60 protein-coding genes and 1 tRNA gene (1 of these 61 running past the window's edge) are annotated in these 54,866 nt (G+C 70.3%); 24 read left to right on the top strand and 37 right to left on the bottom strand.

The window, feature by feature from the left end; all coding sequences use genetic code 11:
• The 6 genes from P3L51_RS01690 to P3L51_RS01665 all read right to left on the bottom strand — a co-directional run.
• Nucleotides 1-482, bottom strand: the 5' portion of a protein-coding gene (locus P3L51_RS01690; RefSeq protein WP_354603180.1) for an STM4011 family radical SAM protein. The gene continues 382 nt to the left of window position 1, outside the view; the window shows 482 of its 864 coding nt (coding positions 1-482); it begins with the start codon at nt 480-482; its stop codon lies beyond the left edge, outside the window.
• A 7-nt stretch (nt 483-489) separates the two neighbouring features.
• Nucleotides 490-1,860: an STM4012 family radical SAM protein gene (locus tag P3L51_RS01685; RefSeq protein ID WP_354603179.1), complete on the bottom strand. Its 1,371-nt coding sequence runs from the start codon at nt 1,858-1,860 to the stop codon at nt 490-492.
• Nucleotides 1,860-2,669, bottom strand: a complete 810-nt coding sequence (locus P3L51_RS01680) for an STM4013/SEN3800 family hydrolase (RefSeq protein WP_354603239.1) — start codon at nt 2,667-2,669, stop codon at nt 1,860-1,862. The genes P3L51_RS01685 and P3L51_RS01680 overlap by 1 nt, the downstream gene beginning before the upstream one ends.
• A gap of 100 nt (nt 2,670-2,769) precedes the next feature.
• Nucleotides 2,770-3,918: an STM4014 family protein gene (locus tag P3L51_RS01675; RefSeq protein ID WP_354603178.1), complete on the bottom strand. Its 1,149-nt coding sequence runs from the start codon at nt 3,916-3,918 to the stop codon at nt 2,770-2,772.
• Nucleotides 3,899-4,873 (bottom strand): STM4015 family protein, encoded by a 975-nt coding sequence (locus tag P3L51_RS01670; protein ID WP_354603177.1) that lies wholly within the window; start codon nt 4,871-4,873, stop codon nt 3,899-3,901. Before P3L51_RS01670 ends, P3L51_RS01675 begins: the two co-directional genes overlap by 20 nt.
• A complete protein-coding gene (locus P3L51_RS01665; protein WP_354603176.1) occupies nt 4,870-5,817 on the bottom strand; it encodes an STM4015 family protein in 948 nt (315 codons plus the stop codon). The genes P3L51_RS01670 and P3L51_RS01665 overlap by 4 nt, the downstream gene beginning before the upstream one ends.
• 170 nt (nt 5,818-5,987) lie before the next feature.
• Between P3L51_RS01665 and P3L51_RS01660 the strand changes: the two genes are divergently transcribed.
• Both P3L51_RS01660 and P3L51_RS01655 read left to right on the top strand, forming a co-directional pair.
• The gene (locus tag P3L51_RS01660) at nt 5,988-6,317 is read left to right on the top strand and encodes a DUF8820 family protein (RefSeq protein WP_354603175.1); all 330 of its coding nucleotides are present in this window, start codon (nt 5,988-5,990) and stop codon (nt 6,315-6,317) included.
• Between the two features lie 90 nt (nt 6,318-6,407).
• Nucleotides 6,408-7,409: a DUF6745 domain-containing protein gene (locus P3L51_RS01655; RefSeq protein WP_354603174.1), complete on the top strand. Its 1,002-nt coding sequence runs from the start codon at nt 6,408-6,410 to the stop codon at nt 7,407-7,409.
• Nucleotides 7,410-7,457: 48 nt separating this feature from the next.
• Here P3L51_RS01655 and P3L51_RS01650 read toward each other — a convergent pair whose 3' ends face one another.
• The 3 genes from P3L51_RS01650 to P3L51_RS01640 all read right to left on the bottom strand — a co-directional run bounded on the left by P3L51_RS01650 (nt 7,458) and on the right by P3L51_RS01640 (nt 10,402).
• A complete protein-coding gene (locus tag P3L51_RS01650; RefSeq protein WP_354603238.1) occupies nt 7,458-8,315 on the bottom strand; it encodes a carbohydrate kinase family protein in 858 nt (285 codons plus the stop codon).
• Between the two features lie 211 nt (nt 8,316-8,526).
• A complete protein-coding gene (locus tag P3L51_RS01645; protein WP_354603173.1) occupies nt 8,527-9,147 on the bottom strand; it encodes a TetR/AcrR family transcriptional regulator in 621 nt (206 codons plus the stop codon).
• A gap of 73 nt (nt 9,148-9,220) precedes the next feature.
• Nucleotides 9,221-10,402, bottom strand: coding sequence for a Glu/Leu/Phe/Val dehydrogenase dimerization domain-containing protein (locus P3L51_RS01640; protein ID WP_354603172.1), 1,182 nt, complete (start codon nt 10,400-10,402; stop codon nt 9,221-9,223).
• A 250-nt stretch (nt 10,403-10,652) separates the two neighbouring features.
• Between P3L51_RS01640 and P3L51_RS01635 the strand changes: the two genes are divergently transcribed.
• On the top strand, nt 10,653-11,975 hold the full coding sequence (locus P3L51_RS01635; protein WP_435594355.1) for an MBL fold metallo-hydrolase: 1,323 nt from the start codon (nt 10,653-10,655) through the stop codon (nt 11,973-11,975).
• A 69-nt stretch (nt 11,976-12,044) separates the two neighbouring features.
• Here the strand turns inward: P3L51_RS01635 and P3L51_RS01630 are convergent, their stop codons facing one another.
• Nucleotides 12,045-12,836 carry a DeoR/GlpR family DNA-binding transcription regulator gene (locus P3L51_RS01630; protein WP_354603170.1) on the bottom strand — a complete coding sequence of 264 codons (792 nt, stop codon included), beginning with the start codon at nt 12,834-12,836 and terminating at the stop codon, nt 12,045-12,047.
• 136 nt (nt 12,837-12,972) lie between these two features.
• On the opposite strand from P3L51_RS01630, the gene P3L51_RS01625 reads away from it, so the two are divergent.
• The 6 genes from P3L51_RS01625 (at nt 12,973) to P3L51_RS01600 (ending at nt 18,145) form a co-directional block, all read left to right on the top strand.
• The gene (locus tag P3L51_RS01625) at nt 12,973-13,863 is read left to right on the top strand and encodes an SIS domain-containing protein (RefSeq protein WP_354603169.1); all 891 of its coding nucleotides are present in this window, start codon (nt 12,973-12,975) and stop codon (nt 13,861-13,863) included.
• Between the two features lie 293 nt (nt 13,864-14,156).
• Nucleotides 14,157-16,151: a sensor histidine kinase gene (locus tag P3L51_RS01620; RefSeq protein ID WP_354603168.1), complete on the top strand. Its 1,995-nt coding sequence runs from the start codon at nt 14,157-14,159 to the stop codon at nt 16,149-16,151.
• Between the two features lie 12 nt (nt 16,152-16,163).
• Nucleotides 16,164-16,601, top strand: a complete 438-nt coding sequence (locus P3L51_RS01615; protein WP_354603167.1) for a roadblock/LC7 domain-containing protein — start codon at nt 16,164-16,166, stop codon at nt 16,599-16,601.
• A gap of 2 nt (nt 16,602-16,603) precedes the next feature.
• Entirely contained in the window at nt 16,604-16,975 is a 372-nt protein-coding gene (locus tag P3L51_RS01610) for a DUF742 domain-containing protein (RefSeq protein ID WP_354603166.1), read from the top strand.
• Nucleotides 16,953-17,621 (top strand): GTP-binding protein, encoded by a 669-nt coding sequence (locus P3L51_RS01605; RefSeq protein ID WP_354603165.1) that lies wholly within the window; start codon nt 16,953-16,955, stop codon nt 17,619-17,621. The genes P3L51_RS01610 and P3L51_RS01605 overlap by 23 nt, the downstream gene beginning before the upstream one ends.
• Nucleotides 17,618-18,145 (top strand): GAF domain-containing protein, encoded by a 528-nt coding sequence (locus P3L51_RS01600; RefSeq protein WP_354603164.1) that lies wholly within the window; start codon nt 17,618-17,620, stop codon nt 18,143-18,145. The genes P3L51_RS01605 and P3L51_RS01600 overlap by 4 nt, the downstream gene beginning before the upstream one ends.
• A gap of 13 nt (nt 18,146-18,158) precedes the next feature.
• Here P3L51_RS01600 and P3L51_RS01595 read toward each other — a convergent pair whose 3' ends face one another.
• The 3 genes from P3L51_RS01595 to P3L51_RS01585 all read right to left on the bottom strand — a co-directional run bounded on the left by P3L51_RS01595 (nt 18,159) and on the right by P3L51_RS01585 (nt 20,642).
• Nucleotides 18,159-18,308, bottom strand: coding sequence for a hypothetical protein (locus P3L51_RS01595; RefSeq protein ID WP_354603163.1), 150 nt, complete (start codon nt 18,306-18,308; stop codon nt 18,159-18,161).
• Between the two features lie 121 nt (nt 18,309-18,429).
• A complete protein-coding gene (locus tag P3L51_RS01590) occupies nt 18,430-19,569 on the bottom strand; it encodes a mandelate racemase/muconate lactonizing enzyme family protein (protein WP_354603162.1) in 1,140 nt (379 codons plus the stop codon).
• 17 nt (nt 19,570-19,586) lie between these two features.
• Nucleotides 19,587-20,642 carry a LacI family DNA-binding transcriptional regulator gene (locus tag P3L51_RS01585; protein ID WP_354603237.1) on the bottom strand — a complete coding sequence of 352 codons (1,056 nt, stop codon included), beginning with the start codon at nt 20,640-20,642 and terminating at the stop codon, nt 19,587-19,589.
• A gap of 260 nt (nt 20,643-20,902) precedes the next feature.
• Between P3L51_RS01585 and P3L51_RS01580 the strand changes: the two genes are divergently transcribed.
• From P3L51_RS01580 to P3L51_RS01565, 4 genes are all read left to right on the top strand, one after another.
• Nucleotides 20,903-21,751 carry an ABC transporter permease gene (locus P3L51_RS01580; protein ID WP_354603236.1) on the top strand — a complete coding sequence of 283 codons (849 nt, stop codon included), beginning with the start codon at nt 20,903-20,905 and terminating at the stop codon, nt 21,749-21,751.
• Nucleotides 21,752-21,817: 66 nt separating this feature from the next.
• Complete coding sequence (locus tag P3L51_RS01575) at nt 21,818-22,834, top strand: ABC transporter substrate-binding protein (RefSeq protein WP_354603161.1); 1,017 nt, start codon at nt 21,818-21,820, stop codon at nt 22,832-22,834.
• Nucleotides 22,831-23,712 carry an ABC transporter ATP-binding protein gene (locus P3L51_RS01570; RefSeq protein ID WP_435594354.1) on the top strand — a complete coding sequence of 294 codons (882 nt, stop codon included), beginning with the start codon at nt 22,831-22,833 and terminating at the stop codon, nt 23,710-23,712. Before P3L51_RS01575 ends, P3L51_RS01570 begins: the two co-directional genes overlap by 4 nt.
• A gap of 127 nt (nt 23,713-23,839) precedes the next feature.
• On the top strand, nt 23,840-24,373 hold the full coding sequence (locus tag P3L51_RS01565) for a GNAT family N-acetyltransferase (RefSeq protein ID WP_354603159.1): 534 nt from the start codon (nt 23,840-23,842) through the stop codon (nt 24,371-24,373).
• A 78-nt stretch (nt 24,374-24,451) separates the two neighbouring features.
• Here P3L51_RS01565 and P3L51_RS01560 read toward each other — a convergent pair whose 3' ends face one another.
• From P3L51_RS01560 to P3L51_RS01545, 4 genes are all read right to left on the bottom strand, one after another.
• On the bottom strand, nt 24,452-25,333 hold the full coding sequence (locus P3L51_RS01560) for a sugar phosphate isomerase/epimerase family protein (RefSeq protein ID WP_435594353.1): 882 nt from the start codon (nt 25,331-25,333) through the stop codon (nt 24,452-24,454).
• A 64-nt stretch (nt 25,334-25,397) separates the two neighbouring features.
• The gene (locus tag P3L51_RS01555) at nt 25,398-28,898 is read right to left on the bottom strand and encodes a ThuA domain-containing protein (RefSeq protein ID WP_435594352.1); all 3,501 of its coding nucleotides are present in this window, start codon (nt 28,896-28,898) and stop codon (nt 25,398-25,400) included.
• A 356-nt stretch (nt 28,899-29,254) separates the two neighbouring features.
• On the bottom strand, nt 29,255-30,160 hold the full coding sequence (locus P3L51_RS01550) for a transketolase family protein (RefSeq protein WP_354603158.1): 906 nt from the start codon (nt 30,158-30,160) through the stop codon (nt 29,255-29,257).
• Between the two features lie 84 nt (nt 30,161-30,244).
• On the bottom strand, nt 30,245-30,970 hold the full coding sequence (locus tag P3L51_RS01545; RefSeq protein ID WP_354603157.1) for a thiamine pyrophosphate-binding protein: 726 nt from the start codon (nt 30,968-30,970) through the stop codon (nt 30,245-30,247).
• Between the two features lie 148 nt (nt 30,971-31,118).
• Between P3L51_RS01545 and P3L51_RS01540 the strand changes: the two genes are divergently transcribed.
• Nucleotides 31,119-31,192 (top strand) — tRNA-Pro (locus tag P3L51_RS01540).
• A gap of 101 nt (nt 31,193-31,293) precedes the next feature.
• Here P3L51_RS01540 and P3L51_RS01535 read toward each other — a convergent pair.
• The gene (locus tag P3L51_RS01535) at nt 31,294-31,557 is read right to left on the bottom strand and encodes a hypothetical protein (protein ID WP_354603156.1); all 264 of its coding nucleotides are present in this window, start codon (nt 31,555-31,557) and stop codon (nt 31,294-31,296) included.
• Between the two features lie 427 nt (nt 31,558-31,984).
• On the opposite strand from P3L51_RS01535, the gene P3L51_RS01530 reads away from it, so the two are divergent.
• Complete coding sequence (locus tag P3L51_RS01530) at nt 31,985-33,385, top strand: glycoside hydrolase family 76 protein (protein ID WP_354603233.1); 1,401 nt, start codon at nt 31,985-31,987, stop codon at nt 33,383-33,385.
• A gap of 115 nt (nt 33,386-33,500) precedes the next feature.
• Here the strand turns inward: P3L51_RS01530 and P3L51_RS01525 are convergent, their stop codons facing one another.
• On the bottom strand, nt 33,501-34,037 hold the full coding sequence (locus tag P3L51_RS01525; protein WP_354603155.1) for a hypothetical protein: 537 nt from the start codon (nt 34,035-34,037) through the stop codon (nt 33,501-33,503).
• Between the two features lie 123 nt (nt 34,038-34,160).
• Between P3L51_RS01525 and P3L51_RS01520 the strand changes: the two genes are divergently transcribed.
• Nucleotides 34,161-34,478 carry a DUF6193 family natural product biosynthesis protein gene (locus P3L51_RS01520; protein ID WP_354603154.1) on the top strand — a complete coding sequence of 106 codons (318 nt, stop codon included), beginning with the start codon at nt 34,161-34,163 and terminating at the stop codon, nt 34,476-34,478.
• A gap of 171 nt (nt 34,479-34,649) precedes the next feature.
• Here the strand turns inward: P3L51_RS01520 and P3L51_RS01515 are convergent, their stop codons facing one another.
• The 4 genes from P3L51_RS01515 to P3L51_RS01500 form a co-directional block, all read right to left on the bottom strand.
• Nucleotides 34,650-36,593 carry an ATP-binding cassette domain-containing protein gene (locus P3L51_RS01515; RefSeq protein WP_354603153.1) on the bottom strand — a complete coding sequence of 648 codons (1,944 nt, stop codon included), beginning with the start codon at nt 36,591-36,593 and terminating at the stop codon, nt 34,650-34,652.
• 259 nt (nt 36,594-36,852) lie between these two features.
• The gene (locus tag P3L51_RS01510) at nt 36,853-37,044 is read right to left on the bottom strand and encodes a hypothetical protein (protein WP_354603152.1); all 192 of its coding nucleotides are present in this window, start codon (nt 37,042-37,044) and stop codon (nt 36,853-36,855) included.
• Between the two features lie 193 nt (nt 37,045-37,237).
• Entirely contained in the window at nt 37,238-37,678 is a 441-nt protein-coding gene (locus tag P3L51_RS01505; RefSeq protein WP_354603151.1) for a hypothetical protein, read from the bottom strand.
• 738 nt (nt 37,679-38,416) lie between these two features.
• Nucleotides 38,417-39,082 carry a TetR/AcrR family transcriptional regulator gene (locus P3L51_RS01500; protein ID WP_354603150.1) on the bottom strand — a complete coding sequence of 222 codons (666 nt, stop codon included), beginning with the start codon at nt 39,080-39,082 and terminating at the stop codon, nt 38,417-38,419.
• Nucleotides 39,083-39,192: 110 nt separating this feature from the next.
• Here P3L51_RS01500 and P3L51_RS01495 point away from each other — a divergent pair, with 110 nt between their 5' ends.
• Nucleotides 39,193-40,137: an SDR family NAD(P)-dependent oxidoreductase gene (locus P3L51_RS01495; protein ID WP_354603149.1), complete on the top strand. Its 945-nt coding sequence runs from the start codon at nt 39,193-39,195 to the stop codon at nt 40,135-40,137.
• 144 nt (nt 40,138-40,281) lie between these two features.
• Here the strand turns inward: P3L51_RS01495 and P3L51_RS01490 are convergent, their stop codons facing one another.
• From P3L51_RS01490 to P3L51_RS01480, 3 genes are all read right to left on the bottom strand, one after another.
• Entirely contained in the window at nt 40,282-40,539 is a 258-nt protein-coding gene (locus tag P3L51_RS01490) for a hypothetical protein (RefSeq protein ID WP_354603148.1), read from the bottom strand.
• A gap of 80 nt (nt 40,540-40,619) precedes the next feature.
• Nucleotides 40,620-41,621, bottom strand: a complete 1,002-nt coding sequence (locus P3L51_RS01485; RefSeq protein WP_354603147.1) for an aldo/keto reductase — start codon at nt 41,619-41,621, stop codon at nt 40,620-40,622.
• Nucleotides 41,622-41,934: 313 nt separating this feature from the next.
• Nucleotides 41,935-42,507, bottom strand: a complete 573-nt coding sequence (locus P3L51_RS01480) for a TetR/AcrR family transcriptional regulator (protein ID WP_354603146.1) — start codon at nt 42,505-42,507, stop codon at nt 41,935-41,937.
• Nucleotides 42,508-42,609: 102 nt separating this feature from the next.
• Between P3L51_RS01480 and P3L51_RS01475 the strand changes: the two genes are divergently transcribed.
• Both P3L51_RS01475 and P3L51_RS01470 read left to right on the top strand, forming a co-directional pair.
• Entirely contained in the window at nt 42,610-43,518 is a 909-nt protein-coding gene (locus P3L51_RS01475) for an alpha/beta hydrolase family protein (protein ID WP_354603145.1), read from the top strand.
• A gap of 100 nt (nt 43,519-43,618) precedes the next feature.
• Nucleotides 43,619-44,221 (top strand): hypothetical protein, encoded by a 603-nt coding sequence (locus P3L51_RS01470; RefSeq protein WP_354603144.1) that lies wholly within the window; start codon nt 43,619-43,621, stop codon nt 44,219-44,221.
• A 254-nt stretch (nt 44,222-44,475) separates the two neighbouring features.
• Here the strand turns inward: P3L51_RS01470 and P3L51_RS01465 are convergent, their stop codons facing one another.
• The 9 genes from P3L51_RS01465 to P3L51_RS01425 form a co-directional block, all read right to left on the bottom strand.
• On the bottom strand, nt 44,476-44,844 hold the full coding sequence (locus tag P3L51_RS01465) for a low affinity iron permease family protein (protein ID WP_354603143.1): 369 nt from the start codon (nt 44,842-44,844) through the stop codon (nt 44,476-44,478).
• A 116-nt stretch (nt 44,845-44,960) separates the two neighbouring features.
• The gene (locus P3L51_RS01460; RefSeq protein ID WP_354603142.1) at nt 44,961-45,245 is read right to left on the bottom strand and encodes a gas vesicle protein K; all 285 of its coding nucleotides are present in this window, start codon (nt 45,243-45,245) and stop codon (nt 44,961-44,963) included.
• Entirely contained in the window at nt 45,242-45,472 is a 231-nt protein-coding gene (locus tag P3L51_RS01455; RefSeq protein ID WP_354603141.1) for a gas vesicle protein, read from the bottom strand. The genes P3L51_RS01460 and P3L51_RS01455 overlap by 4 nt, the downstream gene beginning before the upstream one ends.
• Nucleotides 45,456-46,373, bottom strand: coding sequence for a GvpL/GvpF family gas vesicle protein (locus tag P3L51_RS01450; RefSeq protein WP_354603140.1), 918 nt, complete (start codon nt 46,371-46,373; stop codon nt 45,456-45,458). The genes P3L51_RS01455 and P3L51_RS01450 overlap by 17 nt, the downstream gene beginning before the upstream one ends.
• Nucleotides 46,370-46,741, bottom strand: a complete 372-nt coding sequence (locus P3L51_RS01445; RefSeq protein WP_354603139.1) for a gas vesicle protein — start codon at nt 46,739-46,741, stop codon at nt 46,370-46,372. The genes P3L51_RS01450 and P3L51_RS01445 overlap by 4 nt, the downstream gene beginning before the upstream one ends.
• Nucleotides 46,738-46,989, bottom strand: a complete 252-nt coding sequence (locus P3L51_RS01440) for a gas vesicle protein GvpG (protein WP_354603138.1) — start codon at nt 46,987-46,989, stop codon at nt 46,738-46,740. Before P3L51_RS01440 ends, P3L51_RS01445 begins: the two co-directional genes overlap by 4 nt.
• A 1-nt stretch (nt 46,990) precedes the next feature.
• Nucleotides 46,991-47,731 carry a GvpL/GvpF family gas vesicle protein gene (locus tag P3L51_RS01435; RefSeq protein WP_354603137.1) on the bottom strand — a complete coding sequence of 247 codons (741 nt, stop codon included), beginning with the start codon at nt 47,729-47,731 and terminating at the stop codon, nt 46,991-46,993.
• A gap of 3 nt (nt 47,732-47,734) precedes the next feature.
• Nucleotides 47,735-48,190, bottom strand: a complete 456-nt coding sequence (gene gvpJ / locus P3L51_RS01430; protein WP_354603136.1) for a gas vesicle protein GvpJ — start codon at nt 48,188-48,190, stop codon at nt 47,735-47,737.
• Nucleotides 48,191-48,230: 40 nt separating this feature from the next.
• Nucleotides 48,231-48,554, bottom strand: a complete 324-nt coding sequence (locus tag P3L51_RS01425; RefSeq protein WP_354603135.1) for a gas vesicle protein GvpO — start codon at nt 48,552-48,554, stop codon at nt 48,231-48,233.
• Nucleotides 48,555-48,753: 199 nt separating this feature from the next.
• Here P3L51_RS01425 and P3L51_RS01420 point away from each other — a divergent pair, with 199 nt between their 5' ends.
• The 5 genes from P3L51_RS01420 (at nt 48,754) to P3L51_RS01400 (ending at nt 52,612) form a co-directional block, all read left to right on the top strand.
• A complete protein-coding gene (locus P3L51_RS01420) occupies nt 48,754-49,212 on the top strand; it encodes an Asp23/Gls24 family envelope stress response protein (RefSeq protein ID WP_354603134.1) in 459 nt (152 codons plus the stop codon).
• Nucleotides 49,213-49,273: 61 nt separating this feature from the next.
• Nucleotides 49,274-49,891 (top strand): hypothetical protein, encoded by a 618-nt coding sequence (locus tag P3L51_RS01415; RefSeq protein ID WP_354603133.1) that lies wholly within the window; start codon nt 49,274-49,276, stop codon nt 49,889-49,891.
• A 5-nt stretch (nt 49,892-49,896) separates the two neighbouring features.
• Nucleotides 49,897-50,832, top strand: coding sequence for an SRPBCC family protein (locus P3L51_RS01410; RefSeq protein WP_354603132.1), 936 nt, complete (start codon nt 49,897-49,899; stop codon nt 50,830-50,832).
• A 288-nt stretch (nt 50,833-51,120) separates the two neighbouring features.
• Nucleotides 51,121-51,456 (top strand): CU044_2847 family protein, encoded by a 336-nt coding sequence (locus P3L51_RS01405; RefSeq protein WP_354603131.1) that lies wholly within the window; start codon nt 51,121-51,123, stop codon nt 51,454-51,456.
• A complete protein-coding gene (locus P3L51_RS01400; RefSeq protein ID WP_354603130.1) occupies nt 51,440-52,612 on the top strand; it encodes a trypsin-like peptidase domain-containing protein in 1,173 nt (390 codons plus the stop codon). Before P3L51_RS01405 ends, P3L51_RS01400 begins: the two co-directional genes overlap by 17 nt.
• Before the next feature lie 85 nt (nt 52,613-52,697).
• Here the strand turns inward: P3L51_RS01400 and P3L51_RS01395 are convergent, their stop codons facing one another.
• Both P3L51_RS01395 and P3L51_RS01390 read right to left on the bottom strand, forming a co-directional pair.
• Nucleotides 52,698-53,180, bottom strand: a complete 483-nt coding sequence (locus P3L51_RS01395) for a hypothetical protein (RefSeq protein WP_354603129.1) — start codon at nt 53,178-53,180, stop codon at nt 52,698-52,700.
• 117 nt (nt 53,181-53,297) lie between these two features.
• A partial coding sequence (locus P3L51_RS01390; RefSeq protein ID WP_354603128.1) for a carboxylesterase/lipase family protein occupies nt 53,298-54,866 on the bottom strand: 1,569 nt, incomplete at its 5' end.

The raw sequence follows: 54,866 nt of genomic DNA, 5'->3' as shown, positions 1-54,866 counted from the left end.
TCCGGGAGATCGGCGCGCAGGCGGCGGGCCTGGTCGAGGTGGTCGGGGAGGCCGACGATGCCGACGCTGAAGCGGATGCCCGCGGCGCCCAGCTCCCGGCACTTGGTCAGGAAGCGGTCGTAGGGCGTCTGGCCGGGGTGGTACGTGCACCACAGGGCCAGCTTCGCCGGGTCGGCGGCCTTCAGCCGGTCCGTGCGGCAGCTGAGATTCGTCTGGATGGCGACCCGCGCGACATGGGGAAGATGGGAGAGGTCGGTGAGCGCCCGCACGTACCAGGAGCGGGTGAGGCCTTCGCCCCACGGGGTGAAGAGGACCGACAGCCGGTCGTCCGTCCGCTCGGCGGCCCACTCCGTGAAGCGCGTCAGCGCGGCCCGGTCCGCGCGCAACTGGTCCCCGCTGTCACGGCGCTTGGCGAACGGGCAGTAAGGACAGTCGTAGTCGCAGGAGGCGAGCGGGCCACGGTAGAGGATCGTCAGGTCCACGTCTGCCTCACTTCGGTTCGTAACCGGCCATCGCGGCCCGGACGGCGGGGGAGAACAGGGCCGGGCCCAGCGCGTCCGAGTGGGCGAGACCTTCCGGCGAGAGGCGCAGCAGGCCGGGCCCGGCGCCCGTGTCGAGCCAGCCGAGGTCGGCGAAGCGGTCCAGCTCGGTGGGGAAGTCGTCGGCGGGGTGGCTGCCGAACCGTAGCCGGTAGTCGTCCACCGCCATGCCCTCGGCCTGGAGCAGTGACTGGAGGAGGTGGCGGCGGCGCGCCTCGTCCGTGTCGACGGCGCGGCCCACCTCCGCGCGGGAGAAGTCCTCGGTGGTCGTGTAGTCGTCGATGATGTTCCGGATCTCGCGCATTCCGACCGCGTAGTCGAAGGAGTAGTGCAGGTCCGAGGTGTAGGAGCGGGCGCCGCAGCCGAGGCCGATCATCCCGTCGGTCTGGCACGCGTGGTCGACAGCCCGGTCGTCCGCCCCTTCGCGCGCGGCGCCGGGGAGGCGGAACATGCGCATCGACACCTGCTCGTAGCCCTCCGCGAGGAGATGGTCCCTGCCCCGCCGGTAGAGATCGAGCCGCTGGGCGTCCCACGCGGCCTCACTGGGGTGCGCGCGCCGCCCGAGCGGGGTCAGCGGCCGGGCGTACAGCGGGTAGAGATACAGCTCCTCGGGCCGCCAGGCGAGCGCCGCGTCGAGCGAGAGCCGCCAGGACCGCGCGGTCTGGCCGTCGATGCCGTAGATGAGGTCGATGTTGAGGACCGGGATCCGCGCGTCCCGGATCCGGCCGAGGGCGGCCTCGACGTCGGAGCGGCGCTGCGGGCGCACCGCCGCCTTCGCCTCCTCCTCGACGAAGCTCTGCACGCCGATGCTCAGCCGGGTGGCCCCGCGGTCGGCCAGCACCGACAGCCGGTCGGCCGTGGCGGTCGACGGCGACGTCTCCACGGAGAGCGGAACGGCCCGCAGATCGGCGCCCATCCGCTTCTCGGCGATGTCGCACAGCCGCTCCAGCTCACCGGCGGTCAGGAAGGTGGGCGTGCCGCCGCCGAAGGCCGCGGCCGCGAAGCGCACCCCGTCGCCGTGGATCGCGTCGCCATGGATCGCGTCGGCCACGGCGGTCGCCTGCCGGTCCAGCGCGTCCAGATAACGCGTCGTCAGTTCGTCCGGCGCGCCGATCCGCGTGAAGAGGTTGCAGAAGCCGCAGCGGACCTCGCAGAACGGTATGTGCAGATAGAGCGAGAGCGCGTCCTTGCGTTCACCGGCCCACAGATCACCCAGGGCCGGACGGTCGGCCAGCGGGCGGTACGCGGTCTTGTGCGGATAGGCGTAGACGTAACTCTCGTACGGGCGCGGGGCGGTGGTCATGGCGGTCGTATCGGTCATCAGGGTGCCCCTGGGTCCAGGAAGAAATGGGCGTACGGCACGGTCCAGACGGACTCGTGGCCGAGACGGTGGCCCGTCCAGCCGTCGTCCCCGTAGGCCGTGCCGTGGTCGGAACAGACGATCGTGAAGCAGCGGCGCCGGCTGCTCGCCGCGGCGAACAGCCGGCCGATGTGCCGGTCGACGTATTCGAGCGCGGCGGCGTGCGTCTGCCGCGAGTCACCCGCCTCACGGGTGGCGCCGGGCAGATGGAACCAGTTCGGCTGATGCAGTGACGGCACATTGACGAAGAGGAACAGGCGCTGACCGGTGGGCAGTTCAGCCACGACCCGCTCCGCGCGGGCCACCTGCGACTCGAACGACGTCGGCGACGCGACGCCGAACTCCGGCTCCCAGTGGCTCTCCTGGAACATCCCCGGCAGTACGGAACCGAGCGCGCCCCGCTTGTTGAAGAAGCCGACACCCCCGACGCACACCGTCCGGTACCCGGCGTCCGCGAGGCCCGACACGAGGTCGGGCGTGTCGAAGACGAACGTCCCCTCGGCCGTGGACTCGCTCCCCTCGAACCGCGCCGCGAACAGCCGAGGATGCGGGCCCGGCGCGGCGGGCGTCGGCAGGAACCCGGCGAACATCGCCTGGTGCGAGGCGTAGGTGAAACTGCCGGGAGCGTGCCGCTCCTCCCAGCGCCCGCCGGGGAGATGCCGGGCGAGATTCGGCAGCCGGCCCGCCGCGGCCAGCTCGGCGGCCACGTCGTACCGCAGGGTGTCGAGGGTGACCAGCAACAGGTCGTCGTGGCCCACGACACCACTCATGTCGGGCAGTTGCGCACCCGTGGTCCCGGAACTCGTCGTCCCGAGACCCTTCGCGCCGGAACCCGCGACATCGGAACCGGTGACATCGGAACCGGTGGTCTCAGAGGCGCGCACGGCGCTCCCCTCCCGCGCGTGCCCGCAGAGCCGCGAGCTGCGCCCCGTAGGTGTCCAGGCCCTCCGCGCCGCTGCCCGGCAGTCCGGTGAGACCGGGCAGCAGATCGCCGAAGGCGTTGACCTCGCCGACGGCGAAGCGGCGCCAGCCGGTCGACGGCAGCAGGTCCACCCCCACGCAGTGCGTGCCGGGGAAGCAGGCCGCGGCCCGCTCGCAGATCTCCAGGGCGGCGGCCCAACTCGCGCCGCCGCTCGCCGCTTCGGTCGCCGCCCGCACCGCGTTCAGATCGCCGCGCGCCCCGCCGAGATGCAGGTTGGTCATGGGCGACGAACTGGTCCGTACGACGGCGTGCGTCGCGCGGCCCGCGACGACCAGCACCCGCAGGTCGGCCGCCCTGCCCTGCTGGGTGGCCTTCGGCAGCCACCGCTCGACATGCAGCCCGTCCGGGGCCAGCGTGTCGACGATCGCCGCCACCTCCCGCTCGGTGGTCAGCCGCCGTACCCGCAGGGAGTTGAACAGCCGCCCCGCCGTGTCGCGTTCGACCGAGGTCGTCGCCCGCACCCGGCCGGGACCCGCGATCTCGACGGCCAGCACCCCGGAGGCCGACGAGCCGTGAGCGATCTTGACGAACGCCCGCCGCATGCCGGGACCGTCCATCAGCGCGCGGACGTCGTCCCAGCCACGCACGGGCGGGGCACCGGGCCCCGACGTCGGCGACGGCGGCACGGGCACGGAGGCCACGTCCAGCACCCCGTGGCACAGCCGCTTGTCGAACAGCACCGCCAACTCGTCCGGGTCGTCCAGGAGATCGGCCCCCGCCTCCCGTACGGCACGGCCCAACTCCCGTACGGCCGAGGTGAACCGCTCGTACCAGAGCGCCGTGCCCTCGACCCGCGTCGGATCGTCCGCGCCACGCAACAGCCGCTCCACCGCCGCGTCCTCGCCGGGTGACTCGATCCGTACGACCTCACCGGGCCGGAACTCGGCTCGCCCGCCCAGTACATCGAGCCAGGCCACCTCACGGGCCGCCGGCAGGCCCGCCGCCCCGACCGCCTCCCGGAACAGCCGGACCCGGCGGCCGGCCGGATTGCCGACGACCGCGAGGCGCGGCCCGCCGCTACTCCGAGAGGGCGACATAACGCCACTCGTCGTCCTCGAAGATGTCGTCGACCGGTTCAAGACTCACCCGCACACCGTGCGGCTCCAGAGCCTCCTGGATCCGCGCGGTCCAGGCCGGTGACATGAAGTGGTGGTCCAGGTCCAGCTCTTTGAGATGGGTGAGCGGCTGTCCGGCGAGGAGCGCTTCGGCGCCCTCGTCGCCGAGCGTGCCCATGGACAGCGCCAGTGATTCGAGCCCGGCCACGACCGGCGCCGAGGCCACGGCGCCGACGATCTCGTCCTGGATCTCGCTGTTCTGGAGCCCCAGATGGCGCAGCCGCGGGAATCGGCCGCCGTCGAGGAGGGGCGCCAGATCGGCGACGGTGGCGCTGCCGCCGTACTCCTCGACGCCCAGCCACAGCTCCAGATGCTCCAGTGCGGGCAGCTCGCTCGCGCCGACGGCGCGGACGACGGAGCCCGGCAGCCCGCCCGATTCGAGACGCAGCACGCGCAGATGCTCGTGCTTCACCGGTCGCAGCCGCAGATCACCGTTCTGGTACGTGTCGCCGCAGCCCTGCGCACCGAACTCCTCGAGCAGTGGGAACGCCTCGATCGCCGGGGTGACGTCGGTCATCATCAGCCAGGAGATCTCGCACCGCTCGCTGTCCACGTCCGCCAGGAACAGCGCGCGCAGAGCGGGGAACCGTGCCGCGTCGGCGATGATCAGCTCCATGGCGGGTGCCAGCCCCGAGTACTCACCGGTCCACCACGGACCGATGACCAGCGCGCGCACGCGCCCGGTGTCCACGGTCTCCGTGAACCGCCGCCACAGCCGGGCGAAAGTCCACTCCTTGTCATACCCGCAGTCGAGCCGCCAGGCGACGGCGTCGGGCTCGGGCAGCGCCCCCGGTGCCGGGACCTCGTCGAGGGGGAGGGTGAAGAAGGGCAGTCCGTAGAGCTCCTCGAAGGGGTTGATCTCCACGGCGCCGCTCATTCCGCCACCGCCGTGTAACGCGACTCGTCGTCCCTCGCGGACTCGCACTCCGAGAGATCCACGACCACACCGGCGGGCTCCAGCGTCGCGCGGATCCGCTCGCGCATCGGCTCACTCAGATAGTGGTGGTGCAGATCGAGCTTCTTGAGGTGCGTGAGCGGCTGACCCCCGAGCAGCGCCTCGGCGCCCTCGTCACCGAGGGTGCCCATCGACAGGTCGAGCGTCTCCAGCCGCGCCACGACCGGCGCCCCCGCCAGCGCCGCCGCGATGTCGTCCTGGATCTCGCTGTTGCGCAGCGCCAGTGACTTCAGGGCGGGCAGACGCGCCCCGGTGAGGAACGGATCCAGGTCGGCCACGATCGTGTTCGCGCCGTACCAGGACACGCCCAGCCAGATGTCCAGATGCTCGAGCGCGGGCAGGTCGGCCGCGCCGATGTTCCGCACCACGTCGGCGTCCAGACCGCCCGTCTCGACCGTCAGCGAACGGAGCCGCTCGTGCGTGATGCCGGTCATGTTCAGATCCTGGCCGCCGCGCACCCCGAAGGAGCGCAGCTGCGGGAGTCCGTTGATCAGCGGCGCCATCGCCGTCTGGTTGATCCACGAGATCTCGCACTCCTCGAAGGTGATGTCACCGAAGAACAGCGCCCGCAGGGAGGGGAGTTGATCGCCCGCGGCGACGATGGCCGCTATCGCGCCGTCAGGGGGCGAATCGTAGGCCTCGGACCAGGCCCCGACGATCAGCGCGCGGACCTCGGCGGTGTCGACGGCCTTGAGGAAGCGGGCGAACGCGGACTCCCACTCCTCCTCGCTGTCGTACGCGTCGACGCTGACGCGCCACGCCACCGACCCCGCGTCGGGGAGCTTCGCCTCGGCTTCGGCTTCGGCGACGGGGAAGTCGAACGCGGGCAGGCCGTCCAGCTCCTGCAGATGGGTCGAAACGGTCATGGCGAGTGCTCCAGACACCGGGCGTCGGCGTTGATCGGCTTGCTGCTGAGAGAAGTTGTAACAGGCCCCACTGACAAGCCCGGTTCGGGGTCGGAGCCGAATGTCAGACCCACCGTCTAGCGTCGTTCACAGGTCGGCGCACTCGGCGCCGCCCGGTCGAGGGGAGAGCCATGTACCGGCAGGGAGACGTGCTCATCGTGCCCGTCGCGGACGAGAGCGTGCCGTCCGGGACCGCCCAGGCGCGGAGCGAGCCGAGGGACGCGCGGGGCCGCCTCGTCCTGGCGCTCGGTGAGGTCACGGGACACGCCCACGCGGTGACGGGCCCCGGTCTGCTCGTCCGGGAGACGGGCGGCGAGTTCGGGCCGATGCTGCTCCATCTGCCCGAGGGCGGCCGGGTGGTGCACGAGGAGCACGCGGCGATCCCGCTGCCCAAGGGGTGGTTCCGCGTGGTGCGCCAGCGCGAGTACCTGCCGGGTGCGGTGCGCGTCGTCGCCGACTGAGGAGCGACGACCGGCGGCAGGGCGCCACGGCGCAGTACAGGGCAGTTCGCGGTACACGGGACAGTGACGACAGGGGACGGGGCTTCAGACATGCAGCATGTGGACAAGTGGCGGGGCGTCGCGGCGGCGACGGGGGCGGCCGACCGGCCGGCGGCCGAGGCGGGGATACGGCTCGCCTACCGCACGGCCGGACTGACCGAGCCGGAGCGCATCATCTGGGCGGACTCCCCGCTCGCCGGACTCGCCGCCGTCCGGTCCCTCACCGATCAGGGCCGATCGGTCCGTGAGGAGGTCCGCACCAAGCCGTGGGCCGAGGAACGGCGGCGTATCCACGACGAGTTGGGCCCGGCGGGCTGGGCCGAGTGGTGGGGCGCCACCGGCGCCCGCCTGTGGGACACCACCCGCGCGCTCGCCGAGCGGATCCGCTCCGGCATCACCGACGCACTCGGCACGGAGGCTGTCGATGTTCCCGAGACACGTCAGCTGCTGCTCGACGCGGTCCTCGGCCAGCACGACGCCGCCTGGCTCGCCGCCTTCGACGGCCGCGGCGACCGGCTCGCGGGACTCGCCGACGTCGCGGCACACGCGGGCTGGTGGTGGCCCTACGAGAACGTGACAGTGATCTGCGAACGGCCCGTGGAGCTGCACCGCGACGAGGCCGGACGCCTCGACCGCGGCGACGGCCCGGCCCTCGCCTACCCGGACGGCTTCGCTCTGTACGCGTGGCGCGGTATGCCCGTCCCGGCCGACTTCCTCGCCGAACTCACCTCGCTCGACCCGGCGAGGATCCGCGCCGAGGAGAACGCCGAGCTGCGCCGCGTGATGCTGGAGCACTACGGCTACGACCGCTATCTCACCGAGTCCGACGCCAAGCCGATGGGCAAGGACGAGACCGGCATCCTCTGGCGGATAGCGCTCGAAGGGGACGAGGACGTCGTGATGGTCGAGGTCGTCAACTCCACCCCCGAGCCCGACGGCACGAGCCGCACCTACTGGCTGCGGGTGCCGCCGGGGACTCGTACCGCCAAGGAGGGCGTGGCCTGGACGTTCGGCCTGGACGCCAACGAGTACGAACCGATGAGGCAGACCTGACCGGCTGAGGTTTCGGGCCTGTCCCCAATCGCGCGGACAGGCCACGAATCACACCTCGCCCGACAGGAGCGCGTCGGCGCCGATCAGCGACGAACTGCCCTCCACCGTGCAGGCGTAGGCGCCCGCGACCGCGCCCAGGCGCGCGCAGTCCTCCAGGTCCCGCCCGGCCAGCCGCCCGTAGAGGAAACCGGCGACATACGCGTCGCCCGCGCCGTTGGAGTCCACCACCGGTGCGGGCGGGACGGTCGCCGGGATCGGCCGGGGAGTACGGCTGCCCTCGCGGGTCAGCACGTACGAGCCACCGGCGCCCGCCGTGGCCACCACCGCCTGCGCCCTGCCCTCACGCAGGATCTCCCGCATCACCGGAGCTATGCGCTCCCTCGCTCCGGCGGCGCTCAGGAAGACCAGATCCGCGCGGTAGGCGAACTCCCGGTGATAGGCGTTCACCCCGTCCCAGTCGTGCAGGTCCGTCGAGACCGGGACGCCCTGCTCGATGATGTCGTCGAACAGGAACCGGGTGAAGTTCGTGATCGACACATGGACATGGCGGGCCCGCCTCAGATGCGGCAGGTAGAACTCGCGCGGCATCCGCAGGTCCTCCGGATCGCGCGCGTCGTGGAAGGACATCCTGCGGCCGGTCTTCTCGACGAGATTGACCGCGCGGCGCGTGCCCGCGGGCGAGATCATCCCCTCGAAGTCCACACCGCCCTTGGCGAGATGCTCGCGGACCTGGCTGCCCGTCCAGTCGTCACCGATGAAGTCGAGGAATTTGACGTTCAGTCCGAGTGCCTGACAGCCCAGGGCCACATTGCCGCCGGTCTGCCCCGGCCATTCGCGGATCGGCCCGACACCGACCGAGTCGGCGAGCGGGACGGGGAGCGAGTCGACACGGACCACGGTGTCCACGCCGCTGCCGCCGAGGACGAGCACGTCATGGCTCGGTTCGCCTCCGGGCCCGGCCTCCGGGGCGACCGCCGACTCGAATGCCCGCTCAACGTCCGGATGTTCGGTCTGCTGCGCCACAGTCTCCACCTTCGTGCCGGATTCCGGATGTCCGCCTCAGTATGGCCGTGGTGGCGCCGGCGGGTGGCGGGTGCCCGTCACCCGGCGGCACCGGTCATCGCTCGTGGGCGGTGAGTGCCGCTCTGTCGACGCCCAGTTCACGCGCCAGCGCCTCGTCCGACCAGTCCAGCAGGGTGGTGCGGGTGAGCGAGCCCGCGTACGACGTCATCTGCACCGCGAGACCGTCCAGCAGCGCCGTCAGCCGCCAGGCCGTCGCGACCGGGTCGGCGCAGCGGAACTCACCGGCGTCCACGCCCTCGGTGATGACGGCCGTGAGCGCGGCCTTCCACTGCTGGTCGAGTTCGCTGGCCACCTCGTGGAGCGCGGGCTCGCGCGGCGCCGCCGCCCATCCCTCGATCCACAGCCGCCACCCCTTGGCCTCGCCGGTCGGCGCGTACCAGCGGATCGCCGCGTGCAGCCGGCGCAGGGCGCTCGCGTGGCGGCCGAGCAACTCCCGTAATTGCGCCAGGTCTTCCTCGGCGGCGTGGCGGAAGGCGGCGGCGAGAAGCTTCTCCTTCGTGGAGAAGTGGTACAGCACCAGGGCGTTGCTCACCCCCAGAACGGTGGCGACGTCGGCGATGCGCACGGCGGCCACCCCCCGCGTCTGGATCTGATCGACGGCGGCGCGCAGCAGGTCCTCGCGCCGCTCCTCCACACTCAGCCGTACTCTCGCCACACTCCGAACCCTAACTCGCGCCGGTTGACATAAATCGCGGGCCCGTAAACCGGCCCTCCCTCGCACCGCCCGGTCAGCGGTAATGCCCGAACCGCTCGGCGATCAGGGGCAGTCGGCCGGCGGCGATGGCGTGCGCGGCGGCTCTCGGAGTCGTACGCCCGGCCTCCGCGCGTTCCAGCATCAGCTCCGTCAGCGCGCGCATGGAGCGCCGCGTGTGGGCGAACGCCTCGTCCGCGTCGGGACCGATGTCGCCGAAGAGGGTCCACCACCACCAGGCGTTCGTACCGGAGTTGACGACGACATCCGGCAGCACCGTGATCCCGCGCGCGGCCAGCAGTTCCTCCGCGTCGGCCAGGACGGGCATGTTCGCCGCCTCGACGATCCAACGGGCCGTGATCCGGGCCTGGTTGGTGGCGTCGATCGCGTACGAGACGGCCGCGGGCACCAGGATCTCGGCGTCCGCCGACAGCCAGGCGTCGCCCGGCAGCTCGCGGTCGCCGGGCCGCAGCACCGCGCGGTCCACCGTTCCGAACTCGTCACGCGCCGCGAGAAGCGACTCGACGTCCAGCCCCTCCGGACAGGCGATGGTCCCCTTGACGTCCGCGACAGCCACGACCGCGAGTCCGGCCCGGACGAGGAACCGCGCCGTCGCCCCGCCCATGGTCCCCAGCCCCTGCACCGCGACACGTGTCCCCTCGTACGGGACACCCGCCCGGTCGAGCGCGGTGAGCGCGGACTCGGCCACGCCGCAGCCGCCGGCCAGTTCGTCCAGGCCGATGCCGTCGACGTGCACGGCGAAGGCGTCCGCGAGACGCCGCCGCGCGGCCGTCTCGTCGTCGAGGAGCGGATGGATCGCCTGGATGGTCGAGACGAGCCCCGCCTCGGCGGCCGCCCGGTCGACCAGGTCCTGGCTCAGCCCCAGGTCCTCGCCCATGGTCCAGACGGTCTCGATGTACGGCCGTACGGCGCGCAGGTAGCGGACGAGGACGCCGTACGCCGCCGGGTCCCGGGGATCGCAGTCGATACCGCCCTTGGCGCCGCCCAGCGGGATGTAGCGCGCCGACGGGTCGTCGTTGTAGTGCAGGGCCTCTTTCATGGTCATGCCACGGGCCAGCCCGGTCACCTCGTCCAGTGAACAGCCCTCGCGCATCCGCAGTCCGCCGCTGGAGACCCCGCGCACGAGCCGGTCGACGACCAGATACCCCTCGCGGCCGGTCACATGGTCGCTCCAGGTCAGCGATATCAGGGGGGACATGGGTGCCTCCGGGCGCCGCAACTGAATGGGGGGTCAGTATCGACAGCGGGGAGTGCGGCTGTCAAAGAGATCACCGGGCGGTCGTGGTGGACCGTTCGCATGGCCGGATCTCGCCCGTCGGTGGCCGTGCGCGGGAATCCGGGAGATCGTCCGCACGTTGCATCAAGGTGCCACGGACGGCGCATCGGCGTGGCACCCCGATTATGGAAACACCTCATAATGTGATGAACCCGAACCTTCAGGAGATGCAGTGAACGGCGCCGGCTCCCCACCCTCACTACGCTCCCGGCTGCGCGCGATGCGGTCCGAGGCCTTCGGCGCCGACTCGGCCGGCGAACGTCTGGAGCGGATCCACAACTCCCCGAACTTCGCCGACGGTGTGTTCCAGAATCCCGAGGGCACCGCCAGAATCAGACCGTCCGGCTCCATGCTGGAGCTGTCGAAGGTCTACTTCCGTAAGGAGGCGCGCGCCCGGCGCGCGCCCGCCACGCCCATCCCGGTCCACCAGGACACCCTGGCGGACCTCGCCGTACCGCCCGCCTCGGGGCTGCGGCTGACCTGGATGGGGCACTCCAGCGTCCTCGCCGAGATCGACGGCCGGCGCGTGCTCTTCGACCCGGTCTGGGGCGAGCGCTGCTCCCCCTTCTCCTTCGCCGGACCGAAGCGGCTGCACCCCGTGCCCGTCTCGCTCGCCGCGCTCGGGCCGGTCGACGTCGTCGTCATCTCGCACGACCACTACGACCATCTCGACCTGCCGACGATCAAGGGCCTCGCCTCCACCGACACCATCTTCGCCGTGCCGCTGGGCGTCGGCGCGCACCTGGAGCGCTGGGGCGTTCCCGCCGCCCGCCTGCGCGAGCTGGACTGGAACGAGACGGCGGAGGTCGCGGGCATCTCGTTCACCGCGACACCCGCGCGGCACTTCTGCGGCCGTGGTCTGCGCAACCAGCAGCACACCCTCTGGGCGTCCTGGGCCGTCGCGGGACCCGAGCACCGGATCTACCACAGCGGTGACACCGGCTACTTCGCCGGCTTCCGCGACATCGGCGCCGCGCACGGCCCCTTCGACGCCACGATGATCCAGATCGGCGCCTACAGCGAATACTGGCCGGACATCCACATGACCCCGGCCGAGGGTCTGCGGGCGCACGTCGACCTCCAGCAGGGCAGCCCGTCCGGCGTGATGCTGCCGATCCACTGGGGCACCTTCAACCTGGCCCCGCACCCGTGGGCCGAGCCCGGCGAGGGCACGGTCACCGCGGCGGCGGACGCGGGCGTACGGATCGCGCTGCCGCGTCCGGGCGAGTCCTACGAGCCGACGCTCACCGAGAGCATCCCCGGCACCCCGTGGTGGCGCTCCGTCGCCGTCGCGCCGGTCGACGGCTGGCCGGAGGCGGTACCGGCGGGGGACAAGGCCTCCGTTTCGGCCGCGGCAACGGCGGCGGCAACGGCTCCGGCCTCCGGCGCGGAGTCGGGCAAAGCGGGCCAGGCCCCGGGCCCCGGCGCGACCGGCAACGGGACGACCGGCGCCGACCCGTCCGAGGCGGCACCCTCCGCGCAGAGCGCGCCGTAACGCCTGGTCCGCGGAGCCTTCCGGGTCTCGCGGGTCTCGCGGGTCCTCCGTGCTCGGCGGGGCGAGCGCTCAGACCTGGACCACCGTCACGCCGCGCTCCTCGAACAGCTTGGCCTGTTCGGGGGCGCCCGTGTCGGTGATGAGTGTGCTGATGGCGTCCGTCGGGCAGATCCGGGCGAACGCGGGCGTGCCCAGCTTCGAGTTGTCCGCCACCACCACGAGCGTGCGCGCCCGTGCGGCGAGAAGTGCGTTGATGCTCGCCTCGTGCTCGCTGTGCGCGCTCGCCCCCGCCTCCGCGTCGACGGCGTCGGCGCCGATGAAGGCGATGTCCAGGCTCACCTCACCCAGGATGTGCCGGGCCAGCGGCCCCACCAGCTCGTACGACTGCGGCATGGCCACCCCACCCGTGGTCACGATCTTGATGTGCGGGCGTACGGCCAGCTCATGGGCGATGTTCAGCGCGTTCGTCACCAGGGTCACGGCGGGCTCGCCGCCCCTGTTCGGCATGTCGGCCAGATCCGCCCGCGTGGCGACGGCCCGCGCGACCTCCGCCGTCGTCGTGCCGCCGTTGAGCCCGATCACCATGCCCCGGTGTACCAGAGCGGCGGCCGCGGCCCCGATGCGCTGCTTCTCCGCTGACCGCCCCACCGACTTGTAGCGCGGCGGCAGCCCGTACGCGACCGAGTGCGCCACCGCCCCGCCCCGGGTCCGGGTGAGCAACTGCTGCTCGGCGAGATGGTCGAGGTCCCTGCGTACGGTCGCCGCCGATACGGACAGTTCGGCGGCGACGTCGTCGACGTCCAGCCGGCCCCGCTCGGCGAGCAGTCCGAGCAGGGTGTTGTGCCGTTCGTACCGGTCCACCGCATCTCCTTCGTCACTCCTCGGATCATTCAAGCACCTCCGAGCCTGGAAGAGTTTGCTTGAAGATGCTTGAAACTCTGCTCTACCATGCAGAAACAAGCATTTCCGAAGTAGAGACCGAGAGTGGAGAGCCGACGTGACGTTTGTCCAGACGGAACTGGCCAGCCAGCCCGAGAGCTGGAGCCGGGCGGCGGAGCTGGCCGACGGCCTGCGCGGCTCGGGCCGGCTGCCCGAGGCCGGTGAGCGCACGGCCGTCGTCGGCTGTGGCACCTCGTACTACATGGCCCAGGCGTACGCGGCGCTGCGGGAGGGCGCCGGGCAGGGCGAGACCGACGCCTTCGCCGCCTCCGAGTTCCCTGCGGGCCGCCGCTACGACCGTGTCGTGGCACTGACCCGGTCGGGCACCACCACCGAGGTTCTTCAGCTGCTGGCCGCCGCCCGCGGTACGGCCCGTACGACCGCGATCACCGCGGACCCCGAGACGCCGATCCGCTCGGCCGCCGACGATCTGGTCGTCCTCGACTTCGCGGACGAGCGGTCCGTCGTGCAGACCCGGTTCGCCACCACGGCGCTCACCCTGCTCCGCGCCCACCTCGGCCTGCACACCGCCTCGGTGGTCGCCGACGCCGAGCGGGCCGTCGCGGAGCCGCTGCCCGAAGGGATCACCGACTGCACGCAGTTCACCTTCCTCGGGCAGGGCTGGACCGTCGGGCTGGCCAAGGAGGGCGCGCTCAAGATGCGGGAGGCGGCGCTCGCCTGGACGGAGTCGTACCCCGCCATGGAGTACCGGCACGGTCCGATCAGCATCACCACCAAGGGCACGGCCACCTGGCTGCTCGGCCCCGCGCCCGACGGGCTCGCCGAGCAGGTCGGCGCGACCGGCGGGCTGTGGGTGGCCGGTGAACTCGACCCGCTGGCCGAGCTCGTACGGATCCAGCGGCTGGCTCTCGCGCTCGCCGACGCGCGAGGTCTCGACCCGGACCGGCCGCGCCACCTGACCCGTTCGGTGATCCTCACGGGGGAGTAGTCGAGGCCCCCGTCGCGCGGGGTCGCTGGGCGGACGAGGGCCGGAGACGTGGGCAACCGCTCCGGCCCTCAGGGTGATTGCACTGTTTCGGACTGTTGTGCGATGGCTCATACCAGAGCGGGATGCTCTGTGGGCAAGTTCGTCAACTGCCCGCCACAACTGACTATTCGCCAACTACGGTGAGTGCTCGGTGATCAACGCTGGGCTTCTTTCGTATGTCCGCCCGCCGCCACCCACCGACGACACCGCCGCAGAACACCGAATGCCTGGGGCCCCACGTACCGAGGACGCTGATGTCTCAACTTCGCGCACCCACCGCGCGACCCGATCGCCGAGAAGGCGGCCGGCACGGCCGGCCGGGCACTCGCGCGCCCTCGGCCAAGGCGTCGCCGGCCAAGGGCCCGCCCACACCCGGGCCCACCGCGCCCGCGCAGCCCGAAGCCCGGATACGCCCCCAACTCCTGCGCGCCGCCGTACTGCCGACCGTCATAGCCACCCTCAGCGGTCTGCTCGCCCTGCTCGTCACCATCCGCTCCGGCGGGGTGCGGCCCACCCCCGAGATCTGGGCCGCCGTCGTCGGTGCGGTGCTCATCGGCGCCGTCGCGGCCACAGCCGCCGCCGTCGGGGCCGACCGCGCCTCCAAGTCCGTGATCGACCGCAGCAACGCGTTGCGCCGTGCGAGCGCCCGCGCCCAGGCCGACCTGCGCGGCGTCGTGGAACAGCTCCGCCGCGGCGAGGGCCCGCCGCCGCGCCGCACGCCCGCGGCGCGGGCTCCCGTCGGCGACGAACTCGACCTGCTCGCCCAGGAACTGGAACGGTCCCAGGACGCCGCGGTTGCCGCCGTCGTCCACGCGTCCCGGCTGTCGAGCAGCGTCGGCAACGAACAGAAGGTCGAGGTCTTCGTCAACCTCGCCCGCAGGCTCCAGTCACTCGTGCACCGGGAGATCCAGCTCCTGGACGAACTGGAGAACAAGGTCGAGGACCCGGACCTGCTGAAAGGTCTCTTCCACGTCGACCATCTCGCCACCCGTATCCGCAGGCACGCCGAGAACCTCGCCGTACTCGGCGGGGCCATCTCGCGCCGCCAGTGGAGCCGGCCGGTCACCCTGACCGAAGTGCTGCGCTCCGCCATCGCCGAGGTGGAGCAGTACCCGCGCGTCAAACTCGTACCGCCCATCGACGGCACCCTGCGCGGCCACGCCGTCGCCGACGTCGTCCACCTGCTGGCCGAACTGGTCGAGAACGCCACGCTGTTCTCCGCGCCGCACACCCAAGTCCTGCTCCGGGCCCAGCAGGTCACCTCCGGGCTGGCCATCGAGGTCGAGGACCGCGGCCTCGGCATGCCCGCCGACGAGCAGAAGCGGATGAACGCCCTGCTCGCCGACCCCGACCAGGTCAACGTCGCCCATCTCCTCCAGGACGGCCGGATCGGGCTGTTCGTGGTGTCGGCCCTCGCCCGCCGGCACGGCATCGCCGTCCGGCTGCACGCCAACATCTACGGCGGAATCCAGGCCGTACTGGTGCTGCCGCGGGCGCTGTTGGGCGCCGAGGACGGCGAAGGGCCGCAGCAGGTCGGGCAGGCCGCTCCGGGAGCGCCCCTGACCGGGCCCACGCCCGTGCCGGCACCCGGGCCCTTACCCACGCCCGTATCCACGCCCGGACCCGGGACCGTGCCCCTCCCCGTGCAGGAGACGGCGCCGGCGTCGCCTCCCGTACCGGTGCGGGTGTACGAGGCGGAGTCCGGCCCCGTAACGGAAGAACCCCCGCAGCCGTATCCCCAGGGGCCCCGCGGGCAACGCTCGCACCGGCGGACCTCGGGACGCCGGCCGCTGCCCGTACGCGGCGAGCGCACCGCGCGCACCAGCTCTCTCTCGCGGCCCCGGCCGCCCGAGCCGGGACAGCACCCGCAGCCGGACGGCCCGCTCCCGCCCGAGTCTCCGCCCGCGCCGGACCCGTCCCCGGACCTCTCCGTACCCGGCGTCGTACGCGGCACCATGGACCGGCCCCAACTGCCCAGGCGCCGCAGCCAGGAGCACCTCGTCCCCCAACTGCGGGACGCGCCCGCCCCGCCGGGCGACGACGAACCGGTGCTCCACGATCCCGGTCTGATGGCCGCCTTCCAGCGCGGCATCGGCCTCGCGGAGGCCCAGCCCACCAGGGACCCCGGGCCCGATCTCACCCCGGCCCCGGCCGCAGCGGCAGCCCCATCCCCCATTCCCGCGCCCATTCCCGCGCCCGTGCCGGACCTGCCGGATCCGCGACGCCAAGACCGGGACAACCCCCACTAGGAGTAGATCACCATGGCGAGCGATGCGCCGACAGGCCACGTCTCCGACCTCGACTGGCTGCTCAGCGGCCTGGTTCAACGGGTGCCGTACACCCGCAGCGCGGTACTCCTCTCCTCCGACGGACTCGTCAGATCCGTCCACGGCCTCGACCCCGACAGCGCCGACCACATGGCCGCTCTCGCCTCCGGCCTCTACTCGCTCGGCCGCAGCGCCGGCGCGCGCTTCGGCGACACCAGCGAGGTGCGCCAGGTGGTGGTGGAGCTGGACTCCACCCTGCTCTTCGTCTCGACGGCGGGTTCCGGCACCTGCCTCGCCGTGCTGGCCGGCCGCGAGGCGGACGCCGCCGTCCTCGGCTACGAGATGGCGATGCTGGTCAAGAGCGTCAGGCCCTACCTGGCGACGCCGGTCAGGCAGGCGGCCGGCACCACATCGAGCGTCACGGGGCAGTGAACGTGACGGTCCCGACGGACGGGCCGTGGCTGGACGACGCCGCGGGCCGGCTCATCCGCCCGTACACGGTCAGCGGTGGCCGGACCCGCCCCACGGCGGAGCTGGATCTCATGTCGCTGGTCATGGCCACGGGCGCCGCGAGCCAGATGTACTTCGGCCCCGAGCACAGCGAGGCGCTCGGCCTCTGCCGGGGGCCGACGTCGGTGGCGGAGATCGCCGGACATCTGCGGCTGCCCGCCGTCGTCACGAAGATCCTGCTCTCCGACCTGATGGACAGCGGCGCGGTCACCGTCCGGCCACCGCACAACTTCGACAATCCCAGCGACTGTTCCCTTCTGGAGGCAGTACTCGATGGTCTACGACGACAGCTCTGACTCCTTCCCCACCCCTTTTCCCACCGCGCTCAAGGTCCTGGTGGCCGGTGGCTTCGGGGTGGGCAAGACGACCTTCGTGGGATCGGTCAGCGAGATCTCGCCGCTGAGCACCGAGGAACTGCTGACGCAGGTGGGCGCGGAGACGGACGATCTGACGGGCGTCGAGCTGAAGACCTCGACCACCGTCGCCATGGACTTCGGCCGGATAACTCTCGACGAGCGCCATGTGCTCTACCTCTTCGGCACTCCCGGCCAGGAACGCTTCTGGTTCATGTGGGACGAACTCTGCCGGGGCGCCCTCGGCGCGATCGTCCTCGCCGACACACGGCGACTGGAGAACTCGTTCTCCGCCGTGGACTTCTTCGAACAGCGCGGTATCGGATTCGTCGTCGCGGTCAACGAGTTCGACGGCAGCTTCCGCTACGACGCGGAGGAGGTACGGGCGGCGATCGATCTCCGGCCGGACGTGCCCGTCGTGATATGCGACGCGCGCATCGCCAGCTCCGGGATCCGGACGCTGGTCACCCTCGTACAGCACCTGCTCACCGCCGTTCCGGCCGCCGGTGTTCCCGACACCGCTGTCGGAGCCCCCGCCGACACCGCCGTCGCGAGCGGTGTCGGTCCGGACGACGGGCCGGCGTCATGAGGTACGACCCCATCGGCCGGCTGCTCCTGACTCCCGTCGACCGGGACGCGCCCGACCGGGTACGGCGGCTGCGCCTGCTCGGGCTCGGCGAGTGGCCCGAGCCGGCCTTCGACGCCTTCGCGCTGAACCTCGCCCAACTCGCGGGCACGCCGTACTCGATGGTCAACTTCATCGACGAGGAACGGCAGTTCTACGCCGGGCTGCACACCCCGGCCCCCGAGACGGGCCGCTTCAGGGACCGCGACCACGGCTACTGCCCCCATGTGGTGGTACGGCGCAAGGCACTCGTCCTGGAGGACGTACGCGACTTCCCGCGCTTCGCCGGCAACGCCATGGTCGACGAGACCGGCCTGCGTTCCTATCTGGGCGTGCCGCTCATCGACCGCACCGGCATCGCGCTCGGCACGGTGTGCGTCGTCGACACCCGGCCCCGGCAGTGGGGGAGAGCCGGGCTGGAGACCGTCAAGTCGCTGGCCGCCGAGCTGTCCGAGCGGATACACCGGAGGGAGGACGGCATCATCTGATTGGCCGTCACATTCACCGTACGTGCACGGTCTCGCCGTCGGCGAAGGTCAACAGCGCCGCTTCGACCGACACTTGAACGCGTACGGCGTCGCGCAGCGCCTGCGGGTCCGGTGCCGCGGACGCGTCCCCGACGAGCGCGATCAGCGTCGTTAGGACATGCACCCCGCCCGGACGGCCCTCCAGCCGCGGACAGGGCGTCGCCGAGTGCGTCCGGTCCAGCCCGTTCGCGACCGAGCCCCGTACCTGCTCCTGTACCTGCTCCCGGCCCCGGCCCCGTACCCCGTCAGGCGCGGCGTTCCAGTACGTCGACGGCCAGTTCGCGTACCACCGACTCGTCCACCTCCACCCCCAGGCCCGGCCCCTCCGGCACCCACGCGGTCCCGTTCTCGACGCGCACGGTCTCGCCCGCGTACGGCGAGCCGATGAACTGGCGCCCGTTGAGATCGACCGGCGTCGTGATGCCGTACGCCGCGAACAGGTGCAGCGAGGCGGCCAGCCCCAGGTCCGACTCGGTGAGCCCCGACCCCATCAGCTCCACCCCGCAGTCCTCGGCGAGCGAGCAGAGCCGCCGCGAGAGCGTGAGGCCGCCGCTGCGCTGGACCTTGGCGATCGCGACGTCGACCGCCCCGAGCCGTACGAAGGTCGCCAGATCGCTCGGATGCCGCAGGCTCTCGTCGAGCGCCACCGGCACGGCCGAGAGGTCCCGCAGCCGCCGCAGCCCGGCGATGTCGTTGGCGGGCAGGGGCTGTTCGAAGGCCGTCACACCGAGCGCGTCGAGCCGGCGGGCCATCCGCAGGGCGACGGGCACCGTGTACGCCTGATTGGCGTCGACCCAGAGCGGCGCGTCCGGGGCGTGTTCACGTACGGCCGCCACCACGGCGGCGTCGGTGTCCTCGTCGTGCAGACCGATCTTGACCTTGAAGGCCCGATACCCCTCGTCCTTGCCCTCGGCGACACTGTCCCCCACCTCGGCGGGCGACTGGCCCGCGACGATCCAGCCCAACTCAATGCTCTCCGCCCGCCGTTGGCCCCACAGCACCCCGAGCGGCATACCCGCCGCCCGGCCCAGCAGGTCGTGCAGCGCCACGTCCACGGCGCTCTTGGCGAGGGGCGCGCCGATGGTGAATCCCCGGTTGACCGCCCGGTCGAAGGCGGTGTCGACGGCGTCCAGATTCCAGACGGGTGTCCCGATGATCGCCGGCGCGAGGTAGCGGTCGATCGTCGTCACGATCGATTCGGCGGTCTCGTACGTCCAGGCGGGGATGGGCGTCGCCTCGCCCCACCCGTACATCCCGTCCGCGCCGACCCGGACCAGGATCCGGACGGACGGGGTCCCGGCGACGGCCACGGAGCCGCCCGCGACGCCGAAGGAGCGGTGAGTGGGCAGTTCGACGGCGAACGTCTCGACACGGTCGATCCTCATGGCGGCCAGATCCTCCCTCACCTCGCGTCCCCCGTCGCTCGCCCCTGCGCCGCGTCCTCCATCGGCGGCGGCCCCGTACTGGCCCGCAGCACCACCTCGCCGCCCACCCGGAGCACGCGCGACCGCTGCCCGTGCGGCTCACGCAGCGCCAGCGAGATGGCGTGCTGCCCCATGGCGGTCAGCGGCAGGGCGACCGTGGTGAGCGGGGGAGTCAACTCCCTTACGAGCGGGATGTCGTCGAAGCCCGCGAGCGAGATGTCGGCGGGCACGTCGATGCCCGCCTCCCTGAACGCGGCGAGCGCGCCCACCGCCATCACGTCGGTCACGCCGAAGACGCAGGTGGGGCGGACCGGACGGGTGAGGAGTTCACGCGCCGCCGCGTAACCGCCGTCGCGGGTGAAGGCGCCCTCCACGACGCAGTCGCCGTCGAGCGTGATCCCCGCCTCGGCCAGCCCCTCCCGGAAGCCGGCCAACCGGTCGGCGACGGTGGTGAGTTCAGGCGGCCCGCTCAGGACCGCGAACCGCCGGTGGCCGAGCGCCAGCAGCGCGCGGGCGAGCGCCGCCGCGCCCGCGCGGTTCTCGGGCAGGACGGCGTCGGCGCGCACGCTGCGGTGCCGGCTGACGACCGCGACCCGGCCGCCCGCGCGGATGTACGGGTCCAACTCGGCGCTCAACGCCCGTTCCCAGGTGCGGTCCTGGAAGCCCGAGCCGATCAGCAGGATGGCGCGGGCGCGCTGGGCGCGGAGGATGGAGACGTACTCGATCTCCCGTGACGGTTCGCGGAACGTGCTCGCGAGCATGACCAGAACGTCCTGTTCGGCGGCGGCCCGCATCACCCCGTCGGCGATCGCGGCGAAATACGGATCGCCCACGTCGTGGCAGATCAGCCCCACCGTGTTGCTCGACGAACTGGCGAGCGCCTGGGCATGCGCGTTGGGGATGTAACCGAGCAGATCCGCCGCCGCCCGCACCCGGTCCCGCAGTTCGTCCCGGACGCGTGTGGTGCCGTTCAGGGCCCTGGACGCGGTCGCCAGGGAGACACCCGCGTGGCGCGCCACGACGTCCAGCGTCACATGCGTCCGTGCTTCCCGTTCACTCAAGACGGCCCCCGAGTCGCGGTGGCGGCAGGGCCCTTGGCGGGGCCCGGAAACTTCCGGACGACCTATTGACCGTTCGGACAAGCAGTCATTAGCGTGGCGATCACCTTACCAGAAAGCGCTTTCTGAAAGCGCTTCTTCCGGTACGGCAGTACGGCAACCGGTACAGCAGAGGATCGGACAGCGCTTCGTAACCGCTCCTGATTTCCGAGGAGTTCACTGTGAGTCAGAGCGTCATGCCGGGACCGACCAAAGAGATCGCGGGAGTCGCCACACGCAACAGGCCAGGAGCGGGGGAGCGGTTCGGCAAGGCCGTCGAAACCAGCTGGCGGCCCGTCGTACTGCTGCTCGCGTGCTTCGTCGCGTGGTGGGCCGTCGCCGCCGCCGAGCTGGTCGAGCCGTATCTCGTCCCCTCACCCGGGGCGACCCTGGACGTGCTGACGGGCAAGACCAGTTACCTCTGGGAACACACATGGGTGACCACCTACGAGACCCTGCTCGGCTTCGTCATCGCGGTCGTCGTCGGGGTGCTCGCGGCAGTCGTGATGGTCTACTCGTCGACCGTCGAGAAGACCCTCTACCCGATCCTGCTCTTCGCCCAGGTCGTACCGAAGATCGCCATCGCGCCCCTGTTCGTGGTCTGGCTCGGCTTCGGCATCACACCGAAGGTCCTCATCGCGGTCCTCATCGCCTTCTTCCCGGTCGTGATCTCCATGGTCACCGGCCTCAAGGCGGTCGACCCCGAGATGCTCCAACTCTCCGCGACGATGGGCGCGAAACCGTGGCAGACCTTCGCCAAGATCCGCTTCCCGGCCTCGCTGCCGCATCTGTTCTCCGGTCTCAAGGTCGCGGTGACGCTCGCGGTCACCGGAGCGGTCGTGGGTGAGTTCGTCGGCGCCAACGAGGGCCTGGGCTATGTGATCCTCCAGGCCAACGGCAACCTCGACACCCCGATGCTCTTCGCGGGCCTGCTCGTCATGTCACTGATCGGGGTCGTCCTGTTCGTCCTGGTCGAGATCGCCGAGAAGCTCCTCCTGCCCTGGCACGCCAGCCGCCGGGACAGCAATGTCACGACCTCGTTCTGAGTGCCGAGTTCCTACCCGGTACCGATTCCGAGTTCCGAGAGACCTCTCCTCCGAGAAGGGCCAGCCATGCACTCCCGCAGACTCCTGATCGGCCTCGTGCCGCTTCTCCTGGTCGCCACCGCCTGCGGCGAGGACGGCGGCGGGACCACCACCAGCGACTCCGGCAAGAAGCTGGACAAGGTGACGCTGACGCTCAACTGGTACCCGTACGGCGAACACGCGCCGTTCTACTACGGCGTCAAGGAGAAGATCTTCGAGAAGCACGGCATCGACCTGGAGATCAGGGCGGGCCAGGGATCGCAGAAGACCGTCCAGGCGACCGCCGCCGGGCAGACCGACTTCGGCTGGGCGGACACCCCCGCCGTGATCAGCGGCGTCGACCAGGGCGTCAACGTCAAGAGCCTCGGTGTGATGCTCCAGACGACGCCGTCGTCCGTGCAGTTCTTCACCGACCAGAACATCAAGACGCCCGCCGACATCAAGGGCAAGACGGTCGCGGGCACCGCCGGTGACGCGCTCAGCAAGACGTTCCCGATCTTCCTGGAGAAGAACAACCTCAAGCTGTCGGACGTCAATATCCAGAACACCGACCCGGCGGGCAAGATCGCCGCGGTGATCTCGGGGAAGACGGACGCGCTGCTCGGCTACGCGAGCGACCAGGGCCCGACCATGGCGGACAAGGCCAAGAAGGACGTCGAGTACCTGCGCTTCTCGGAGCACGGGCTCAACTTCTACTCCAACGGCCTGATCACCGGTCAGAAGATCCTCAAGGAGGACGCCGAACTCACCAAGCGCATGGCCACGGCGGTCAGCGAGGCGTGGGCCGCGGCCGAGAAGGCGCCGGAGCCGGCGGTCGCCGCGATGGACGGCGCGTCCGAGCAACTGCCGCCGAAGGCCGTACTGACCGAGCAGTTCGCGACGACGATGACGCTGCTGCACACCGAGTCGACCCAGGGCAAGGCTCCCGGGCTCAACACCGAGGCCGACTGGCAGGAGACCATCGACGTCTTCGCCGAGGCCGGTCTCGTGAAGAACCCGAAGGCGCCGGCGGATTACTGGGACAGCTCGGCACTGAAGGGATGACGATGCCCAGGGAAGCGACTCTCCGGGAGCTTGGCGTGAGCGAGTCCGGCAAGACCAGACTGAGCAAGGACGGCGGTGCGAGCGGCGGCGCCGGTGCCGATGGCACGGCGGCGGCCGTCTCCCTGAACGACGTCGCCGTCCGCTTCCGTACGAAGGACCGCGACGTCACCGCCCTGCGGGATGTGTCGCTCGACGTGCCGATGGGCGAGTTCGTGGCGATCGTCGGCCCCTCCGGGTGCGGCAAGTCGACCCTGCTCAAGCTGGTCGCCGGACTGCTGAAGGCGTCCGCCGGTGACGTACGGCTGCACGGGGAGCAGGTCGACGGGCCGCGGCCCGACATCGGTTACGTCTTCCAGCGGGCCGCCCTGCTGGAGTGGCGCAGCGCCCGGCGCAACATCCTGCTCCAGGCGGAGATGCGCCGGATGCCGAACGTGGAGGCGCGCACGCGTGCGGACGAACTCATCAGGATGACCGGCCTCGGAGGCTTCGAGGACGCCTATCCGCACGAGCTGTCCGGCGGGATGCAGCAGCGGGTGGCCCTGTGCAGGGCGCTGCTGCACCAGCCGCCGGTGCTGCTGATGGACGAGCCGTTCGGCGCGCTGGACGCGCTGACGCGCGAGCAGATGAACATGGAGCTGAACCGCATCTGGCGGGAGACCGGCACGACCGTGCTGCTGGTCACGCACTCCATCTCGGAGGCGGTCTACCTGGCGAACCGGGTCGTGGTGATGAGCCCGCGACCCGGCACGATCACGGAGATCATCGACGTGGGGCTGCCGCCGGAGCGGGACTACGTGGAGACGCTGGCCCGGCCGGAGTTCCGCGAGGCGACGACGCACATCAGGGAACTGCTGGGAGCGGCGTCGTCGGAGGACTGAACACGGGACGGTCCCGGTCCCCCGAGCGGGGCGGGCCGCGGGTGTGCCATCGAGTGCCGGACGGGCTGATGCCCGTCCGGCACTGCCCGTCCGGGGCCGCCTCGCGCGGCTGTGATTGGCTGCGCCGGTGAGCGAAGAACGTATCGCCGGCAGGCGTATCTCCGTCAGGCACCGCGACGCCTCCGACCTCGACGCGTGCGTACGCGTACTCGCCGAGGTCCACGACAGCGACGGGTACCCAGTCAACTGGCCCCAGGACCCCGCGGGTTGGCTCGCGCCGCCCGAGTCGCGCGCCGCGTGGGTCGCACTGCTCGACGGCCGGATCGTCGGCCACGTCTGCCTGTCCCGTGCCCGCCCCGGTGACACCGCGCCCGGCATCTGGAGCGAGCGCACCGGCAACAGCCCGGAGAAGACGGCGGTGGTGAGCCGGCTGTTCGTCTCGCCCGGGGCCCGGGGTCACGGAATCGGCGCGCTGCTGCTGACCGGGACGGTCCGGGAGGCCCGCGAGCGCGGGCTCCGTCCGGTGCTGGACGTCGTGACCTCCGACCGTGCGGCGGCGGCCCTGTACGAACGCCAGGGGTGGACGCTGATGGGGACGGACGAGCAGCGCTGGGGTCCGGACCGGACGGTCCAGGTCCACTGTTTCGTGGCGCCCCTCTGACCGGCGCGTGGAGAACACCGCACCCCCCGACCGGCCGTGCGGCCCGTCGGGGGGTGCGGTGTTCCGTACAGGGCTGTCTCAGTACCGCAGCCTCGACAGATGGCGGTAGCTGTTGCGCGCCGTGGCGAACGGGTCCTTCGGCGAGTCGTGTTCGACCAGCCACTGACGTACGCCGCCCCGGTGCGCCGTCTCGAACATCTCCGCGAAGTCCAGGACGCCCGAGCCGACGTCCGCGAAGTCGCCGTTCGGAGCCATGTCCTTGACGTGCAGCGCCGGGAAGCGCGGGCCCTCCTCCACGAACAGGCGGCGCGGATCCGCCCCGCCCTTCGCCGCCCAGTAGACATCCAGCTCGAAGCCCACGTACTCGGGGTCCGTCTCGTTGAGCAGGATGTCGTACAGGACCTCGCCCTCGACGACCCTGTGGTCCGCGTCGTGGTTGTGGAAGAGCACCGGGCCGAGGCCCGACTCCCGCGCCGCGCGTCCGGCCCGGTTCATCGCCGCCGCCGCCTCGCGGTAGCCCGCGGGGGTGTGCATCGCGGCCGGCAGGCTCGGTACGACGACCCACTCGCCGCCCAGTGTGTGGACGTCCGTGATGGCCTGTTGGAGACCGGCGCCCGCCACCGTGGCGTAACCGACGTGCTCCAGCACCGCCTTGAGGCCGACGTCGTCCAACACCTGGCGGATCTGGGTGGCGTCGCGGCCGAAACGGCCGCTGACGCCGACCGTCGCGTAACCGATGTCCGCCAGCTGCTCCAGCGTCCCCTCGAAGTCCGTCGCCAGGACGGACCGCATCGTGTAGAGGTGCATGCCGATGCCCGAGCGCGGGATCCGCCGCCGGCAGCGCGGGTCGTGGTGCCGGCCGGACTCCGCCGCCTGGGCGGTGGCCGCCGTCGACGCCAGTCCGACCGCGGCCAGTCCCGCCGCCGCCGTACCCAGGAACGCTCTTCGTGTGCCGTTCACCCTCACGTGACCTCGTCTCTCAACTCGCTTGAATGCGGTTCGCGTTGATCAGTCCCGGAGGGACTCAGCGCGCGGTGATCTCGACAGCGCCCGTCGTCGTGTCGCCCTTGTCGTCCGTGACCGTGAGATGCGCCGTGTACGCGCCCGGCCGTGTGTAGGTGTGGGTCGCGCTCGCGCCCTGCTGGCCGGTGGGCTTCGTGTTGTCGCCGAAGTCCCAGCGGTACGAGGCGACGGTCCGGCCCTCGGCGAGCTGCACCGCCCCGGTCAGCTCCGCCGACAGCGGCGCCGCGCCTTCCTCCTTGGGTGTGCTGACGGTGACGCTCGTGCCCGGCTTCCTCTCGACCCCGCGGCCGTTGAAGTGCAGCCAGTCGACGGAGAGCACGTCCTGGCCGCCCGGCTTCCAGTCCGGGTTGCTGAAGACCGCGTACATCTTCACCGTGCCCCCGACCGGCCTGAGATGAGTCGTCGGTGAGACGAAGTTCGTCCAGGCGCCGGTGTTCGGAACGGTCACCGAGCCCATCAGCGGGCCGGTCGGCGAGCCGTTGCGGAATTCGATGGTGCCGCCCGTACCGCCCGAGGACGCGCCCACGGTGACCGAATCGATCCCGGTGAGATTCACCGGGTCGTACGCCACCCAGTCGCCGTGCTCGACCTCGATGACCCGCTTGCCGCCGGACGCCTCGGGCCGGGCGCCCACGGTGACGCCGCCGTTCTCGCCGCCGGTCTCGCTGAAGAACTCGCCCTCGCGGTAGGAGGTCTTCAGATTCGACGTGGTGGTCCCCGTCAGCGCGGGAACGGCCGGGTCGTCGCCGCCGTCGTCCTTGTAGCTCGCGGTGACGCGGTAGAAGAGGTCCTGATCCGCGTGCTCGTCCGTCGCCGGGACGGTGAACTCACCCGTGCAGCCCCGCTTGGACTGCACCGGATGCAGCGTGGTCGCGTGACCCAGCCGCCCTTCGACGGTGACGCGCTCGCAGTCGATCTCCGCACCCTTGCCGTCCTCGCGGTCGGTGACCTTCACAGTGAAGGGAACCGTGTCGCCGAGGCTGAACATGCCGCCGTCCGGGGCCCGTTGGACCGTCAGTACCGGCCGCGTGTTGCCCACGGTGATCTCCCGCGCGGCCTGCGCCGAGAGCTTGTCGGAACCGGTCACCGTCAGCCGCGCGGTGAAGACGCCCTTGTCGGTGTAGATGTGACTCGGGTTGGCCTTCGTGGAGTCGACGGTGCCGTCGCCGTCGAAGTCCCAGGCGTATGTCACCGGCTTGCCCCCCGGCACGCCGGAACCCTCGCTGGAGAACTTGACGCTGCGCGGCCCCGGCCCGGTGTCGGACGTGACGGTGATCTTGGCGGTGGGCAACTGACCGTCACCGACGTAGTCGACGCGGTAGATGCCCGTGCCCGAGTTGATCACGCCCGTGCGGCCGGCGCCCGAGCCGACCCCGAAGTCGATCACGTACAAGGAGCCGTCCGGACCGAAGTCGGCCTCGAAGAGCTGGTTCCACTTCATGTCCGTGAAGATCTTGTTGATGGACTGGATGTCCCCGGCCTTGGCCGGCGGGAAGCGCGGGTCGCTGAACGACTGGTCCTTCCGCTGGATCGAGAACGTCTTGAACCAGTTCTGACCCAGCTCGAAGTTGAACCACTTCGAGTCGAAGTACTCGGGGAACTTCGTCGGCGACGGGTTGTCGGGGTCGTAGTCGTAGACGGGACCGCTCATCGGCGCCCCGCCACCGCCGACCTCGGGGAACAGCGGCGAGCCGGAGTACTGGTACGGGACGGTCGCGGCCTTGGCCGGCGGCAGCTCACGCAGACCCGTGTTGTTCGGCGACTCGTTGACCGGCTTGGCGCAGTCGAACTTCGCCCCCGAGACCTTCGTCGCGAAGTCGTAGTCGTTGAAGGGGGTGTTGGCGCCGATGCAGTACGGCCAGCCGAGGTTCGCCGCCTTCGGGACCCGGTTGAACTCGACCGTTCCCTCGGGGCCGCGGTTCGGGTCCACCGCCCGTGAGTCGGGACCGTAGTCGCCGATCAGCAGCGCCCCGTCCTTCGGATCGGTGGTGATACGGAAGGCGTTGCGCAGCCCCATCGCGTACACCTCGGGACGGGTCTTGGCCGTGCCGGGTGCGAAGAGGTTGCCCTCGGGGACCGAGTACGTGCCGTCGTCCTTCGGCGTGATCCGCAGGACCTTGCCCCGCAGGTCGTTGGTATTGGCCGAGCTGCGCTGCGCGTCGAACACCTGTCGGCCCGCACGCTCGTCGATCGGCGTGAAGTTGTCGGAGACGAACGGGTCGGTGTTGTCGCCGGTCGCGACGTACAGATCGCCGTTCTTGTCGAAGGCGAGCGAGCCCGCCATGTGCACGTTGGCGCGCTGCTCGTCGCGGTCGGTCGGGATCTCCAGCAGGAGCTTCTCGGACGCCGGGTCGACGGTGTTGCCCGTCAGGGTGTAGCGCGACAGGTTCAGCTGTCTCTTCTCCTTGTCGGAGTGCAGGAGATAGAGCCAGTCGTTCGTCGCGAAGTCCGGGTCGAGCGTCAGCCCGATGAGCCCGTCGGACTGCTCCGTCATCTTCCGGCTGTACTCGAAGTCCAGCGCGGTGGTGGTCTCCTGGGTCGACTGGTCGAGGACCTGGAGCTTGCCCGTGCGCTGGATGTAGACCACCCGGCGGTCGGGCGTCACGGCCAGCTCGTACGGGTCGGAGAGGTCGGTCGCCAGCTGCGTCCGCTTGAAGGACCCGGTCTTGGTGGCGGAGCAGTCGCCGGGCTTGTTGCCGGCCGCCCACTGGATGCCCCCGAGCAGGTGCTTGCGGAAGTTCTCCTCCGCGAACGCGGACGCGTCATGGCCGCCCGCGGTGAACCAGGAACGGCCGCCGTCGTAGTTCTGGCACCAGGACCACGGGTGGTCGACGCCCTCGTCGAGCCCGGTGATGCCGTCGTTCACCTTGATCTGCGCGAGGGTGTGCACCTTGCCCGTCGGGTTGACGCGCCAGTTGTACCACTCCTCCGAACGCTCCCAGAGCTCCGGAAGGCCCTTGGTGGAGGGGTGCGCCTGGTCGAGGACCTTGACGCGGCCGGTCTGGATCGCGGGGTGCTTGTCGAAGATGGCCCCCGTCAGCCCCTCGTACCAGTCCCAGTCACGCTCGCTCGCGGACGCGGCGTGCAGTCCCACCCAGCCGCCGCCGGCGCGGATGTACTTCTGGAGGGCGGCGCGCTGGGGCGCGTCCAGCAGATCGCCGGACTCCGGCGTGGAGTTGGTGTTGTTGAAGACGATCGCCTGGAAGCGCGCGAGGTTCGCGTCGCTGAAGACGCTCGCGTCGTCGGACGCCTCGACCTCGAAGCCGTTCTCCTCTCCGAGCTTCTTGATTCCCTCGATCCCGGCCGGGATCGACTCGTGCTCGAAGTTGGTGACCTTCGAGAAGACCAGGACCCGGTAGGCCGCGGCCTCCGCGGGAGGGGGCGAGGCGACCCCGAGTCCGAGCACGAGAGCGAGCAGGGCCAGGACGACGGTGAAGGGCGTCAGGGCCCTTCGCGGTCGGCCGGTGCGCAGGGGGGATCGGTCTGGTGGACGGCTACTCACGGGCGCTCCCGGTGCAGGTGGCGGCTACGAATGGGAAGAAAGCGCTTTCTTAAGTACGCCGCATAGCGTAGGTTCCCTGCTTCCGGAGGGTCAATGGGTCGGAAGCGTCCACTGTGGTAGGGGAGTTGGGGGTACCGGAGTCGTCCCGTCCGATCGGTCGATTTCTGACGTGGTGGGTCGTATGCGTCCGGCTGCCGTTGAAAAGTCCCGCCGAAGTGGCCGCCGAAGGGCCTGTTGAAGGGCCTGTTGAAGGGCCGGTGGGGACGTGCTCGTCGGGACGTGCCGGTCGGGACGTGCTCGTTGAGAAGTCCGCGTCGGGAAGTCGGTGTCAGGAGGCCCGCGTCAGGAAGTCGCCGTCAGGAAGTCGCCGTCAGGAAGGCGGAGACGCGTGCGCGGAGCGACCGGGGGTCCAGGCCGTGCGCGGCGAGATGTTCGTCCATCTCCCCGTACTTGCGCAGTTCGCGCCGGCCCACACCCAGCCCGAGCACCCGGTGCGGTACGTCCGCCAGCGCCTCATCGGCCGCCGCCGTCGACGTCCCGGCGAGATACGGCTCCACGATCACCGCCTCGGCGGCGCCCGTCTCCCCGACGGCCCGGCGCAGCGCGGCACCGTCGAAGGGGCGGACGGTCGTCGCGTACAGCACCGTCGTGTCGAGCCCTTCCGTCGCCGCGAGTACGTTGTCCAGCATGGGCCCGACGGCGACCACCACGCCGTGGTTCCCCTCGCGCACGGTCAGGAAGCCGGACCCGGTGACCGGCAGCGCCCGCGCGTTGGTCTGCGCCGAGAGCCGTACGTACACCCGGTCGTCGCCCTTCGCGGCCTGCCGCAGCAGGACCTCGGCCTCGTCGGGGTGCCCCGGCACATGCACGGTCCAGCCGTCGAGCGTGTCGAGGAGCGCCACATCGCCCGGCGACATGTGGGTGAATCCGCCGGACGGCCAGTCGTACGATCCTCCGGCGCTCACCAGCACGCCGCCCACGCCCTGGTGCCCGAAGTCGAGCTTCACCTGCTCGAAGGGGCGCTCCACGAGGAAGCTCGCGAAGGTGTGCACGATCGGCCGCATCCCGGTGAGGGCGATCCCGCCGCCCGCGCCCACGAGCAGTTGCTCGCGGATCCCCACGTCGATCACCCGGTGCGGATGACGGCGTTCCGCCTCGTGGAAGCCGTCGTGGCCGATCACGGCGAGTACGACGGCGAGCCGTGGGTCCTCGTCCAGCAGCCGGGAAGCGGTCGAGGTGAAACGCTCACGCATGGTGTCCATCAGAAGTTCTCCGAGCGGGTCCGAATGGGGCTGGGTCTGGGTCGGTGTCCGGGCGGGTCTGGGGCGGTTCTGAGTCGGTAGCGGTCAGGACCGGGATTCGACGCGGGCGACGACGGCCCTGGCCCGAGCGGGATGGGGCGCGGTGAACGCCTCGTACAGCGCCTGGTGGTCCCGCCCGTCCACGGTGTCGGCCGACCAGCCCGCCGCCGTGAACCGGGAGGCGATCCCACCCGGCCAGCCGTGCGCGGCCGACGAGTTGTCGATCACGAGCGTGTGCAACTGTTCGAGACCGACGGGGCCCGCGTAGGCGATGGCCTCGTGGTTGCTGCCTTCGTCCAGCTCGCCGTCCCCGATGAGGACCCAGACCTTGGAGTCGGTGTGCCCCTGCGCCCGCAGCCCGAGCGCGCTCCCGACGGCGAGCGGCAGCCCGTGCCCGAGCGACCCGCTGCCGATCTCGGCCCTCGGCACGAGCAGTCGGTCGGGGTGGTGGCCGAGCGGTGAGTCGTACGAGCCGAAGCCGGGCAGCAGCGACTCGGAGAAGAAGCCCTTGGCGGCGAGGACGGCGTAGTACGCCATCGGACCGTGGCCCTTCGACAGCAGGAAACGGTCACGCGCCGGGTCGTCGGCGCTGGCGGGGGAGATGTTCAGCACCCGGTCGTAGAGCACCCAGATCGCGTCGAGGGTGGAGGTCGCGGCCGGCCCGTGCTTCTCGTCGCCGGTCATCAGCGACAGGAGGCGATCGAGGTCCCGGTAGCCGTACGGCGTTGTCGGTGTCTGTGTCGATGTCGGCGTAGGCGTAGGTGTCGTCATACGGACCACCGTGCTACCTCAACTCAACTTGAGGTCAACCGCATGACCGGGGTCGCGGAACGGGAAAAGCGGTTCGTGACCACCGGTCGGAGTGCGGTATTGTTCTTATGCGCGTTCAGCCGGGGGAAACCCCAGGTCAGACGGGCATCGGGACGTGGCGCAGCTTGGTAGCGCACTTGACTGGGGGTCAAGGGGTCGCAGGTTCAAATCCTGTCGTCCCGACTCGTGAGAGTCGCAGATCAGGGCCTGTTTCGGAGAAATCCGAAACGGGCCTTTGGCTGTTTTTGGGGACCAGGTGGGGACCAGAGGTTCTTGACCGGGTGTCAGCGGGCGATGGCGATGGCGATGGGGCTCGGCAGGGAGCGTGGGGCGCGCAGCGCGCTCAGGTGCGCGGAGGGTGCCGTGCAGGTCGGCCCGCCGGGTGCGGGAGTGGTCTGGCGCCGGACGGTCCAGTTCCATTGGCCGATGCCGATGGCGCCGACTAGGCATCCGGAGACTTCGCCGATCCGGGCGGCGGTGCACGCGGCGAAAAGGACGACTTCCCCCCAGCCGTAGTACCGGTGACGGGACGCGGCGACGAGTGCCACGGCCGGCCGCGCGAGGGTTCCCAGCCGGGAAGGGCCGGCGTGCGCGGGTCGAGAAGTAGCCTGCGGAATGATTGGAGGGAGGCTCAAGACCAGCGGCGCGGTCCGGGTGTGTTCGGATCTTGGCCGGGGTCTCCCGCTGGAGGTTCGCGAGACCTCAACTCCCTCCGTAATGCGGCGCGTTCGCCTGCCGACAAGCCGGGTGATCGCCCAGCCGTCCATCGCTGCGGCGGCAATCGAGGTTCCCGCGTCCGGGAAGCCGGGGGATCCCTGATACATCCATTGACGCGGTCATGCCCCACGGTTAGCTTCAGAAAGCGCTCTCTCCCAGCCTGCGGTACCCCCCTCCTTGCCTTGACCGTTTTGAGGAGCCCCGCGCATGAAGTCACCGAGATCCCTGTCCGTCACATTCCTCGCCGCACTGATAACGATGTCGTTCTCCGTAATCGGTGGGCTGCCTACCGCCGCTTCCGCGGCGCCCGCGGTGGTGTGCAACAAGCACTGCGATGCCCGGGACCCTTCGCTGAGCCCGCAGGACCGGGTGTCCGTGACGACCGGGGTCTCCTCCCGCTCGATCGCCTTGCACTTCAACGACGCGGACGCCATGGGCTGGGCGTCCATCGACAACGGCGGCCCCGGCGACCACGTGTGGCTGGACCGGTCCATGGACGGCGGCAGGACCTGGGCGTCCGGGAGCCGTCTGGGTGACACCGCCGTGCCGGCCGGGGGACGTGGCTGGCGTACCCAGATGTACAACGTCGACGACTGGAACAGCCGAGGCGTCGGAGCTCTCAGGGCCTGCGGGCAGCCGGTCGGTGGTGCCATCGCGTGTACGCCCTGGGCCCGCACCACGTGGAACGCGGGCGCCAGGAGTACCGCGGCCGCCACCGCTCTGATGATGTCGTTCGACCGCGACAGCAAGCTTTTCGGAGGCAACGGCTGGTGGACCTCGGCCAACGCGCTGACCGCGATCACCGACAACATCCGCATCAGCGGTATGCGCAGCTACCTGTACGCCGTCGCCGACACGTACGACAAGAACATCAACGCCCAAGACGGCCAGTTCCGCAACGAGTACCTGGACGACACCGGGTGGTGGGGTCTCGCCTGGATCAACGCGTACGACCTGACCGGCGACAGACGCTATCTCGACACCGCGAGAGCCGACGCGGATCACATGAACGCCAACTGGAACGACACATGTGGCGGCGGCGTCCGGTGGAACACGAACGGCAACTACAAGAACGCCATCACCAACGAGCTGTTCCTACAGCTCAACGCGGCTCTGCACAACCGTATGCCCGGTGACACCACGTACCTGGACCGTGCGAAGCGTGAGTGGACCTGGTTCCGGAACAGCGGCATGATCAACAACGAGCAGCTGATCAACGACGGTCTCAACGACGCGTGTGGCAACAACGGACAGCCCACCTGGACCTACAACCAGGGTGTCATTCTGGGCGGGTTGACCGAGCTGTACCGGGCCACCGGCGATGCAGGCCTGCTCTCGACCGCGCGCACACTGGCCAACGCCTCCAGCGTCAAGCTCCAGACCGACGGCGTACTGCGCGAACCCGGTGAGGGCGACAACTGCACCGGCGACGGCCCCTCGTTCAAGGGCGCCTACGTACGCGGGCTCGGAAAGCTCAACCGTCAACTGCCCGACCACCCCTACGCCGCAGCGATCAGCCGCTGGGCGAACAGCGCCTACGACCGCAACCGCAATCCTCTCGACCAATACGGCCCGCACTGGAGCGGCGGCAGCGGCGCGACCGACTACGGCTGTCAACAGAGCGCCCTCGACCTCCTCAACGCCGCTGACGGCAGCTGACGTTCGAGGCGGCCGGATCGGGCTATCTTGAGCGAACGAGGACGACCCCTGGCCGACGGTGGCACGGATCAGGGAATCGCGGCCATTCTCGCCGACATGTCACCCGAAGTTCTCGCTACTTGATCAGGGCATTCGCGATAATGATCACCAGGCCGATCAGCATGTCCAGGGCCCCCGCACGGCACGAGGACGGCCATCCGTGCCCGGCGGTGCGGGCGGCCCAGGTGCCCCAGCCGAACAGGGCGACGGTGTTGAACAGCAGGGCTGCGTCCACAGCCGTGGCTTCTGCCCACCACCCGGCTACCGAGGCAAGCAGCACCGCCACCGTGGGCAGCACGGCGGCGACCAATGGCCACTCGGCGAGCACCAGCCGCAGTCTGCCCACGCCGGCTGCCTCGTCGGCGGACGCACGCTGGGCGATGACGCGCGCGTACCCATGGGCGGCGGCCGACGCCAGCGCGGTGAGCAGTACCCACAGCGCGTCCGGACCGGGATCGGCCGTATCGCCCGTCGCGTCCAGCGCGGCCGCCAGGGCGCTGGCCAGCACCAGGCCGTAGATGCCGCTGAACAGCGACTGCTCCGGCGGCCGATGGTGCAAGGTCCCCCTTGGTGCGACGGTCCTTCGGCTGACATGGTCGGCGTGCTCAGGCATCGCATCGCCTCGGTGCGGGAAGAGGGCTGGGTCCGCACATACTCACCCGCGTGACACCGGGGAACACGACGCCACGCGCAAAGGGAGTCGGGACGCCGGCGTCCGGTGCCGTGCCGGTAACGGGTGGTACGGCGCCCCGCGGGTGAGCGGCGGCGGCAGCGGCTGCCCGGCTGTCTTCGTCGGTGGCGAGAGCCTGGTCGAGCGCTGTCGGCGGGCGGCCCGCGTCTCCGGTGGGGACCTGTCCTCGTTCAGTCCCCGCCCTTCGTCTCGATCGCCTCGCCCCGGGAGACTGGCGACTACACCATCAGGGAGTGGTGGAACGGCCCCGCCCTGCACCACGTCACCACGGCCGCCGAAGCGATCGCCATCGCCGTGGGCCGAATCCCTGCCGACCTGCTCCAGAAGCCGTCTGGCCGACCCGGCCGTACATCTGGCGCTTGAGCATCCTGATCCGGTTGACGTGGCCTTCGACGACGCCCGAGTTCCATGGCTGCGTGGGGCCGGTGATGACCGCGTCGGGGTGGGTGAGTATCCAGTGGGAGACGGGGGAGGCCACGGGCTCTGCCTTTCGGAACGGTGCGCTGGAGGCGCACGGTGCGGGACAGGTGCCGGTCATGAGGCGATTTCGCCGCTCATCCGTCGCTGCAACTCCCACAAGGACTGGAACAGGCCGGGAGTGCGGGTGAGTTCGGCGTAGGCGCCTTCCTGCACGATCCGGCCCTCGTCCAGGACGACGATCCTGTCGGCGATGGCCACGTTGGTGAGCCGATGCGTGATCAGCAGGATGGCGCGGTCCTTGGCCAGTTCGCGAAGGCCGGAGAAGATCCGGTGCTCCGCCCGCGCGTCGAGGGCCGCCGTGGGTTCATCCATCACCAGCAGCGCCGCCTGCCGGTGGAAGGCGCGGGTGAGTACCAGCCGCTGCCACTGACCGCCGGAGAGCTGCTGCCCGCCGAACCACTCGCTGGTCAGGAGGGTGTTCAGGCCGGAGCGGAGGTCGGGCAGCATCTCCGCGGCGCCGGACGCCTCGCACGCGGCGAGCAGGGCGGCGTCACTCGTGTCGCCCTGCCCGAAGGTGATGTTGTCGCGCATCGTCAGCGGCAGGTAGGTGAACTTCTGCGGGACCAGGGCGACGTGCTTCCACGCCTCCCAGGGATCCAGCTCCGCCGTGGAGGCGTGGTCCCAGGCCACTTCGCCGTCGGTGGGGAGCAGCAGTCCGCACAGCAGCCGGGAGAGGGTGGATTTTCCGGAGCCGTTCTCCCCGACCAGGGCCACGATCTCGCCGCGCCGCACGTGGAGGGAGACGCCGCTGAGGCTGTCCTTCGGCGCGCCGTCGTATCGGTAGGTGATGTCGCGGACCTCGAAGCGCTCCGGTGCCGCGGGGAGGGCCGCGGTGCCGCGGGTGTCGGCCATGGCCTGACCGTGAGCGTTGTCGAGGAAGTTCTGCCAGTCCTGCACGTACCAGCCGGTGCGCACCAGGCGGGCCCCGCCGTTGATGATGCCGCGCACGGAGCCGGTGGCCGTCTGGAGAGCGAAGACGGCGCCGCCTCCGGCCGCCAGGCTCATACGGCCCGACGCGAGGAGCCACAGCAGCGCCGCCCACACCGCGATCGAGGCGACCCCGCCGGCGACAGCACCGGCCATGCCCATCCAGGCACCCGTGTTCGCGGCCTTGCACTCAGCCGCGTTGACCGAGGCGGCCAGCTTTCGGTACCGGGCGATCAGGAACGGGCCCGCCAGGCAGGCACGCATCTCCTCGCTGGATTCCATGTACGCCATGTGCCAGCGCAGCTTGCCAAGCATCCGCCGCCGCCCGGAGGTCTCCAGGCCCGCCAGGTAGATCACCCGCGCCGACCGGACGTAGGCGGCTGCCTGCGGCAAGCACGCCAGGAAGAGCAACGGCAGGAGCACGGGGTGGAGAACGGTCAGGACGGCCGCGCCGGCCGCGAGCGTCGCGGTAGCCGCGAGCACGTCCTGCGCCTCTTCCACCAGGTCGGGTGTGACCTGGGCACCGCGGTCAGCGATGTCGTACGCGTCGTTGTAGCCGGGCTTGTTGTTGGCGGCGAGTTCCGCGCCGAGCGCGGCCTCCACCATCGTCAGCTCCGCCGCCCGGCCGAGCACCGGGCGCAGCCGCCCGGTCAGCCAGACCACGATGATGCCCAGCAGCGCCCGCAGTCCGGTTGCCGCGGCGATGACAGCCAGCTGCGGAGCGGCGTCCCACAGCCGCTCGGTGATGGCGCACGAGGAGATCAGCGCGGTGATCGTTCCCGTGACGGCCAGCAGGCCAAGGGCCGCGAGCACGCCGGTTCCGACCTGGCACACCAGCAGCCCGACCGTCGCGCCGCGGTCCACCCGCCATGCCATTTTCAAGGAACGCAGTACGAGCGCGGGCAGGCGCCGCGCCATCGTGCGGGTCGTCAGCAGCGATCCGGCCTGGAGACGGGACTCGTCTCGATAGAGGAACTCCTCTTCTCGAACACCGGCCTCCTGCGGTTCGTCCTCCTGCGAGGTCCCCTTCGGTGGTTGTGGCGGCTGGTCCTGCGTGATGGCCGAGGTCATCGTTCCCCCTAGGACGGTCGCTGCGGCGGAGTCGTGGGGTCCAACGACGCGGCTGCGATTTCGAACACACGTCATTCGGTCGTGCTGGGAGCCGCGGTTTCCTGCGCGAGGAGACCTCGCCGACTCCGGATCCCTGGTCCGGCAAGGGGCGGCTGCGGGGCAGAAATGGCCGAAACGCCTGCATCGCCGCGCGGCGAGGGCGTGACGACAGGGCATCTCAGCTCAGCCCGGCGCGCCCCGCCTGGCGCCGAGAACCGGCTCAGCCCTGGCGTACCCGGTCGACGACGAGTCGGCTGGGGGGCTCGTCGACGACGAAGCGCGGAACGTCAGCCGCGAGCCGGTCGCGGGAGTCGGCGACGGTCATTCGGAAGCCCGGCTCGGGGGCGCCGTTGACGCCGCTCGCGTCCCGGGCGCGGATCAGCTCGCGGAGTGCACCGCACCCGGCGCGCACGAACGCCCAGGTCAGTGCTTCAGGCCGCGGAGCACGCGCGGTGTTTCGGGTTCGGCCCGCGCCATGGCTGCGGCAACCGGCGACATCGACCCGTCGCTGGGCACGGGCGAGCGATGTGGGCCGGCTCGTGCCAGGACAGGTCGGTGTGGGTCGACGGTTCAGCGTGGCGCGAGTGTGCGCTGGTGGTTCCCGGTCAGCGGCGGCCGGTGGCCAGGGTGACGAGGAACTGGCCGCCGCCCGGCTCGATGTCGGCGGTCACCGGCAGCCCCGGTACGAGTCGGGAGAACCGGTCCACCAGCCAATCCGCCGCCTCTTGGGCGTCCCGCCTGGTCGGACAACGGCCCACCATCTCGCGGCCCCCTTTGCGCTCCAGCCTCCCGGCAACGGTGATCAGTGGCGCGGGTTCGACCACGTACAGGCGCTCCGGCCAGGCGATGACCACCTTGACCGCGCCCTTGCGGGTGTTGCATCCGCGGTGCGCGAGCCGCTCGGTGACCTTGGCCTTCCGGTCGGCAGTCCGGCTGTCGACGCTGGGCCCCCGCGGGTCGTTCACCGACTCGTCGGGGTCGACCGCTTCGTCACAGACCCAGCATCGCCAGCCGTCGCGCTGGGCCACATCATCAAGGAGACTCATCCGAGCAAACTAGCCTGCCCGGCCGTCACCTCGCGCACCGGCGACGGTGACTTCACCGCGGGCGGCTTCACCGGCACGGTCACGGAAGGCGTTCCGCGCCTGCCCGACACCCTCGCCGGCAGCACGGTGACGCTGTTGCAGCAGGTCCGGAAGCTCGTCGAGCACGGCTGGCCCGTGGACCGCGCGGTGAACCTGGCCGGCCGCGCGCGCCCGCTTCCACGGGCTCACCGGCGCGGGGGAACTCACCCCCGGCGGCCCGGCCGACCTGATCGTGAGCGGCTCACACAGGACACCGCGCCGTGTTCCGTACTCACCGACGCCGGCGGACGGCCCCGACCGGCCACCCTCGTCGCCCGAGCCCGAAATCCTTGTCCGTCCCTGTCCCCGTTGGCGCTGGAGCCTGCCCGCGGCGGCGGCGACACTCATCGTGAGCGTGTCGGCAACCTTCCTCCTGAACGCCGGGAGCGGCGACGAAGGGAACGGACGGCAGGGCGGAGACGACGGCGGGGGCGTACGTCCTGCGAGGCGCGGACACCGTGGACGGTCTCATGTACTCCGTTTACGTGGACGGGGAGAAGAACGCGCACCGTGGCCTGCCGTCCGCGTCCGAGTCCGAGGACGACTACCTGGCGCCGAACGGGGAGTGCCTTGCTGCCGGAGGGGTGGTGTACATCCCCCTCACCGACGGCACGGTCGTATCCGGCTACCTGTGGCTACAGGTGTCCAGTGCGACGCACGTCAGCGGCGGGGTAGCACGCCCAGGAGGCTTGCGGTCAGGGCCAGCTTCAAGGAGTCCTTCAGCTCCAGGTGGAAGCGGGCGAGGTCGGGCTCGGCCTGGTAGGCCGCCCGCAGGCTGGGCGGGGGTGTGCTGTACGCGGGCAGCACACCGGCCATGAGCATGGTTTGCAGGCTGAACAGCGTCGCGTTCTCGCCCAGCTCCGGCAGGTACTTCTGGATCAGGCCGGTCATGGTTGTCAGGCGGTCCAGGGAGGCGCGCTTGTAGCGTGCGACGACCTCGACGGAGACGTTGCGTTCCAGGACGCTGCTCTGTGCGCCGAAGAGTTCGCACAGCACCACTCGGTCGGAGAGGGAGCGGCTGAGGACCTCGGCCACCGCTGCCGCTCGCTCGGCCATGGGCAGCTTGTCGTCGACGCCGGCGGCCAACTCGCCTGCCAGCTCCGCCAGCCACTCCTGCAGGAAGTGGTCCAGCAGTTCCAGCAGCACCGCCTCGCGAGACTCGAAGTAGCGCAGCACGTTCGGCTTCGCCAGTCCTACGCGGCGGCTGAGCTCGTTCAGGGTGACCGCGGCCACGGGCATCTCGTCGAGCATCGCCGACGCCATGTCGAGGATCGCCCGCCGGCGGATCTCCCGCTGCTCCTCGGTTCGCGCGCGCTGGAAAGTCACGATCACCAGCCTAACTTAGGTACCTGCGGTACGTTGACAACGTACCGAGAGTACTTTAACGTCGGCGACGACAAGATACCTTCGGTACCTTAGATGGCCGGGAGCCTGACATGAGTGAGAAGTGGACGACGGCGAACATGCCGGACCAGCGCGGACGGGTGGCCGTGGTGACCGGGGCCAACACCGGACTGGGGTACGAGACCGCCAAGGCGCTCGCCGAGCGCGGGGCGTCCGTGGTGCTCGCCGTGCGCGACGTCGAGAAGGGCGAGCAGGCCGCGGCCCGCATGACCGGCGACGTGACCGTGCAGGCGCTGGACCTGACCTCGCTCGACTCCGTACGGACCGCGGCGGCGGCGCTGCGGTCCCGGCTCGACCGGATCGACCTGCTGATCAACAACGCCGGCGTGATGTACACCCCGAAGCGGACCACCCGGGACGGCTTCGAGATGCAGTTCGGCACCAACCACCTCGGCCACTTCGCGCTCACCGGGCTGCTGCTGGACCTGATGCTGCCGGTGCCCGGCTCGCGCGTGGTGACGGTCAGCAGCACCGGCCACCGCATCCGGGCCGCGATCCACTTCGACGACCTGCAGTGGGAGCGCTCGTACAGCCGGGTCGCCGCCTATGGTCAGTCCAAGCTGGCCAACCTGATGTTCACGTACGAGCTGCAACGCAGGCTCGCCACGCGCGGCACCACCGTCGCGGTGGCCGCGCACCCCGGCCTGTCCAGCACCGAGCTCGCGCGCAACACCCCCACGGCCCTCCGGCTTCCGCTCACCTGGCTCGCACCGCTGATCACCCAGACGCCGGCGATGGGCGCGCTGCCGACCCTGCGCGCCGCCACCGACCCCGCCGCGCTCGGCGGCCAGTACTACGGTCCCGGCGGACGCAACGAGGTCATGGGCCACCCCCGGCTGGTCACCTCCAGCCCACAGTCGTACGAGGTAGCCGTCCAGCAGCGGCTGTGGGCCGTCTCCGAAGACCTCACCGGGGTGAAGTTCCCCGTCGGGACCATCCCCGCGCGTACGGGGGAACAGGTCTGGGTCGCCGGGTAGTTGACCTTCGCGGTGGGGCCGTCGCCCCCTGGCGCCTCATGGGCCGTGCGGGCCGCCGGACGAGCGCGCTCACCTTCCGGACCCGCACCGTACTCGCCGGCAACGCGGCGAAACCGGCCCTGGTCACAGCGGTGCGTACGTCTTTCAGATCACGAACAGCACCGGATCGGTCTCGGCCGCTTCCGGCAGGGGCTCGGGCAGGTCGAACAGGGGCTGCTCGCCGGGCACCGGCAGATCGACGACGGCGAGGGATCCGGGGCAGGACACCAAGGAGCCGTCCGGGTCGCGGCGCGCGCCCGGGGCGTCGTGCCGCCAGATGCGGCCCCTCCTCATCTGGCCGGCGACCGGCCCGGCAGCGATGGCACGATCGCAGACGGCGCAGTTCACGCGGGGAAGCTTCACACGGATCAGTGTGACGCAGTTCGACGGGCGAGGCGGGGGCCGGACGGCACCGGTCCCGGCCTCCCGTCCAGCAGCCGCTATCAGCCGTGCCAAGCAGCGATCCGTTCGATCATCTGGTACGGGTAGTTCGGCGTCAGCGGCGCGCTGACTTCGGTGAGTCGGGTCATCGCCTTCTCGTCGAGGTGCAGGGCGGCCGCGGCGAGCGACTCGCGCAACTGCGTGATGGTGCGCGCGCCGACGATCGGCGCGGTGACGCCCGGGCGGTCGGCGACCCACGCCAGTGCCGCCTGGCCGGGCGTCACGCCGTGCGCGTGCGCGACGTCGCGGAGCACCTCGATGACCGACCAGACCTCCTCGGTGTCCCGTCGGTGCCACGCTTCACTCGTCTGTTCCCCTGCTTGGGCGACCCGTGTGCCGGCCGGTGGCTGCTCGTCGCGCCGGTACTTCCCGGTGAGCCATCCCTGGGCCAGCGGGCCGTACAGCAGTGTGCCCAGACCGGCGTCCGCACCGGCCGGAATGACCTCCCACTCGACCGCCCGGGCCAGCAGGCTGTACTGGATCTGGTGGGAGACCAGAGGCGGGCCGTCCCGCTCCACCAGCAGCCGCGCGAGCTTGGCGACCTGCCACCCGGCGAAATTGCTCACGCCGACGTGGCGGGCCTTGCCCGCGGAGACGATCTCGGCGAGAAACTCGACGATCTCGTCGACCCGGTGCTCGTCGTCCGGGCCGTGCAACTGGTAGAGGTCGATGTGGTCGACGCCGAGCCGGGAGAGGCTGGCGTCGATCGCGGTGCGCAGGTACGCCGGTGTCAGGCTCGCGCCCGGGTATCCGAAGCGGCCCTTGGTCGCGAGCAGGACGCGCTCGCGCATGCCCGGCCGGGAGCTCAGCCAGCGGCCGACGATGCGCTCCGAGGTGCCGCTGCCATAGTTGTCGGCCGTGTCGATCAGCGTGCCGCCCGCGTCGACGTACGCGTCGAGCATCTCGTGGGCCGTCGCCTCGTCCGTGTCACCACCGAACGTCATCGTCCCGAACGCGAACCGGGACACGACCGGCCCCGAACTGCCCAGCTGACGAGTCTCCATCTGTACTCCTCTTCCGTCGTTGCCCGATGCTGGCAGTCGGAGCGCACTCAAGGTCAAGGCCGAACCAACCATCAAGCCTCGAACGGCCAGATGTGAACGCCCTGAAGCTATCCGCGGCTGGTTCGCGGCCGGGGTCAGAGACAGGACCAAGCAGTCGAGGAGTTGGCGGTGGATCGCGGGCAGGTGCCCGTGCCCGACGGGCTCCAGCTCGTTCGCGCCGCCAACGGGCCCCGGAGAGTCCGGGTTCATCGGACGCCCGCGGCGCCTGTCGTCATTGGATTGTTCAACGACACCCATTGAGGTGTCGACCTCGCTAGTCAGCGGTGGTGCGCATTCCCGCGAGAAGGGTGGTGACCATGCGTTTGGCGTCGTCCCGGCTGTAGTCGGGGCCGGTGATGCAGAGGTTTCCGATGGCGCGCATGAGTGTGTAAGCGGTGATGTCCAGGCTGATCTCGTCGGCGGCGGCGCATGCGTCCAGCAGGGTTGCGCAGGCCGGGACCAGGGTGTCGAGCATGAGGGCGTGGAGGTTCTCCAGCCCTGGGTCGCCGGACCCCAGCGCGGCGCCGAGGCCGTGCTTTGTCACCAGGAACTCCACGAACGCGTCCACCCAGTGGGCCAGGGCGGTGAACGGTGAGGCTGATTTCTCCAGGAGCCGGGGCCCGAGTGCGGCGCAGGTGTCGATCTGGTGCCGGTAGACGGCGGTGACGAGGTCCGCCCGGGTCGGAAAGTTCCGGTAGATCGTGCCGACGCCCACGCCGGCGCGTTCCGCGATGTCGCGGACAGGGGCCTGGACGCCCTGATCGACGAAGGCTGCTGCCGCAGCCGCCAGGACGGCGCTGCGGGTGCGCTGTGCCTGTGCCTGGCGCACCCCGACGGAATCCGGCACGGCTCCTCCTTTTGCTCGCGGAACGATGTTCCGCTACTTTGGCGGAACGGCGCTCCGCCAAAGTATGGCAGAGCCTTCCCGCGAAGAAAGCACAGGTCCGTCATGCCCTCTCACCCTCTTGACCGGCGAATCCTCTCGGTCAGGCCCATCACTGTTCCCGCGCCCGGCCGCGGCCTCGACCTGAAGGTGAAGGTCACCGCCCCGCTGTCGGGCCGGGACCTGCCCGTCATTGTGTTCTCCCACGGCAACGCATGGTCCATGAACGGGTACGAGCCCCTTGTCGACCGGTGGGCCGCGGCCGGGTTCGTCGTGGTCCAGCCCACCCACCTGGACTCGCGTCGCAACGGCATCGGGTGGGACGACCCGCGCTTCGCCACCATCTGGCGCGTCAGGATCGCCGACCTCCACGCGATACTCGACAACCTCGACGACATCCTTCTCCACGCCGGTGACCTGCCGGAGCGTACCGACCGCGAGCGTGTCGCGGTCGTCGGCCACTCCTGGGGTGCCCAGACCGCCGGCGCCGTCCTCGGCGCTCGCGTGTTCGATGCGGAGGGCAAGCCGGGGGAGGACTTCTCCCACCCCGCAGCCTCCGCCGGTGCGCTGATCGCCGCGACCGGGACCGGGGACACGCTCACCCCACTCGCCGTCGAGCACCTGCCGTTCATGAGGCCGGACTACTCCACCATGACCACCCCGGCCCTGGTCGTCGCGGGCGGCAAGGACCAGTCGCAGCTCTCCACCCGGGGGCCGGAGTGGTTCACCGACGCCTATCACCTCAGTCCGTCCCAGAAGAGCCTGCTCTTCATTGCCGACGGCGAGCACACTCTGGGCGGCATCGCCGGCGAGGCGGTCGCCGAGACCACCGACGAGGACCCGGCTCGCGTCGCCCTCGTCGCCGACACCGTCTCCGCCTACCTCTACGGCGCCTTCAAGCTCGACGACGCCCCGTGGGCCGCTCTCGGCAACGCCGCTGACGGCGACGGCAAGTGGAGCATCTCCAGCAAGTGAACCCGGCCGGGCCGGGCGGCAGGGTCCGGTCCCCGGCAGTGGCGCCGGTAACTGTTTCTTCGGCTGCGCCGGAGTGACAGTTGCGGGCAGGATCGGCCGCATGAGTATCGAGGTCACAGTCGCGTTGATCGGCGCCGTGAGCGCCATTGCGGGGGCGCTGGCCGGTGGGGCCGCCGCGGTGTGGGGGGCGACCCGGGCGGCTCGCAGTACGTACCTCGGCCCCCTCCATGTGGCGCGGAGGACAGCGCAACAGTCGGCGTACGCGAAGCTGCTGGAGGCGGCGAACGAGTTCGAGGCGGGAGCGCGCAGGGTACGCGATGAAGCCCATGCGCTCGTCGAGGATGTCGGCAATGAGTCGGAGGGCATCCCGACCACGCTTCGCGAAAGAGACCGCGAGCAGTACCGGAACACCATCCGGGGTGTGCTCGACTACGGGGACGTGCGGGCCGCCGGCCGACTCGTGGCCCTCGCCGGGCCGGGCACGATGGCCATGGAGGCCCTTGCCGTCGAGTATTCCGCCAGAGACCTGGCGGGCGCTCTTCGCGACGTGGAAGAACGCCTCGACGAGCAGCCGGGAAGCTTCCGGCCGTTCATGACGCACGTCGGCCTCCGCGGCGCCTACCTGCATCTCTCGAAGTCGCTTACGAAGTTCGCCGTCACAGCGAGGGAGAGCGGCGGCCATGGGGGCGACGGCGCCCAGTGATGCGCGCCGTACGGGCAGAGCCGACCCCGGCGCACTGGACGTGTGACGCGGGCTGATCGATTCCGTGACCGCCGGTCGTATGTCCGGCAAGCCGTGGTGAGCGGACACGCCAAGTGGACGGCCAAGTCTCCGGCGGCTTCGCGAATCATGCGGTACCGCACGGCGAGCGGATCGGCGGTACCTACGACTGGTGCTCAGGCGCCGGGACATACATCGAGCGACGGAGCACCAGCGACCAACCGTCGGTTCGGCTGTCAGGTGTCGTCCTCGATCTTTATCGCCTCCTTGAGGCTGTGCGCCGCCGTGCCCGGCTTGCCGTGCTGCGTTTCGAGGAGCGCTGCCGCGATGGCGTCCAGCTTCAGCTGGATGGCGTGCTCCGCGCGGCGCTCGGAGTTCTTCAGCAGAGCGAGCAGCAGGAGAGTCACCGCGGTCATCGACTCGCCGGCCAGCAGCAGCCAGGTCACTTCGAGCTTGGCGAAGTGCGCGCCGATGACGATGCCGACGAGGACCATGCAGATCCCGAAGAACGCCGGTGAGCTGGTGAAGTTGGAGGTGTACTCGGCGAGACGGGCGAACCGTCCCGGCCTGGCCCCACCACGGTCCGCGGGATGTTGAAGCGTCATGCACCCGACCGTACACACGTTCCTTCGACCATTCGCCGGAGAAGGACGGCGGACAGCGACGCGCGGCCCTCACCGCACCCGCCGACACGGGGGCATTCGTCCGGTGCGGCGGTTCGTCAGCGCGTTTCGTGGGAGAGCAGGTTTCCGAGTGGGCCGAGGTCCAGGTTGAGGTCTTCGCGGCGCAGTCCGTGCAGCTCGCAGAGTTCCGTCATGCGCTCGTCGAGGAGCATCAGGGTGGTGCCCACGCGTTCTTCCTGTTCCTCCGTCAGCTCTCCGCTGTCGAAGCGGCGGATCGCCTGGCGTTCCATCAGCTGTCTGAGCAGTTCCACGACGGTGAGCACCAGAGAGGCCAGATCGCGGCCCGCGCTGTGCGGATCGATGTCTACGCGGCTCTCGCTCACAGGGCCCCGCTGTCGGCCCACGGCGCGGGGACGCGCTCGCTGACTGATGCCAGCAGGGCGTGCAGGGAGAGACGGACCAGCGGAACGTCCGCGATGGCGATCACGAGGTCTCCGCTGATGACGATGCCGGTACCGAGCACCCTGTCGAGCAGGTCGACCAGGGGGACGCCGATGGGGGCCGTGGCTTCCGGGCCCTGCCACGGAACGGGGTTACGGGTGGCCTGCAAGATCTCCTCCGTCCGTGAACGAGTAAGGGGCCCAGGGCCCCGAGATGTCGATCTCGACGCCGTTGAATTCCGGGGACGCGCGGAGCCGCCCGATCGTGGCGGCCAGTTCCGCGCTCCTGTCCTCGGCGATCAGATAGGCCGTGTTCATGATCTGTGTGCGGTCCTTGCCGGTGACCTCGGGGCCGTGCGGCCGGCGAGGGACCGTACCGACGGCCAGTTCCCGCACCGCGACGTCCACGCGTTCGGCCGCGGACAGCGCGCTTTCCCGGTGCTGCTCGCGCAGGTGTTGGCGGCTGCGCAGACGGTCCAGGTAGGCACGGCCCGAGACCTGTCCAGGCCCGGGCCCCGGTCCGGGCGCGGTTCCCTCCGGGGTGCCGGGCGCGGCGGACCGGGCCGTCGTACCGGTCTGTGTCAGGTGGACCTTGACCGCCCATTCTGCCCGGCCGGTGACGCGGTCCAGCGCCAGGCGGAAGCGTTCCTGGTTCTCCCCGATGGCCGCGTGCACCCGTTCGTCGCCGAGGTAGAGGGTGGCCAGCGGCATCGGCACGGCGGGGCCGCCGGCGGCAGCGGCGGTGACGACGCCGTGGTGGGCGCGGGCGCAGCGCTCCAGCTCGGCCGCGTCGCCGAGCCGCTCGCGCAGGGCCGCTTCGGAGAACTCGGCCGCCGGTACGTCCTGAACAATGGCGCACAGCGAACCGAGCGTCAGCCGGCGCAGCGGCCCGCCACCGGCATGCCCGCGGGCGGAATCCAGGGATCCGCGGTGGTCCGACCGGCAGACGGCGAAGACGTACGTGGCCCAGGAACCCCCGCCGTCGGACCCGGGCTCGGACTCGGACAGGGGATCGGACCGGTGTTCGGTGTCGGACAGGGGATCGGCCGAGGGGCGCGGGGTGGAGTTCATCGGCGGCGCAGTTCCCTTCCGCTGCCGAACCGCGAGATGCCGGTGGCCTCCTCGGAGTCGTCGCCCTCCAGAGCCTCGATCCGCCCGCGCAGCCGCTTGTTCTCTTCGTACAGCGCGTCGTGGGCGGCTCGCGACGACAGCGCGGGATCGGTCTCCCACCAGTCGATGCCCGCCTTCTTCGCTGTCTCCACCGAGGAGATGAACAGCCGCAGGCGAATGGTCAGCAGCTCGATGTCCAGCAGGTCGATCTTGATGTCACCGGCGATGACGATGCCCTTGTCCAGCACCCGCTCCAGGATCTCGGCCAGGTTGGCCGTGGCGGGCGGGTGCGAGCGGGGCTCCGTGGTCCAGCTGTCCAGTTCCGTCACGGTCTCACTCCAGGTACCGGGGCTTTCTTCCTGTCGAGAATGTCCAGCAGCTGTTCCTCCTCGCGTTCGAAGCGTGCGAGGTCGATCACACCGTCGTCCAGCGCGCGGTTCAGCTCGGAGAGCTGTACGCGGATCACCGCCGGGTCGTACAGCTCCGCCTCCGCCGCGTCGACCAGCCGGTCGGAGATCCAGACCACGCCGCGTACAGGCGCCAGGGGGAGGAGGAGCACACCGGAGAGCAGACCCATGTCAGGCCCCGGCCGGGACGGGTTCCGGAGCCACGAAGCTGTAGCAGGGCAGCGGACCGGTCACCCGCAGTTCGAGGCGGTCCGGATGGGCCGCGGCGAACCGCTCGGCGACACCGCGGAAACGTCCTTCCGCGCGGCGGGGTACGAGGAAGGACGCGTTCAGGACGCAGCCCTCCACGTCCGGCCCCGGACACATGTCGTCGGCGATCCCGGCGAATTCGGCCGGCAGCCCGGCCGCCGCCGCCGAGGCCCGGCGCCTCAGACCCGCCGCCACCGCCTCGCCGAGCCGGATGTTGGCTTCGTAACCGGGGTGACGGCGCGTCTCCTCGCGAATCCCCCGGACCACCGGGTCCTCACGGATCAGCGCGGCCAGATTGTCCTGCACCGGCGTGATCTTGATGTTCATCTCGACGCGGGAGTCCAGCCGCTCCAGAACCGCGGCGTGCTCGATTCGGCGCGCGGCGACGCCCGCCAGCACCGTCGCCTCGTCCGGCGCCACCATGCCGAAGCGCATGGGCAGCACCGGCCCGGCTTCGGCCAGCGCCATGAGGAGGCCCTGATGCGCCATCAGGTCACGCCGCCGGGCCCTGAGTCCCGGGTACGCGGCGCTCACCACGACAGCGAGGTCCTCGGTCGGCAGCAGCCGCACCGGTGCCGGCGGCTCACCGACGCCTTCGGCACCGGAGGGAAGCGGATGGGAGTGGCCCACGATGCCGTACACGTAGATCCCTGAAGTGGTCATGGGTCAGTCCTCATCCCGGTGGCGTCGGGTTCGTTCGCTGCCGTTGCTCCGGGAGCGCGATGTCTTGGACCTGCGCGGGCGCTCCTCCTCGTACTGCTCGTCCTCGTCGTCGCCGCCGGCGCCCACGGCCTTCTTGACCTTGTCGCCCACGGAATGCGCGGCCTTCTTCGCCCCGGCTTTGCCGACGCTCTTGGTCATGCCGCCGCCGAACAGTTCGGGCACTGTCCTGCTGGTCGAGTCGTTCTCCAGGTCCAGCCGATTGCAGGCTTCGGCGAACCGCAGGTAGGTGTCGACACTGGCGACGACGATCCGCGCGTCGATCTTCAGGATCTCGATGCCGACCAGGGACACCCGGATGAAGATGTCGATGACCATGCCGCGGTCGAGGATGAGCTCCAGGACGTCGTAGAGGCTGCCCGCTCGCGGAACGCGGACAACCTCCTCGCTGTATGTACTCAAGGGATGACCGTCTCTCGGGATTGGCTCCGGTGCCGGGCGCTCATTCGTCCGCCTGACCGCGGCGGTAGCGACGGACTCTGCGGTACTGCAGCAGAGAGCCGTCCTCGTCGATGTCCACTTCGTACGTGGCGAGCAGGCTGGTGGTGTCGGGGATGCGTGGGAGTTCGAGCACATCGACGTCGACGTGCCAGCCGTCGTCGGTCCGTGAGACCGCGGAGGCGCCTTCGGGCCGGTGCCTGAGCAGCTTGCTCAGGCTCTGGCACGCGCGTTCGGCCGCTTCCTCCGCTCCCCTCACGTTTTCCTTGCCCGCGGGAGAACGGGCGGATCGGGAGGTCCGGGCACGCCCGGCACGCTGCTCTGACATGCTCCCCAGCCTCCCGGCCAGGTGGCCACCGCGCACGCGGTGGTGGACCGAACGGGCCCCCGCCGGGACCACTCGAATGGCGGCTCGGCGGAGCCCGGAGGAAACTGCAATAGGAGTGCCCACCGCGATGCGGGCAAGCGCTCGCTGCCGTATCGCCTTGCCACTCGCAGACATTTCCCCTTCTTGTCTGGAGGATCCGATGGCCAGCACCGACACCCGCAGCAGCACCTCTACCGGCACGAGCGCCAAAGACGGGAAACCAGGCGGCACGACCACCATCGCCGACAACGTCGTGGCAACCATCGCGGGCATCGCGGTCCGTGAGTCCGACGGAATCTACGCGTTGGGCGGCAGTGCTTCGCGGGCTCTGGGATCAGTGCGGGACCGGGTCTCGAAGTCGCCCGACCCCACCAGGGGGGTAAAGGTCGAAGTCGGCGAGACGCAGACCGCGGTCGACCTGGACGTCATCGTGGAGTACGGCGAACCGATCGCGGAGGACGCGAAAGACATCCGCACCCGTGTGACGGACGCGGTGGAGACGATGACCGGTCTGGAAGTCGTCGAAATCAACATCAACGTGCTTGATGTCCACCTGCCCGGATCGGACGGCGAAAGCGACGACGAGGACGGCGGCCGCCGGAGCGGACGGGTCCAGTAACGCGCCGGCTCCCCGTCGCCCGAAAAGGCACGTGATCCATTCCCAGTATTGCGAGGCACTCATGGAGGACAGTAAGAAGGCCGGTCTCGTCGCCGCTGTGGCGGCGGGCTATGTCCTTGGCCGGACCAAGAAAGGGAAGCTGGCACTTGGCGCCGCCACTCTCGTGGCCGGACAGCAACTCCCAATGAATCCAAGGGAGTTGGTCGTGCTGGCGGTCCGCAAGCTGGCGGAAAATCCTGCGGTGGCGCCGCTGGTGGAACAGGCGCGGGGCGAAGTGCTGGGTGCCGGGCGCTCGGCGGTGTCCGCGACGGCGAACCGCCGCCTCGAAGCGGTCGCCGCCGCCCTTCAGCAGCGCACCGAGGCGCTGCTCGAAGGGCCGGTCGAAGAGAACGAGGAAGAGGAGTTCGAGGAAGAGGAGTTCGAAGAGGAGGAAGAAGCGCCCGAGGAAGAAGAAGAGGAAGAGGAAGAAAAGCCTGAGGAAGACGAGGAAGAAGAAGAGAAACGTCCTCGTCGTAGGCGGGCGGAACGCCCGGCGGCGAAGAAGGCACCCGCCAAGAAGTCCGCAGCCAAGAAGGCACCTGCCAAAAAGACCGCAGCCAAGAAGGCACCCGCCAAGAAGACGGCGGCGAAGAAGTCCGCCCCGAAGAAGTCCGCGAACCGCGACAGCCGGAGGAGGTAACTCTCATGGCCAAGCAGGACAACGACCCCAAGGGCACGAGCCCATCCGGCCTGGAGCAGGTCAAGGAGCAACTGTCCGCCTACCTCGGAGCCCGGGGACAGCGGCTGCTGGACTCCGCCGGCGGGAAACTCACCGACCTCGCGCAGGGCCCTGGGAGCGACGGAGACGGTGCCGCGGGTCTGCTGAACGTCGGGAAGCGGGTGCTCGGCGGCGACAACCCGGTCAAGGCCCTCGTAGGTGAGAAGGCCGGCTCCGTGAAGGACAAGACCGTGGATTCGGTCAAGAACGCCTTCGGCGGCGGGGGCGGGAAATCCGGCAGCGCCAAGGTGACCAACATCGTGGAAGTCATCGACGTCGGCAAACCGTTGCGCACGGTCTATGACCGCTGGACGGAGATAGAGGAGTTCAACTCCTTCGCCAAGGGCGTCACCGACGTGTCCCAGTCGGATGAGATCGAGAGCGACTGGAAGCTCAAGGTCGCTTTCTCCAACCGCAGTTGGAAGGCCACGGTGCAGGAGCAGGTTCCCGACGACCGCATCGTCTGGACATCCGAAGGCGCCAAGGGTACGACGCACGGCGCCATCACCTTCCATGAACTGGCCCCGACCCTGACCCGCATTGTCGCCGTCGTCGAGTACACCCCGTCCGGATTCTTCGAGAAGACCGGCAATGTCTGGCGTGCTCAGGGACGCCGACTGCGCCTGGACCTCAAGCACTTCCAGCGGTACGCCACCCTCACCGACGACGAGGACGTCGAAGGCTGGCGCGGCGAGATCCGCGAGGGGGAAGTGGTCAAGAGCCACGAGGAAGGGCTTGAGGACGACGAACCGGCGGAGGACGACGAGGAGCCCGAGGACGAAGCGGACGACGACTACGAGGAAGAGGAAGAGGAAGACGAAGACGAAGAGGAGCCGGACGAGGAGGACGAGGAGGAGAGGTGAGGAACACCCGCCCGGCGCCGGGCTTCGCGGCAGTAGCGGGGCACCTCGAACCGCGGTGAGCCGGTCGGCGCCCCGTTGCGCCCTGGCTGTCCGACGGGCAACCGTTCGTGGGTCACAAGATGTCGCTTCCGGCCCATGAACAGGCGTGGAAACGCTAGCTTTGTCGCTTTGGTGGATCTGCCGGGGGGGCGGCCCACTCGCGTCGACCAGCGGTCGGTCGTGCGGTGGGTCGTGTCGTGGGTCGTGCGCGGCGTGCGGCCCAAGCACGCGGGGAGGGAAGCGAGATACATGGCAAAGCAGCTCTTGGAGTTCGTGACGGAAGACGGCCAGATCGCCGTCTTCGAGGTGGACCGGTCCGAACTCTCCCAGGATCTTCAACTCGCCTCCGAGTCGACGGACGGACTCGCTGTCCGAGCGCAGGAACATCTACGGTCCACGCTCACCTCGATACAGCCGGTCGTGCGCTACATCCGTGATGCCGTGGCACACGCCTCCCCCGAGTCGGTGGAGGTCGAGTTCGGCATCAAGCTGGGCGGAGAGACCGGAGTGATCTTCGCGAAGGGCACAGCCGAGGCGAACTTCACCGTCCGCCTTTCGTGGGGTGGCCGTGACGCCGCAAGCTGACCGAGAGCGGTTCATCGTTCGGATTCTCCGGGCGTCCGGTGACGTACCGGCGGGCGTCGGCTTCCTTGTCGGCGGGCGCCGCCTCATCACCTGCGCCCATGTCGTCAACACGGCGCTGGGGCGCGGCCCCCGAGCGCAGGAACGCCCCTCCGCCGAAACGGTGATTCGTGTCCAGTTCCCCCTGCTGGACGGGGAGCGGACGACCACCCGTACCGCGCGGCCGGCCTCCTGGACTCCGCCGCCGCTCAGCGGCGTCCTGGGTGGCGATGTGGCGGGGCTCCTGCTGGACGAGCCCCCGCCCGAGTCGGCTCGCTGCGCGCGACTCCTGGGCAAGGAGACGAACTGGGGGCGCGAGGTCTATCTCTACGGCTTTCCCGGTGATCCGCCCCGCCGCGAGCGCGGTTTCTGGGCGACGGGGACCCTGCGGGGCCGGGTCGGCGCCGGGGTGCTCCAGATCGACAAGGCGACGGAGTCGGCCCTGCGAACCCAGCCGGGGTACAGCGGGACACCTGTCGTGGTGGTGGACGGCGGCGACGGCGACCGTGTGACGGGAATGCTGGCTGTCGCGGGAGCCGACAGCGAGATCAAGGACGCGTACGCGTTGTCCGTCCACCACTTGTCGGAGTGCTGGCCGGAGGCGTCGGTCCTCGCGTCCCACCCCGGAGCGCATCCTGCCGCGCAGGCTTTCTTCCGCAGGCGTCTGGACAACCTGCTGCGCGAGGCGCCCTCCGCGTGTTCCCTGACCTTTCCCGAGCAGATCTCCGGCGAAAAATGGGGATTGTTCAGAAGCAAGGTGAACCTGGAGGTGGCGAGAGACGACGTTCTCGCGCTCTGGGGCGACATCGGATTCCTGAAGGTCGGGGTCGGTGTCGCCTTCTTGCGGCACTCGATCGTCCTTCGGTACTTCAAAACCGTGTCGGTGCCGTACGCGGACCTCCCTGACTACGAGGTGGCCGTGAATTACCGCCACAGCTCGACCTACGGGCGCCGTTACCGCGGCGTCAAGCTGGTCAAGGACGGGATCAGCTACGAGGCATCCCCGTGGTTCCGCGGTTCCGACGGATGGAAGGAACAGAACGCCAGGGAAGCGATGGTGAAACTGATCCGGGGGGTGACATCCCTGATGACGGGAGAGGCCGCGACCGGCATCGACTGACGGGTGCGCATTCGACTCCGGCGGGCGCGCGGGAGCTCGATGAGGTCATCACGCACCCGCCGGAGTCGAGGGCGACGGTGGTCCGCTAATCGGCGCGTTTCGTCGAGGAGAAGAACACGTTCGCCGCCGGCAGGAACATCAACAGGACGGCGCCGGCGATCAGAAGGACCGGGCTGACGCCGATGAAGACATCGTAGAAGACGTCAGCCGCGGTCTTCTTGCTGAATTCGCCTGTGCTGACACTGTTGATCAGGACGAACGCGCCGAGAGCGGCGACGGCGGCGACTGTGTTCCGCGCCCAATTGCGTCCCTTGCGCATCTGGAAAACGAAGAACAGGAACAGGCCGCTGGTGAGAACCAGGAAGCCGGCGGACATGGCGGCCTGCCGGACCGCTCCGGTCTCGCCCATCTCGTGACGCATGTCGTCGAGCCCGGAGGGCGAGATGACGAACGTGTCCAGCACCCAGACGAGGGCGTCCACCGAAATCGCCACGACAAGCAACAGGAAGGCGGTCTCCACCACCCTGGGGCGTGCCCTCCGCTGGTCCGTCTCCGCGTTCATCGCCACTTCTCTCTCCTCTGCCGGCCTGCACTCCCACAAGAGACGGCCAACCCGGCCGGGTGGTTGCGCGCCGCGGAGCGGCGAACTCCCACCCGGCCGGGAAGGGGCCGGCCGTGGCACCGGTCAGCTCCAGGCCCGCCGTTCCTGGCCGCGGGGGTCGTCCAGTTGTGTCCACTCGGTGTCGACGCGCATCGTTGCCCGACGGTCGTTGTCGTAGGCGGCCCAGCCGGGGTCACCGGTCCTCGCGAACCGGATCCAGGTCTCGTGGACCCGCGCGGCCAGGTCCGCCGGAGGTTCGCCGGGGCCCAGCAGAGCGTTGGGCCCGTGGAGTTGGGGCAGATGGGCGAGGTCGAAGACGAAGGGCAACTCCATGGTGTGGGTGGCGCCGAGTCGCCCCTCCAGGGCCTGCGAGCGCCACGCGAACTCGTAGCAGAAGGTGGCTGACGCGGCGTGGTCGGTGCGAGCGGCGGCGTGTGCGGTGTGCGCGACTCGATCGGCGTGGTCGGTGCGAGCGGCGCGGTCGGCGGCGTGTGCGGTGGCCAGGGCCCAACTGCCCGCGCCGAACAGCGCGTCGCCCATGACGGCCGAACGCAGCGCCCCGAAGTCGGCGTCCGGCCGCGCGCTCCGGTACACCTCCACGAGCTTCGACGGGTCCGGATGCGAGCGGGCGGCGAGCGCGTCGACGTCGGCGGCGGTCGAGCGCGCGTACTCCCCCGTGGGGACCAGATAGAGGTTGCCCTCCTCGGAGTTGGTGCCGATGAGCAGGTCGACATCGGCGCCGTGGCCTCTGGCGACGGCCTGGGCGGGCTGGGTGTCCAGGACGAGGCTGAAGGGGCTGAGCCCGGCCAGCGGGTCGTGGTGCGTCTCGGTCCGCAGGTCGATGCCTGCGAGCCGGGAGGCCACCTGGACCAGGCGCTCGTCGGGGATCTCCGCGAAAGCCCCGGCCCGGGGCTCGATGCCGAGGGCCTCGGACGCGGCCTTCGTGACCCGGGCCGCCTGCTCGGTCGTGAACGCACCGAGGCCACTGCCGCTCTGGACGATCGCCCGCCGGAACAGGCCGTTGGCCTCGGGGGTCGCGAGTATGCCGCCGACGATCGTGGCCCCGGCCGACTGGCCGAAGAGGGTCACGTTGCCCGGGTCACCCCCGAAGGCGGCGATGTTCTCGCGGACCCAGCCCAGGGCGGCTACGACATCGAGCAGACCGCGGTTGGCGGGCGCACCGGGGATGTCGAGGAAACCGCCGATGCCGAGCCGGTAGTTGAGGGTCACGAGGACGACACCGTCGCGGGCGAAGCCCGTGCCGTCGTACATCGCCGAGCGTGTCGAGCCGGCGACGAAGCCGCCACCGTGCACGAACACCATCACCGGGAGTGCGGCGCCCGCGTCCTCCGGTGCCCGGACGCTGACCGTGAGGAAGTCCTCCCCACGGCTCCAACCGGTGCCGAAGTAGGGGGACATGTCCACGTCGCCGAGCCGGCGTTCGGACTGGGGCGCGTTCGGTCCCGGCACGGTGGCATCCCGTACTCCGCCCCACGGGTCGTGCGGACGCGGTGCCTCGAACCGGCCGGCGCCGGTGGGAGGAGCGGCGTACGGGATGTTCAGGAAGGAGCGGACTCCGTCCCGGCGCCGGCCGCGGACGGCGCCGCGCGCCGTGGTGACGACGGGATCGGCGCGACGGCCGACGGACTCGAA

It is taken from the genome of Streptomyces panacea (genome assembly GCF_040560175.1).
Classification (GTDB): Bacteria; Actinomycetota; Actinomycetes; order Streptomycetales; family Streptomycetaceae; genus Streptomyces; species Streptomyces panacea.
The sequence above is the reverse complement of the archived record's forward strand: the minus strand, read 5'-3'. Positions and strand labels throughout refer to the sequence as shown.

Excerpts from the sequence above, each read along its gene's own strand:
- P3L51_RS01620 (WP_354603168.1), top strand. The coding sequence starts at position 14,157 with ATGTCTCAACTTCGCGCACCCACCGCGCGACCCGATCGCCGAGAAGGC.
- P3L51_RS01505 (WP_354603151.1), bottom strand. The coding sequence starts at position 37,678 with ATGAGTCTCCTTGATGATGTGGCCCAGCGCGACGGCTGGCGATGCTGG.
- P3L51_RS01600 (WP_354603164.1), top strand. The coding sequence starts at position 17,618 with ATGAGGTACGACCCCATCGGCCGGCTGCTCCTGACTCCCGTCGACCGG.
- P3L51_RS01655 (WP_354603174.1), top strand. The coding sequence starts at position 6,408 with ATGCAGCATGTGGACAAGTGGCGGGGCGTCGCGGCGGCGACGGGGGCG.
- P3L51_RS01680 (WP_354603239.1), bottom strand. The coding sequence starts at position 2,669 with ATGAGTGGTGTCGTGGGCCACGACGACCTGTTGCTGGTCACCCTCGAC.
- P3L51_RS01420 (WP_354603134.1), top strand. The coding sequence starts at position 48,754 with ATGGCCAGCACCGACACCCGCAGCAGCACCTCTACCGGCACGAGCGCC.
- P3L51_RS01675 (WP_354603178.1), bottom strand. The coding sequence starts at position 3,918 with ATGTCGCCCTCTCGGAGTAGCGGCGGGCCGCGCCTCGCGGTCGTCGGC.
- P3L51_RS01465 (WP_354603143.1), bottom strand. The coding sequence starts at position 44,844 with ATGACGCTTCAACATCCCGCGGACCGTGGTGGGGCCAGGCCGGGACGG.
- P3L51_RS01665 (WP_354603176.1), bottom strand. The coding sequence starts at position 5,817 with ATGACCGTTTCGACCCATCTGCAGGAGCTGGACGGCCTGCCCGCGTTC.
- P3L51_RS01410 (WP_354603132.1), top strand. The coding sequence starts at position 49,897 with ATGGCCAAGCAGGACAACGACCCCAAGGGCACGAGCCCATCCGGCCTG.
- P3L51_RS01440 (WP_354603138.1), bottom strand. The coding sequence starts at position 46,989 with ATGGGTCTGCTCTCCGGTGTGCTCCTCCTCCCCCTGGCGCCTGTACGC.
- P3L51_RS01485 (WP_354603147.1), bottom strand. The coding sequence starts at position 41,621 with ATGGAGACTCGTCAGCTGGGCAGTTCGGGGCCGGTCGTGTCCCGGTTC.
- P3L51_RS01450 (WP_354603140.1), bottom strand. The coding sequence starts at position 46,373 with ATGAACTCCACCCCGCGCCCCTCGGCCGATCCCCTGTCCGACACCGAA.
- P3L51_RS01575 (WP_354603161.1), top strand. The coding sequence starts at position 21,818 with ATGCACTCCCGCAGACTCCTGATCGGCCTCGTGCCGCTTCTCCTGGTC.
- P3L51_RS01495 (WP_354603149.1), top strand. The coding sequence starts at position 39,193 with ATGAGTGAGAAGTGGACGACGGCGAACATGCCGGACCAGCGCGGACGG.
- P3L51_RS01685 (WP_354603179.1), bottom strand. The coding sequence starts at position 1,860 with ATGACCGATACGACCGCCATGACCACCGCCCCGCGCCCGTACGAGAGT.
- P3L51_RS01405 (WP_354603131.1), top strand. The coding sequence starts at position 51,121 with ATGGCAAAGCAGCTCTTGGAGTTCGTGACGGAAGACGGCCAGATCGCC.
- P3L51_RS01545 (WP_354603157.1), bottom strand. The coding sequence starts at position 30,970 with ATGACGACACCTACGCCTACGCCGACATCGACACAGACACCGACAACG.
- P3L51_RS01660 (WP_354603175.1), top strand. The coding sequence starts at position 5,988 with ATGTACCGGCAGGGAGACGTGCTCATCGTGCCCGTCGCGGACGAGAGC.
- P3L51_RS01605 (WP_354603165.1), top strand. The coding sequence starts at position 16,953 with ATGGTCTACGACGACAGCTCTGACTCCTTCCCCACCCCTTTTCCCACC.
- P3L51_RS01580 (WP_354603236.1), top strand. The coding sequence starts at position 20,903 with ATGCCGGGACCGACCAAAGAGATCGCGGGAGTCGCCACACGCAACAGG.
- P3L51_RS01590 (WP_354603162.1), bottom strand. The coding sequence starts at position 19,569 with ATGAGGATCGACCGTGTCGAGACGTTCGCCGTCGAACTGCCCACTCAC.
- P3L51_RS01640 (WP_354603172.1), bottom strand. The coding sequence starts at position 10,402 with ATGTCCCCCCTGATATCGCTGACCTGGAGCGACCATGTGACCGGCCGC.
- P3L51_RS01470 (WP_354603144.1), top strand. The coding sequence starts at position 43,619 with ATGAGTATCGAGGTCACAGTCGCGTTGATCGGCGCCGTGAGCGCCATT.
- P3L51_RS01670 (WP_354603177.1), bottom strand. The coding sequence starts at position 4,873 with ATGAGCGGCGCCGTGGAGATCAACCCCTTCGAGGAGCTCTACGGACTG.
- P3L51_RS01530 (WP_354603233.1), top strand. The coding sequence starts at position 31,985 with ATGTCGTTCTCCGTAATCGGTGGGCTGCCTACCGCCGCTTCCGCGGCG.
- P3L51_RS01525 (WP_354603155.1), bottom strand. The coding sequence starts at position 34,037 with ATGCCTGAGCACGCCGACCATGTCAGCCGAAGGACCGTCGCACCAAGG.
- P3L51_RS01615 (WP_354603167.1), top strand. The coding sequence starts at position 16,164 with ATGGCGAGCGATGCGCCGACAGGCCACGTCTCCGACCTCGACTGGCTG.
- P3L51_RS01550 (WP_354603158.1), bottom strand. The coding sequence starts at position 30,160 with ATGGACACCATGCGTGAGCGTTTCACCTCGACCGCTTCCCGGCTGCTG.
- P3L51_RS01415 (WP_354603133.1), top strand. The coding sequence starts at position 49,274 with ATGGAGGACAGTAAGAAGGCCGGTCTCGTCGCCGCTGTGGCGGCGGGC.
- P3L51_RS01515 (WP_354603153.1), bottom strand. The coding sequence starts at position 36,593 with ATGACCTCGGCCATCACGCAGGACCAGCCGCCACAACCACCGAAGGGG.
- P3L51_RS01425 (WP_354603135.1), bottom strand. The coding sequence starts at position 48,554 with ATGTCAGAGCAGCGTGCCGGGCGTGCCCGGACCTCCCGATCCGCCCGT.
- P3L51_RS01570 (WP_435594354.1), top strand. The coding sequence starts at position 22,831 with ATGACGATGCCCAGGGAAGCGACTCTCCGGGAGCTTGGCGTGAGCGAG.
- P3L51_RS01435 (WP_354603137.1), bottom strand. The coding sequence starts at position 47,731 with ATGACCACTTCAGGGATCTACGTGTACGGCATCGTGGGCCACTCCCAT.
- P3L51_RS01475 (WP_354603145.1), top strand. The coding sequence starts at position 42,610 with ATGCCCTCTCACCCTCTTGACCGGCGAATCCTCTCGGTCAGGCCCATC.